Consider the following 56,952-nt stretch of genomic DNA (forward strand, 5'->3'; position numbering starts at 1 on the left):
TGTGGCGGCGTGCGAAGCGGCGCGACGTGCCTTGCTGAGCCAGGGCTATATCATCACCAGCAGCGATCCGAAACTGGTGGTGGGTAACAAGAGCTTCCAGCAGACCGGCGAGACCCACCTGCAGATCAGCTTCAACGTGGTGTGTGCCGACGATGGCAAAGGTACCAATCACTCGACCATGTTCGCCAACGCCTTGCAGGACCGTTACGCGCTGAAGAAGGTCAACAACTCCGCGAGCCTGGGCGTGGGCGTGCTGGGTTCGGTGTCGATGCCGATCGGTTCCACCGATGACTCGATGGTGAAGGTGGCGAGCGAGACCGTTTCGGCACCGAAATTCTACGAGCGCTATTTTGCGCTGGTGGACGTGTTCTTGCCTCAGGAAGTGAAGAAGGCCGCGCATATCCCCGAGCAGCCGAAAGCCGAGCTGGGTGTGCCGGAACCTAAAACCGCACCGGCAGCAGAGAAAACCGAATCGCCGAAGGAGGAGCCTGCCGTTTCCCAGCCCGTCACGCCGCCTGCCGAGGCCGCGCCGATTGCGCCGCAGGCGGAACCCGCGCCGGCTACCAGTAACCCGGACCTGCCGGCACCGACAGAAGCGATTCCGCCCCTGCCGACACCGGCGCAGTAATTCATACCGCCACGGGGTTGACCTTGTCGACGTTGATCCCGTAGCGGCTGATGGCTTCACTGACTTTTTCACGACCGATAACGCCGTCATCCGCCAACGCCTTCAAGGCTGTCAGCGCGATGAAATACCGGTCCACTTCGAAGAACGCGCGCAGGGTGTCACGGGTATCCGATTGCCCGAAGCCGTCCGTGCCCAGGGCCACAAAGCGTCGGCCGTGGACAAAGGGGCGGATCTGATCGGCGAACAGCTTCATGTAGTCCGTCGCCACCACCACCGGCCCGTTCTGCCCGGCCAGGCATTGCTCCACATAACTTACCCGTGGCTCGCTCTGCGGGTGCAGCAGGTTCCAGCGTTCGGCTGCATGCCCGTCGCGGCGCAATTCGGTAAGGCTGGTGGCGCTCCACACAGTGCTGTGCACGCCGAAGTCCTGCTCAAGCAGCTCGGCCGCCGCGATCACTTCGCGCAGGATTGAGCCACTGCCCATCAGTTGCACCTGGGCCTGCTCGCTGGTCTTGAGCGGGTACATGCCCTTCAGAATCCCGTCTTCCACCCCTTCGGGCATCGCCGGGTGCGGGTAATTCTCGTTGAGCAGGGTGATGTAGTAGTAGATGTCCTCCTGTTCCACGTACATCCGCCGCATGCCTTCGCGAATGATCACCGCCAGCTCGTAGGCAAATGTCGGGTCGTAGGACACGCAGCACGGAATCACCGACGACAGGATATGGCTGTGTCCATCGTCATGCTGCAAGCCTTCGCCCATCAGCGTGGTGCGGCCGGCCGTGGCCCCCAGCAAAAAACCGCGTGCCCGTGCATCGCCGGCCGCCCAGGCCAGGTCGCCGACCCGCTGGAAGCCGAACATCGAATAGAAGATATAGAACGGCACCGTCATCAAGCCGTGGTTGCTGTAAGACGTACTGGCCGCGATCCACGAGGAAATGGCGCCCGACTCATTCAGGCCTTCCTGCAGGATCTGTCCGTCCTTGCTTTCCTTGTAGTAGCTCAGTTGCCCTGCGTCCTGCGGGGTGTAGAGCTGGCCTACGGCGGAGTGGATGCCAATCTGACGGAACAGGCTTTCCATGCCAAAGGTGCGCGACTCGTCCGGCACGATAGGCACGATCAGTTTGCCCAGGTGCGGGTCCTTGAGCAGGGTGCCGAGGATGCGCACAAAGGCCATGGTGGTGGAGATCGCCCGTTCGCCGGTGTCCTTGAGCTGGGTGGCAAAGGCGGCGAGTTCGGGGATCTGCAAGGGTTCGACCGCACTGTGGCGTGCCGGTACATAGCCGCCCAGGGCCTGGCGGCGCGCCGCGAAGTAACGGGCTTCTTCGCTGTCGGCGGCGGGCTTGAGGTAGGGAATGTCGGCGAGTTGCTCGTCCGCGACTTCCAGGCCAAAACGATCGCGGAAGGCTCTTACCGCGTCTGCGCCCATCTTCTTCAATTGATGGTTGATGTTCTGGCCTTCGCCGGCTTCACCCATGCCGAAACCCTTGACGGTTTTCGCCAGGATCACCGTAGGCTGGCCGCTATGGCGCACAGCGGCGGCGTAGGCGTTGTAGACCTTGTCCGGGTCATGCCCGCCCCGTGAGAGCTTCCAGATTTCGTCGTCGGACATGTCCGCAACCAATGCCAGCAACTCCGGGTATTTGCCGAAGAAATGTTCGCGCACATAAGCGCCGTTCTGCGACTTGTAGTTCTGATAGTCGCCGTCCACGCATTCCATCATGCGTTGGCGCAGCAGGCCGCTGTGGTCTTTGTCCAGCAGGGCGTCCCAACCACCGCCCCAGATCACTTTGATCACGTTCCAACCGGCGGCGCGATACAGGCTTTCGAACTCCTGGATCACCTTGGCATTACCGCGCACCGGGCCGTCCAGGCGTTGCAGGTTGCAATTGACCACAAAGATCAGGTTGTCGAGTTTCTCGCGCCCGGCCAGGGAGATGGCGGCCAGGGATTCCGGCTGGTCCATTTCGCCATCACCGAGGAAGGCCCAGACCTTGCGCCCCTGGTGGGGTTTGAGGTCGCGCAGTTCCAGGTAGCGCATGAAGCGCGCCTGGTAAGCGGCAGTGATCGGGCCAAGGCCCATGGACACGGTGGGGAATTGCCAGAAGTCCGGCATCAGCCGTGGGTGCGGGTAGGACGAAATACCCTCGCCACCGGCCTCACGGCGGAAGTTGTCGAGTTGCGCTTCGCTGATGCGGCCCTCCAGGTAGGCGCGGCCATAAATGCCGGGGGAGGAGTGGCCCTGGATGTACACCAGGTCGCCGTCAAAGTGCTCGGTACGGCCACGAAAGAAGTGGTCGAAGCCTACGTCGTAGAGCACGGCGGCTGACGCATAGGTTGCGATATGCCCACCCACCCCTGAGTGCTTGCCTGCACGCAACACCATTGCCATGGCATTCCAGCGGATAAACGCATTGATACGGCGTTCGATGGCCAGGTTGCCGGGGTAGGGCAACTGACGGTCCACCGGGAGGGTATTGACGTACGGCGTGGTCACCCGCCCGTAGAAGTCGCCATGCCGCGCCACGTCGAAATCCAGCAACTGATCGATCAGGTAGTGCGCGCGGGGCCGGCCTTCAGTGGACAACACCGATTCGATGGACTCCAGCCACTCGCGGGTTTCCTGTGGGTCGTCGTCGCGTCTGACAGCGTTGTTCGGGGTCATGTGAGGCTCCAGGGTAGGCAGGTTTGAAGTGACGGGCTCCTTGTGGGAGTGTCGGTAAATGTAATTGCAATTGCAACTACATGACCGAATCTAGCGCGGGATGAGCTACTATTGCAACCTTCTTGAAATTCCCCGGATGGTGTTGCATGTCGTCGAAAGAGCCGGATGTATGGTTCCGTTTTGTCAGGGCCCACAGGACGGTCATCCGTGAAATCGAGCGTCGCCTGGCTGAGGCGGACCTGCCGCCGTACGCCTGGTACGACGCGCTATGGGGGCTGGAAAGCGGCCCCGACGGCACCCGCCGCATGCACGAATTGGCCGACGTGCTGGCCATCGAACGCTACAACCTCACGCGGCTGGTCGACCGCCTGGAAAAGGACGGTCTGGTGGTACGTTCCCGCTCCGACGGTGATGGCCGCGCGGCGTTTGCCTCGATCACCGAGGCCGGTCGGGTGCTGCGTAAAAAGATGTGGAAGATCTACGAAAGCACGGTGGATGAGTTGTTTCTGTCGCAGATTGAGCCCGAGCAGCGCCAGGGCTTCGCCGACGCGTTGGAGCGCACCGCCGGGCTGGCGATGGAGGCGGGCGTGCAGACCCGCAGTCGCCGCAAAATCTGAAACCCTGCGGCGCTGCCTTGCCGTCACTCGCATTCCACTGCATAGCGCTTCATCGCGTCCTGCACTTGCCGTGTGTCGATCCGCCCTTCATCCGCCAATGCCCTGAGCGCCGATACCACGATCCAATATCGACTCGGCGCCGCCGCCTGTACCGACCCCGCGCCCAGCGCCACAAAGCGTGCATCCACGTGCGCCCCCAACTGATCGACAATCGCCTGCGGATACCCGGTCACCGCAATTACCGGCGCAGCGCTCCCCGCCAGGCAATCACGCAAATGGCAACCGCGCTTGGTCAGTCTTGGGTGCAGGCGATTCCAGCGTTCAGCGGCCGCTGCCTCGCGGGCCAGTCGTGTGTAGCTGGGGCAGCTCCATGGCTGCGCGCTGATGTTCCAGTGCTGTTTGAGCAAGCGCCTGGCGTGCACCACCTCGTCAAGCGCGCGGCCTGCGCCGAGCAATCGCACATCGACGGGGCTGTTGCGCTGGAGTGGGTACATGCCCTTGAGCGCGGCCTCTCGGTCCTGCTCGCCCAACGGCGCTGCACTGTCCTGATCGTGCAACGCGAGGTAATAGAAACCGGGCTCGCCCTCGACATACAGGCTTCGCAACGCCGCGAGCACAATCGCGCGGGCTTCTTCCCCCGAGGCCGGGTCATACGGGGTACAGCGCGGATGAGTGGCCAGCCACAACGGCAAGGACGGCTGCGCACCTTTGGGCCACCGGGAGGGCTGGTTTTCAATGTCGTTGCACAGGATGCCGCGCTGCCGGGTAACGTTCGATAGCGCGCTCAACTGTGCCGCCGAGTGCGCGCTGTGCAGGTACAGCAAGGGTTTTTCCACGGCGTTGCGGGCGAACCAGGCGGGCCAGTTACCCACGCGTCGGGAGTGCGACTGGCCGTGGATCACCCAGGCCTGGCGGCTGGATTCGAGGGTGCTGGCCATGCTGATCACGGTGTGCAACGGTGACCGGCTGGCGGGGGTGGCAGTGCTCAAGGCGTCGATACAGAGCTGCGCGGCGTGTGCGGTAGCGGCGGTCATGGAGAGGGTCACCTGGCGACGAATGCCCATACCCTAATGGAAATTCGCATTTAATTGCAATTGCAATGATTGCAATAGTGCCTCATTCCTCGGGTGCTAAATCCCTGCAGCGCTGCTACGTTTAATCCTTGAGTGCAGGAACGTCATGACGTCGACATTTTTTCGTCATCACGGCACTTTAGGCTGGTGATGCAGGTCATTTATCTGCAACCCCTGTTAACGCAAGAAGGAGTCCGCCATGGACGATTACCAGGAAGAACTGCTTGAGTACCACGCGATTGAGTTGGACCCGCTGGAACCGGCAGACGATGCAACAGAGCTGTAATAAAGACTTCAGGCGGAATGCCGCTGACTGCGGCGAAATTCCCCTGGGGTCTGGTTGTTCCACCGCCTGAAGGCCCGTTGAAATGCCTGGGCCGAGGCAAAGCCGAGCAAGTAGGCGATCTCGCCGAACGCCAGTTCCGTGTCGCGGATGTAGGTCATGGCCAGGTCACGACGGGTGTCGTTGAGAATCGCGCGAAACTGAGTGCCTTCATCGGCCAGTTTGCGGCGCAGCGTCCAGGTCGGCAGCTTCAAGCGTGCCGCCACTTCTTCCAGGTCGGGTTCCCGGCCGCCATTGAGCATCGGCCCGAGCAAACGGGTAATGCGCTCGCGCAGGCTGCGGGTGCGGGTCAGTTGCTCCAACTCTCGCTCACACAGCTGCAACAACAGGTTCCAGGTACTGGGGCAGTGCTGCGGGTTGCGCAGGGCCAGGGTGTGCTGGCTGAGGCGCAGTTGATTGGCGTCGGCACCGAAGTGAACGTCTCCCAGCGCGTCGTAGCGTTCGCTGTACTCCGGCGCCTCGAACTCGATGTCGATACGCTGCGCCTGCACCGGTTGCCGGGCCAGGCTCGACAACTGATGCAGCCAGCCGGCGATGATCGAGTCCACCACGAAGCGGTTGTAGGCGTTGTAGGGGCTGATGGAGTAGAAGCGCAACCAGGCGCCCTCGGCATCCTCGACGAAGCTCGACTGCCCGCGATAGTTGGAGCCGTACAGCGCCTCGAAACGCGTTAATGCGCGCGCCGCCTCGCGCACGTTGGGCGCCTGGTCGGCGGTGACGCCGGCGAGCCCCGCCTGGCTCAAGCGGCTGAGCTGGCCCATGCGCAGGCCCAGGCCCGGGTCGCCGGTGAGCTGGATGGCGGCGTGGCCCAGGCGCATGTAACGCGGGATCGACAAGCGTGCACCGGCTTCGGCGAGGCGCGCCGAGTCGAGTCCGTATTGCAGTAGCAGCGGCTGCGGGTCCAGGCCGTGGCTGCTGATGGCATCGGCCAGGCTGTGCACGAAGCCCACCGACAGGTCCCCCAGCCGTACCGGTTTCACAGCCAGATATTCAACAAGCGCGCGCCACGGGCCTCGCCATCGGCGCTGATTTGCCCGTTGCTGCTGAGAAAACTGTGCCCGGCGGTGCCCAGGTCCCAGAACTGCCCGCGCAGGAACACGCTCATGCCGGCGCTGGCCTGGCTGATCGGTTGCTGGCTGATCAGCGTAAGACGGCGCCAGGCTTCGCCTTCACTGAGTTCTTCGGGCTTGAGGCTGATTTCGGTCGGGGTGGACACGCTTTTGAAGCCGCGCCACGGACGGTCCCAGGTATCGCGACCCAGCACAAAGGCTGGCACCGCGATCAATTGCGCGCCTTGTTCGTTGAGCTTGCGGTAGTTGTCCGGGTACCAGCTGTCGCTGCCGACCAGCACCCCCAGGCGCCCGGCCGGAGTGTCGACCACGCTGACCATGTTTTCATCGCCAGGCTTGATGAATCCGCGCTCATCGTAGATCGGGTAGAGCTGGCGCTGCGGATCGCCGATCGGCAAGCCGTCGGCGGCAAACACCACGCTGGCGTTATACAAGGCGCCATGGCCGACCTGCAGTTGACCCTGGCTCACGCTCGGGTTCGGCAGGGTGATGGAGCCGGCCACCAACGTAACGCCGAACTCCTTGGCCAGGCCGCCGAACAACAGCTGATAGTCCCGTGCCATGCCCGAGGCTTTCATACGCAGGTAGGCGTCGTCGGTGCGGTTGTCGCCGGTGGCGCTGATCCAGGCGCGGGCGAACAGCAGCGGGTTGCTGACCGACAGCCAGTTCATCGCATCTTTCACATGGAGCGCCTGGTACACCTCGTTTTTTTCGCCGGTGAGCATCAGCCAGGTGCCGATATGTTCGGGCAGCACCACGATGGTCTTGTCATTGATCAGCCCCTGGTCCCGGGCTTTTTGCAAGTACGCCGCGAGCTTCAGGTGCAGGCGTTCCAGGCTCTGGTAGTCGGCGGGGAACAGTTCCGGCTGGATGCCCAGCAGGTTGCCACGGTCGGCAGGCAGGCCTTCGTTGACGGCGAGGGTGATCCGCAGGTCCGACAGGTAATGCGCCACGGGGCGTTCCTGGGTCCAGACCAGATAGGCGGCGATGGCGGCAACCAGCGCCAGGGAGACGGTAAGAGCAAGAAGTTTACGCATGGGGGAACAGACAACAGACCGTGTGCAGGGTTCGCCGGCTAGGGTAGGGCCCATGGGCGGGCTTGCCAAGGGGCGCTGTGCATTTGGATCAATAACTTGTCAGTTTCAGTCATTGAGCCGTCATCCACCGCCTCTTAGTCTGTGGGACATAAACCGATGGCGGGTCGCACGAGCCCGTCACACCCCGTGATGATCCGTTGTGGAGCTTGACCATGACCGCTGCTGCCTACCCGCATCTGCTGGCCCCGTTGGACCTGGGTTTTACCACTTTGCGCAACCGTACCCTGATGGGTTCGATGCACACTGGCCTTGAAGAGAAACCCGGCGGGTTCGAACGCATGGCTGCCTATTTTGCCGAGCGCGCCCGGGGCGGCGTGGGCCTGATGGTCACCGGCGGCATTGGCCCGAATGATGAGGGCGGGGTGTACGCCGGCGCAGCCAAGCTGACCACCGAGGAAGAAGCACAAAAACACAAGATCGTGACCCAGGCGGTGCACGCGGCGGGTGGCAAGATCTGCATGCAGATCCTCCACGCCGGCCGATATGCCTACAGCCCCAAACAGGTCGCGCCGAGTGCGATCCAGGCGCCGATCAACCCGTTCAAGCCCAAGGAGCTGGACGAAGAGGGCATCGAGAAGCAGATCCAGGATTTCGTCACCTGCTCGCTGCTGGCCCAGGTCGCCGAGTACGATGGCGTGGAAATCATGGGCTCCGAAGGCTACTTCATTAACCAGTTCCTCGCGGCCCACACCAACCACCGTACCGACCGCTGGGGTGGCAGCTACGAAAACCGCATGCGCCTGGCAGTGGAAATCGTGCGTCGTGTGCGTGAAGCCGTGGGTCCGAATTTCATCATCATCTTCCGCCTGTCGATGCTCGACCTGGTGGAAGGCGGCAGCACCTGGGAAGAAATCGTGCAGTTGGCCAAGGCCATCGAGGGCGCCGGTGCGACGATCATCAACACCGGTATCGGCTGGCACGAAGCGCGCATCCCGACCATCGCCACCAAGGTGCCGCGTGGCGCGTTCAGCAAAGTCACCGCCAAGCTGCGCGGGGCGGTGCAGATTCCGTTGATCACCACCAACCGTATCAACACCCCGGAAATCGCCGAGCAGATCCTGGCCGAAGGCGATGCCGACATGGTCTCCATGGCACGCCCGTTCCTGGCCGACCCGGAGTTCGTCAACAAGGCCGCCGCCGGCCGCGCCGATGAGATCAATACCTGCATCGGCTGCAACCAGGCGTGCCTGGACCACACCTTTGGCGGCAAGCTGACCACTTGCCTGGTCAACCCACGGGCGTGCTACGAAACCGAGCTCAACTATTTGCCCGTCCAGCAGGTCAAGAAGATCGCCGTGGTCGGTGCCGGTCCTGCCGGCCTGGCCGCTGCGACGGTGGCCGCCGAGCGTGGCCACCACGTGACCTTGTTCGATTCCGCCAGCGAGATCGGCGGCCAGTTCAACATCGCCAAGCGGGTGCCGGGCAAAGAGGAGTTCTTCGAAACCCTGCGCTATTTCAAGCGCAAATTGCAGACCACCCATGTGGAGCTGTGCCTCAACACCCGCGTGGACGTGGCGCAACTGGCGGCGGGCGGCTATGACGAGATCATCCTGGCGACCGGTATCGCGCCACGCACCCCGGCGATCGCGGGGATCGACAACGCCAAGGTGCTGAGCTACCTGGACGTGATCCTGGAGCGCAAACCGGTCGGCAAGCGCGTGGCGGTGATCGGCGCGGGCGGTATCGGTTTCGACGTGTCTGAGTTCCTCGTGCATCAGGGCGTGTCCACCAGCCTGGACCGCGAAGCGTTCTGGAAGGAATGGGGCATCGACACCCAGTTGCAAGCCCGTGGTGGCGTGGCCGGGATCAAGCCGCAACCCCATGCCCCGGCGCGTGAAGTGTTCCTGCTGCAACGCAAGACCTCCAAGGTCGGCGACGGCCTGGGCAAGACCACCGGCTGGATCCACCGTACTGGTTTGAAGAACAAGCAGGTGCAGATGCTCAACAGTGTCGAGTACCTGAAGATCGACGATGCCGGCCTGCATATCCGCATTGGCGCCGAGGGCGAACCCCAGGTGCTGGCGGTGGACAACATCGTCATTTGCGCCGGCCAGGACCCGTTGCGCGAATTGCAGGACGGCCTGGTCGCCGCCGGCCAGAACGTACATCTGGTCGGCGGCGCCGATGTGGCGGCCGAGCTGGACGCCAAGCGCGCCATCAACCAGGGCTCGCGCCTCGCGGCCGAGCTATAAGACCCGGGGCGGGGCGGTGGTAGACTACCGCCCCGTTTTTCATGCAGATCCCGCCCGATGGGTCCCTTCGATTGGCTTCCCCACGCACCGCTTGAACCGCTGTATCTGGATTGGCTCAGAGGTGTCGAGCTGGCCGTGCTGCGCCTGGATCGCATCGACCCGCTGATCAGCGGCAACAAGTGGTTCAAGCTCATCGGGCATCTGGCGCAGGCGCAGGCCGCTCGTGGCCTGATCAGCCTGGGCGGGGCTTACTCCAACCATCTGCATGCCTTGGCTGCCGCCGGCAAGCGCTTCGGTTTCCCTACCGTCGGCCTGCTGCGCGGGCACCCGCAAGACACGGCCACCGCCCTCGACTTGAAAGCTTTTGGCATGCAGTTGCATTGGCTGGGTTATGGCGGTTATCGCGCGCGGCATGAACCGGGTTTTTGGTTGCCGTGGCGTGAGCAATATCCCCACCTGCACCCCGTGCCCGAGGGCGGCGGTGGCCGTGCGGGCGCCCTGGGTTGCGCGGTGCTGGTTGAGCAGGTGCGTGTGCAGTTGCACAGCGTGGGCTGGACGGATTACGACGCCTGGTGGCTGGCCGCAGGCACCGGCACCACCCTGGCCGGCCTGGCGCTGGCAGAGGCGGGCGCGCACCCGGTGTACGGCGCCATGGCGGTGCCGGACGATCATGGTGTGGCGCAGAACGTCGAGGCCATCGTGCAGGGCGGCTATGAACTGCTGGACGCCAGCCGAGGTGGCTTCGCCAAAGTCGACGCCGAGCTGCTCGACTTCATCGAGACCACGCAACAAGCCTGCGGCGTGCCCCTGGAACCGCTCTACACCGGCAAGGCGTTACTGGCCTTGAAGGTGCAAATCGAAGCCGGACGCTTCGCACCCGGCACTCGTCTGGTCTTCGTCCACACCGGCGGCCTCCAGGGCCGGCGCGGCTTCAAGGGTTAGCGCGCTTGCCCGGCATCATCCGCAACGCGGTGTTATCCCGCAGGATGTAGTGGTGAGCGATCCCGGCCAATGCATGCAGGCCGATCAACCAGTAACCGATCTTGCCGAACAGCACATGCCAGCCTTCAATCTGCTTGGCCAGCGCCTTGTTTTCCGCGATCAGCGGCGGCAATTCAATGCCATAGAACATCACTGAATGCCCCTCGGCACTGACAATCAGCCAGCCGGCGATCGGCATGCCGATCATCAATGCGTACAGGGCAAAGTGCATCAGGGTTGCCAGCAGGCTCTGCCACGGCGGCGGCGCCGGTACGATCTTTGGCGCTACCCCCAGGCTGCGCGCGAACAGGCGCAGCCACACCAGCACAAACACGGTAAGGCCGAACATGAAGTGCATCTCGACGATCAACGTTCGTGCACCGCTGCCTTTGGGAAACTGTCCGCGTAACTCAATGCAGGCGTAGACCACCGCCAGTAGCACCACCATCAACCAGTGCAACGCAATCGACATGGTGCTGTAGCGTGTATCGGAGTTTTTCCACGGCATCGCTGGGTTCCTCACTCATCAGGGCATACCTCCATTCTTTGGCGATGGAGTCCTTTAACTGTATGCCGGTTTTGAGCGGATTGCCTGGGGTAAGTGCCGTGATGTTGACCTCTATCAGTCGCTCTGCGGCATTTCCCCACGGGCCAGGCGCGCATTGATGGCGGTGATGACAGAAGGCAAGTCGTTGATGGTGTCGATCAAGTAATGCGGACGTGAACCTTCGAACATCGCTTCGATGCGCTTGCGCTCGCTGGCCAGAGTCGCGGCATCCAGGGCACGGAACTGTTCGTAGGTCAAACCCAGTGCATTGCCGGAGCAGGTCAGGGCCACGGTCCACATGCCGGCGCGCCGCCCTTCGAGGATGCCCGGCACGGTGTCGTCGACCTTCACGCATGCCGCCACATCGTCAATGCCCAGGGCGATGACGTTGGCCAGCGCCTGGGCCGGCCATGGGCGACCGTTGGGCACTTCGTCGGTGGCGACCACATGGTCGGCGATATAGCCGTTGGTGGCGGCCAGGGCAACCACCTTGTCCATCACTTGCTTGGGGTAGCCGGAGCAGGAACCGATCTTGATGCCTTGCACCCGCAGCCGGGCGAGGGTGTCGAGGGCGCCGGGAATCAGCGCCGAGTGCTCGGCGATCTTCTCGATCTGCAACGGCATGAAGCGTTGATAGATGGCCGTCACGTCATCGTCGGTGGGCGTGCGACCGAAGGCCTTGCGGTAGCGCTCGGCGACGTGCGGCTGATCGCACAAGGCACGGATGTGATCCCACTTGCCCATGCCCATCGGGCCACGGGCTTCTTCGATGGAGACTTGCACGTCGAATTCGGCGAAGGCTTCGACAAAGATCTGCGTGGGGGCGAAGGAGCCGAAGTCGACCACGGTGCCGGCCCAATCGAGGATCACGGCTTGCAGGGCGTTGGGGTTCTGGTAGTTCATGCGTGTGCTCCAATCGATGAGAGGGTGAGACCCATGGCCTGCAATCCGTCGGCGATGGCGGTGACGGCGGCGTGCATGTCGTTGGCATCGACATGGCCGATGCAGCCCACGCGGAAGGTTTCCACCTGGGTCAGTTTGCCCGGATACAAGATGAACCCCCTGGCCTTGACCCGTTCGTAGAAATCCCTGAACTGGTAGCGCGGGTCCTGGGGCGCGTGGAAGGTGACGATGATCGGCGCCTGGATGGCGGCCGGCAGGAAACTGCGCAGGCCCAGTTCGGCCATGCCGTCCAGCAGTGCCTTGCAGTTATGGGCGTAGCGTTGATGACGTGCGGGCAGGCCGCCTTCCTCGGCATATTGCAGCAGCGCTTCATGCAGGGCCGCCACCACGTGGGTCGGTGGGGTGAAGCGCCATTGGCCGGTCCTGGCCATGTAGCTGTGCTGGTCGAACAGGTCCATTGCCAGGGAGTGGCAGTTGCCTTCGGCGGCGCTCAACGCCTGTTTGTCGACGAAGACAAAACCCATGCCCGGCACGCCTTCCAGGCACTTGCCGGAGGCGGCGATCAGGGCGTCGAATGGCACCGTGCGGGCATCGATGGGCAACGCGCCGAAGGAACTCATGGCATCGACGATCAGGCGCTTGCCGTGGTGTTTCACCACCTGGGCGATCTCGGCCAATGGGTTGAGAATACCGGTGCTGGTTTCGCAGTGGATCAGCGCGACATGGGTAATGGTCTTGTCGGCGTGCAGCAGGCGGCCCACATCGGCGGCGGTGGTGGGGTGGTCCTCGGCGGTTTCGAAGGTGCTGAAATCGCGGCCCAGTATTTCGCAGATTTTCGCCAGGCGCTTGCCGTAGGCGCCGTTGATCAGCACCAGCACCTTGCCGTTGCGCGGGACCAGGGTGCCGATGGCCGCTTCGACGGCGAAGGTGCCGCTGCCTTGCAAAGGCACGCAATGGTGGCTCGCGGCGCCGTCGATGATTGCCAGCAACTGTTCGCAGACGCTGGCGGTAAGCTGGTTGAAGCGCTCGTCCCATGAACCCCAATCCACCAGCATGGCCTGGCGGGTGCGGTTCGAGGTGGTCAGGGGACCTGGGGTCAGCAGGATGGGCGTCGTCATTACAAATCCTCGCGAAGCATCGGTTGAATCTACGGCGCCTAAATTGCAGTTTGGCTTGTCATCAATCAAATTGTTTGTTGTTATGCGAGCTATCAGTGAGGCCGATAGCCATGAACCTGTTCCAACTGCGTGCATTCGATGCCGTGGCCCGCGAGGGCAGTTTTACCCGTGCGGCGGCGCGGCTGTTCATCAGCCAGCCAGCGGTTACCGGGCATATCAAGGCCCTGGAGGAGCACTACCAGATCGCGTTGTTGCGCCGCACCGCCAGGCGGGTGGAACTGACCGAGGAAGGCACGCGGCTGGCGGCCATCACCCGGGCGATCTTCGGCCTGGTGGACGAAGCGCAGACCCTGCTGGAGGCCAATCGCCAATTGCTCACCGGACGCCTGGAAGTGGCGGCGGACGGTCCGCACCTGGTGATGCCGATGATCGCCAGCCTGCGTGCACGCTACCCGGGCATCACCGTGAACCTGCGCCTGGGCAATGCTCAGGAAACCCTGGCGGCGCTGTTGTCCGAGCATGCGGACGTGGCGGTGCTGACCGAGGTCGAGCCGCGCAATGGCCTGCACCTGCAGCCTTTGGCCGAATCGCGGATCTGCGCGCTGGTGCCGGTGGCGCATCCGTGGGCGAGGCAATCCGAGGGCGTTCACCTGGAGCAACTGCATGAGGTCATCATGGTGCTGCGCGAACCCGGCTCCATCACCCGGCGCACGTTTGACGGTGCTTGCCTGGCTGCCGGTGTACAACCCAAGGTGTTGCTGGAGCTGGACAGCCGCGAGGCGGTGACCGAAGCCGTGGCTGCCGAATTGGGGGTTGGGGTGGTGTCGTCGATGGAAGTCAGCCCCGACCCGCGCGTGCGCGCCGTGCCGATCCTGGGCGACGGCCTGGTGAACCGGCACCTGCTCGGTTGCATGGAACGGCGTCGCGCATTGCGCCTGATCCAGGCGTTTTTCGAGTTGGCGCCCTGACGGATTTTTGGTGGAACGATGTGTTTTTGCGCTATAAACTCTGCCCCCAAAGCGCCGGCCAGTAGACGTTTGGGCGCGATGGACATAAAGAGAGTGAGTCATGGGCGCACAGTGGAAAGTCAAACATAAAGAAGCGGCAGCCAATGCCAAGGGCAAGATCTTCGGCAAGCTGGTGAAAGAAATCACCATTGCCGCCCGCAATGGCGCCGACACCGCAACCAACGCGCACCTGCGTCTGGTGGTGGAACAGGCGAAAAAAGCCTCGATGCCCAAGGAAACCCTGGACCGCGCCATCAAGAAAGGCGCCGGTCTGCTCGGCGAAACCGTGCAATACCATCGCGTGACCTACGAAGGGTTCGCCCCGCACCAGGTGCCGCTGATCGTCGAATGCGTAACCGATAACATCAACCGCACCGTGGCGGAAATCCGCGTGGCCTTCCGCAAGGGCCAGCTCGGCGCTTCCGGTTCCGTGGCCTGGGACTTCAACCACGTCGGCCTGATCGAAGCCTCGCCGGACAGCCCGGACGCCGATCCGGAAATGGCCGCCATCGAAGCCGGCGCCCAGGATTTCGAAGCAGGTGAAGAAGAGGGCACCACCCTGTTCATCACCGAGACCACCGACCTCGACGCCGTGCAGAAAGCCTTGCCGGAGCAGGGTTTTACCGTGTTGTCGGCCAAGCTCGGCTACCTCTCGAAGAACCCGGTGAGCGGTTTGAGCGATGAGCAGATGGCGGAAGTCGAAGCCTTCCTCGAAGGCCTGGACAACCACGATGACGTGCAGGATATGTTCGTCGGCCTGGCCGGCTGATCCCTCACAATGCGGGAGGGGACTTGCCACCTCCCACATCGGCTCAGCGGAGTTGGACTGATTCCAGGAGCGCTTCGATCTCTTCGAATCCAGGCCGTGCGAATACCTCGTGCTGACAGCAGTTTTTCTGCAGCTCGACTAAGTCGCTGCTCACCTGCTCCTCAACTCGCTCCAACAATTCCCCCAGCAAAATCCCGAACGCCCGCACTTCAATACGCTGCAACGCCCTGGTTTCAAAGGTATTTTCCGTGGCATGGAACGACGCTGCGCCAAAGTCCCCGAGCAGGCAGTCACCTGCTTCATTCCACAGAATATTGTGGCCATACAGGTCGCCATGGGTGATGCCGTGCCGGTGCAGATGCGCCGCTACCGAGGCGATACCACGGGCCATACGCAACGCCACCTCCAGGCTGAAACGGGTGTCCGCTGCGTAGATATCCCGGGTGCACGACGCCAGGCTCGGCAGGGCCGCGAGGTTGCGGTAGCTCGGGTCGATCAGGTCCATCACCAGGGCGGCCTGGTCATCGGGGTGGCCGACCACGCGGCCTTCGACCTTGATCAGGTTGGGGTGCAGCCCGGCGGCGATACAGGCCTGCATTTCGTGCAGCGGCGAACCGTCGCTTGTGATGCTGCCCTTGTAAAGCTTAACGGCGACGGGCTTTCCTGACGGTGCCCAGAGCGCCTTGCGGATCACCCCGGAAGCGCCTTCGCCCAGCACGTCGGCCAGTTCCAGTTCGGACCAGGGAACCTCCGGTGTGGTGTCTTCATCCGCCAGCGTCACCGCCATTTCCACCGGGTTACCGGCGTAGGCCAGCCAGGTCAGGCTCGGCAGCGTCAACAGCCACTCTGGCAGGTGCGTTAACCGGTTGGCGGCGATGCGCAGCAGTTCGAGGTTGTGGCAGTTGGCCAGGCTTTGCGGCAGGTGCGCCAGCTGGTTGCCGGCCAGCATCAGTTTTTGCAGCAATGGCCGTTCGCCCAATGCCTCGGGCAGCGCGCTGATGCGGTTATCGGTCAGGATCAGCCAGCGCAGCAGCGGCGGCAACGCTACGGCGGGCACGAGGCTGATCTGGTTGGCCTTGAAGCTGATCATGCTCAGGTTGGCGCATTGACCGAGGCAAGCCGGCAGCTCGGTGAACCGGTTGTCCGAGCAGAACAGCACGCGCAGGTGCGGCAGGCGGTGCAGGTCGTCGGGCAGGCTGCTCAGGGCATTGCCGCTGAGGTTGAGGATTTCCAGGGAGTCGGCCAGCTCGAAGATTTCCCGGGGGAATTCGGTCAGCCCGCAGGACAGGTCAAGGCGCGTGATGCCGGCCAATTGGCCGGCCTTGAGTTGGGCGAGGGTATTCATGAACGGCGCGGTCACTCGGCAAAAAGGCGTGGAAGGCGCTCATGATAGCGGGTCGGACGCGGATTGCGGGGCGGCCTGCTGCAATTGTCCGAGACGGCTGGCGGTGCGGGCCAGGTCGATGGCCTGGCCGCTCAGGGCAATCTCGAGCGGCGATTCGCCGATCAATACCAGATGCTTGTCGCGGTCGTAGAGCACATCCACCAGGTTGATAAAGCGCTGTTGCACGGCAATCGGGCAGTTCGCCAGTTGAGGCAGGCCGTCGATGATCCAGTGGTCGTAGTCCTGGCACAGCAGCAGGTAGTCCATCACCGCCGTCAGTTGTTCGCACAGGTCGTTGAAGGTGAAGGCAATGCTGCGCCCTTCCTGGCGGCGGCACATCAAGGTCCGATGGCCGACGTCCAGGGGGCGCGGTGGGCTGCCTGCAGCGGGCAGGTCGAGCGCCGCGCGCTGGTCCGGGGTGCCCGGCCACACGTATTGACCGCAGGTAAACCGTTGCGCGCTCTGGGCCTGGGGCAGGCTGCGAAAGTCCTGGGGCGAGCTGACTTCCAGCACCTCCATGCGTGCGGCGATCAGGTCGATCACCGGCTTGAAGCGCTCATGGTACAGGGGGTTGGGCAGCAACCCTTGCGGTGCATAGTTGGACGTCACCAGCACCAGTACACCGCGCTCGAACAGGGCCTTGAACAGCCGCGTGATCAGCATGGCATCGCCGATATCATGGACGTGGAACTCGTCGAAACACAGCACCCGGCAGCCTGCCAACTGTTCATCGAGCGTCACGGCCAGGGCATCGTCCTGCGCATGGTGCGTGAACATGCCGCGATGCAGTTGGGCGAAAAAATCATGGAAGTGCACGCGCTGCTTCTCGGCGATCGGCAACGCCTGGAAGAACCCGTCCAGCAGCCAGCTTTTGCCGCGACCCACGGGGCCGTGGAGGTACAGGCTGCGGGCGGGCTGGCCGGCGAGCAGTTGTTGGGTTTCCCGGGCCAGGGCGGCAATTGCGCGGGTTTGACCGGTGCTCAGGGTGTAACCCTGTTGCTCGGCCTTTTGCTGAAAAAACGCGGGAATGGGCGAAGCGTCAAGGGGCCCGGGCTTTTGGCCGAGCAGGCGACGGATCAGGGAAAGCGCGGCCAATGCAAGTCACTCTGTATTTCGATGGTCGCTCACTTTAGGGCGCTCGCTGCGTTTTGACCAATAGAGAAGGGCGCTGCCAGCTATCTCGAAAAAGCATCTCACGCCGGTAATCCTGTCCAGACTGGCAGTTTCTCGCTGAGTGACTAACCTCCTACACAGCAGTCACCCCTGTACAAGGATCTGGGGCAGTGAAGGGACGAGCAGTATTGGCAGTCATGGGCGCAATGCTCTGCAACGCGGCTTACGGTGCACAGCTCCAGGTGGAGGTGCGTATCGATGTGCAGCGGGGCTGCCAGTTGGTGGGCACCACCCGCAGCGCTGGCATCGAGCAACTGGGCATACTGGATTTCGGCAGCGGCCCGCGTCTGGATGACCCGGCCGGGCCCCTGAGTGCGGCACTGATCAGCCAGCGCCAGCCGCGCCTGGAGTGCAACCCCGACACGCCGTACCAGGTCCGCGTCGATGGCGGCCTGCATGGTGGCACCGGCGAAGTGCGCTACCTCAGCGCCACCTCATCGACCAAACCCATTCCCTATCGCATCTATGCCGACGCGGCGCGGCGCGTGCCATTGCCGGTGGATGTGCCGCTCAGCGGCCGGGTGCCGGACACAGGCTTCGTCGACCTGCCGCTCTATGGTCGCATCGAGCCGCTCAAGGACATCCCCGCCGTCGGCCGCTACACCGACCTGCTCAAGGTCACGGTGACATGGTAAGCCGTTGCCTGGCCCTGGTGGCCATGGGCGGCCTGCTGGTGCTGGCAGACGACGTGCAGGCGGCTGTCGCCAGCGGGTTTATCCAGGCGCGGCTGGTGATCACCGCCAGTTGCGAAGTGAGCAAAGGCGTGGAGAGCGCGCCGGTCAACCCCACGGGCGGCACGGCGATGCTCGACTTCGGCAGTCAGGGCCCGACCTGGAACAACCCATTGGGTGCTGGCGTCACCGCTGGCGACAAGGCGCCCCTGGCGGTGTCGTGCAACCCCTCGGTCTCGAGCTTCACCGTGACCATCGACGGCGGCACCAACGGTGATGGCACCACCCGGCGCCTGAGCAATGGGCGCCAGATGATTCCTTATCGACTGTCCGCCGACCCGCAGGGGCACAGCACCTATAGCATCGGGCAACAACGCAATTTTGTCGCGGCCAAGGGCACCCAGATACCGATCCCGGTGTTTGGCTCCGTGGTGGCAAATACCAGTGCCTTACCGGCAGGGATCTACACCGACACGTTGACGGTGACACTGGACTGGTAACTCAAGAGGATGAAAACCATGCATGTACTTGTTTCGCGATTAGGTGTTTGCGCACTGGGCCTGGCGATGGCCTCCAGCCTCAACGCGGCGACCACGGTGACCGGGCAGATCACCTCCAGCCTGATATTGATCGCCAGTTGCCAGGTCAACGGTTCGGGCGCGGCTACCGGATTGAACTTCGGTAGCTTGAATTTCGGCACCACCAATAGCCTGTTCACCAACGCCGATGCCCAGTTGCTGGGCGGTACTGGCACCGGTGGCGCGTTGTCGATCCTGTGTTCCAGCGGCACTACGCCAGCGGTCAAGGTACGCGCCGGTGCACATGACGGCGCGTCCCCCGGGGGCAGCCGTGCATTGGCCGACGGTGCGGGCAACTTCGTGCCCTACGATTTCTACACCGACAGTGGCCACTCCGCACTGCTGGCGATTGACGGTGTGATCACCCTCGCCACCAGTACCGGCGTGGCGCAAACCGTCAACCTCTACGGTCGGGCGGTGGGCAAGGCGGGGCTGCCGGCGGGCACCTATACCGACACCGTGGCCGTGGAACTGACGTTCTAGCAATGTGGCTCAGAGTCTTGCTGGCCTGTGGGCTGGCGGTACCGCTGCCGTTGTCGGCGGTGACGAGCCAGAGTTTCCAGGTGAGCGCGACCATCATCCCGGGCTGCCTGATTGTGGGCGGCAGCTCCAATTATGGTGCGCTGACCTATGGCAGTCATTCGGCCCTGGCCACCAGCACGGTCACGGCGGCGCTGACGGGGGGCGTGACGTTGCAATGCACACCGGGTGTGACGCTGAGCATGAGCGTCGACGGCGGGCAGCACAGCAGCACCGGGCGCAATCTGCAGCTCAATAGCGGTAGCGCGCGGGTGGCTTACCAGTTGTTTCGGGATGCGGCGTTCAGTCAGGGCCTAGGGATCGACCAGAGCGTCAACGTGGCCTACAGCGATGCGAACAATATCAGCCTGCCGATCTACGGGCGGGTGCAATTGCCGGGCAATCAGCCTGGGGGGACATACAGCGACACGCTGCAGGTGCAGCTGACGTGGTAAGGCTATCGGTATAAGGAGTGGGGTTATGCGTTCACCATCCCGGCGGTTGTGGGCCGCGGGCATTGCCTTGAGTGCGGTGTGCACGGCGGGGCTTGTGCAGGCGGCCAGCTCGGTGCTGATCTGGCCCATCGACCCGGTGCTGGAGGCCGATCAACAGGCTAGCGCGCTGTGGCTGGAAAACCGTGGGACCGAAACCGCGAGCCTGCAGATTCGTGTGTTTGCCTGGAGCCAGAGTGGTTTCGAAGAGCAATACCAGAACCAGCGTGATGTGATCGGCAGCCCGCCCGTAGCGCGGATCGAGCCGGGGCAGAAACAATTGGTACGCCTGACCCGCACCCGTGAAGTACCACCGGGGCAAGAGTTGGCCTACCGCATCATCATCGATGAAATCCCTTCACCCCTGCAGGTGCCCACGCCGCCGGAAGGCAAGAACACCGCAGCGGCGATCCGCTTTCAGATGCGTTATTCGGTGCCGCTGTTCGCCTACGGCGCGGGCCTGTGGAACAAGGAGGACAGCACGCGCCAGCGTGACCCCAAGGGCGCGGGCAAGCCGGATCTGAGCTGGCACAAGGTCACGGTAGCAGGGCGCGACTACATCGAAGTGCGCAACCAGGGCGCCGTGCATGCGCGCCTTACCGATGCCGCATTCAAGCAGGGCGGGCAGACACGGCCCTTGGTGGATGGCCTGTTGGGCTACGTGTTGCCGGGCGCCAGCATGCGTTGGCCGGTGCCGCCAGCGCTGTCGGCCGACCAGCCGCTGCAGGTCAGGGTCAACGGCGCATCCCAGTTGGAAAGCCTCGCGCCGCAGCGGTAACAAGCCTGTAACGGGGCAGGAACGCCCCGGGATTTAAACGGATGGAGATGTCCATTGAAGGACACAACGCCATGGTGAGTCGTGGTCTGGCTCGCAGTCTATGGCTGTCGGTGGTGGGCGGACTGGGCGGCGCAGTGGTTGCGCTTCCGGGCGTGGCTGGCGACCTGCCACCGCCCCCGAGCAGTATGGAGGCTGTCGCCGATGCACAGTTGTTTCTGGAGCTGGTGGTCAATCAGATGGACACCGGCCGCGTTATCGCGGTCGATCAACGGGCCGGGCAACTCTATGTGCCGGTCAGCGCGCTGCAGGACGTGGGCATGAAGCTGCCCGGCGAATTGAGCGGCAGCGTGGCGCTGGACGAGATCCCCGGCCTGCACAGCGATTACGACAGCAACGGCCAGCGCGTGCTGCTGGATGTGCCGCCGTCGTGGCTGAAGGAACAATTTATCGGCAACCGCGACACTTACCCGCGCACCCAGGCAATGAGCAGCTTTGGCGCCTTGCTCAACTATGACCTGTACTTCAACGACACTGACGAAGGCGGCAGCTACCTCGCCGCCTGGAACGAAGTGCGGCTGTTCGACAACTGGGGCACCTTGTCCAATACCGGCCAGTACCGCCAGACCTTGGCTGATGGTGTCAGCAGCGGTACGTTCAACAACGGCTACCGGCGCTATGACACTACCTGGCGCTTCTCCGATGATGAGCGGCTGCTGACCTACGAAGCCGGTGACGTGATCAGCGGCGCCTTGCCCTGGAGCAGTTCGGTGCGCCTCGGCGGTGTGCAGTTCTCGCGGGACTTCGCGGTGCGTCCGGACCTGGTGACTTACCCTCTGCCGCAATTTGCCGGTGAGGCCGCGGTGCCGTCGTCGGTGGACCTGTTTATCAATGGCTACAAATCCGATAGCGCGCAGTTGCAACCGGGGCCCTACACCCTGACCAACGTGCCGTTTATCAACGGAGCGGGCGAAGCGGTGGTGGTGACGACTGACGCCCTGGGTCGCCAGGTGTCGACCACCGTGCCGTTCTATGTGACCAGCACGCTGTTGCAAAAAGGCCTGACGGATTTTTCAGTGGCTGCCGGCACCTTGCGCCGGGAGTACACCCTCAAGGACTTCGCCTACGGCCCCGGCGTGGCGAGCGGTACCTTTCGTTATGGCTATTCCGACAATTTGACCCTGGAGAGCCATGCCGAAGCCTCCACTGACCTGACCCTCGGCGGCCTGGGCGGTAACCTGCGGCTGGGCAATCTCGGCGTACTCAATGCCGCCGTCAGCCAAAGTCGATTCGAAGGGCGTAGCGGCCAGCAACTGAGCCTGGGGTATCAGTACAACAGCACGCGCTATAGCCTGTCCTATCAGCGGGTGGAACGACACGACGAGTACGCCGACCTGACCCTGGTCGACACCGCTTACGCCAGCCTCAGCAAGCGCAGCGAGCAGGTGACGCTGAGCCTCAACCTTGAACGTTTTGGCAGCCTGGGCATGGGGTATTTCGACGTGCAGGCGGCGGACGATTCGCGCACGCGGCTGCTCAACCTGAGCTGGAGCAAGCCGCTGTGGCGCAATACCAGTTTCTACCTGTCGGCCAACCGCGAGATCGGCGACAGCAATTGGGCGATGCAGGCGCAGTGGGTGATTCCGTTCGACCTCAACGGCAGCCTGGCCTTGAGCACCGAGCGCAGCAAGGACGGCGTCAGTCGCCAGCGCCTCAATTACAGCAGCGCAGTGCCCAGCGAGGGTGGGGTGGGCTACAACCTCGGTTATGCCCAGGGCGATGGTGCGGCGTACCGGCAGGCCGACCTGACCTGGCGCTTGCAGTCGGTGCAACTGCAGGCCGGCGTGTACGGCAGCAGCGATGCCCAAACGCGCTGGGCGGATGCCAGTGGCTCGCTGGTGTGGATGGGTGGCGACACCTTTGCCGCCAACCGTATCAATGATGCCTTTGTGGTGGTGAGTACCCAGGGCTTCGCCGGTATCCCGGTGCGCTACGAGAACCAGCTGGTGGGCGAAACCGACCGTAATGGGCATCTCTTGGTGCCGTGGAGCAGCGCGTACTACCGCGCCAAATACGAAATCGATCCGCTGAACCTGCCGCTCAATGTGCAAAGCCCAAATGTGGAACAGCGTGTATCGGTGCGCCGTGGCAGCGGCTACCTGCTGGAGTTTCCGTTGCGCCGGGTACTCGCGGCGAGCGTTACCCTGGTGGACACCCAGCATCAGGAATTACCCTTGGGCAGCCTGGTGGTGCACGAGCAAAGCAACCAGCAGGCAGTGGTCGGCTGGGACGGCCTGGTGTACCTGGAAAACCTCTCGGCACATAACACCTTGCAGGTCACGCTGGGTGAAGGGCGTACGTGCCAGGCGCGATTCGAGGTCAACGAGCAGCAACAAGGCGTGCCGCTGATCGGGCCGTTGGTGTGCCAATGAGACGCGTGGGCTGGCTGTGGCTCCTCGGGATGGTGGGCTCGGGGCAGGCAATGGCGCTGTGTTCGACGGTGGCGACGGCTCCGGTGAGTTTTGGCTCGGTGAGTTCGATCAACGTACGCACCGCGACGCAAAACAGCTCGACCCTCAATGGCGGTTTGAGCTGCACCGCTTCACTGATCGCCCTCGGCACCAGTGACCACTTCTATGCCACGATCACCTCAACCACCAGCGGCATGGTCGGCCCCACGGGGGATGTGATCGGTTATACGATTTATGGCAACAACACCACCACGTTCCCTATTACACGAGGGCTTCAGTTCGATTTCGGTCCCAATGGCATTGCGACAAGCGCGGGTCTTTTGACGGGGCCGGGCAGCAAGAACCTGCCGCTTTACGTGGGCAGTATTACCGGGACCAATGTGGCGGCCGGGGTGTATACCGAAGTCCTCAGCGTTGCATGGACCTGGGATTATTGCATTGGCCTGGGGGTGGGCAACTTGTGCGTATTGCGGGACAAAAACCTGACTCCCCAAGTCAAGCTCCTGACCGTGAGCATGACCGTCACCAATGACTGCCAGATCACCGCGCCCAATATCAGTTTTGGCAGTGCGCCCGTCATCAGCGGGTTCACTGCCGTGACCGGCCAGACCATCAGTATTTCCTGCACCAAGGGCAGCGCCTACAGCGTAGGCCTGAGCGACGGCCAGAACGCCGTCAGTGTGGGCGGGCGGCGGCGCATGATCGCCGGCACCCACTACCTGGCTTACGACATCTTCAAAAGCGCCGGCACCACGCGCTGGGGCAGCGTGGGCGCGGCGCGGCGCGACAGTTCTACCGCCGAGGTCAACCCCGGCAACGGCCTGGGTATCGGCAGCCAGGTGTTCAACTACAACGCCAGGATCTACACCGATCAAGCCACACCGCCCGCCGGCACCTACCTCGACAACGTGGTACTCGACGTGGGCTTCTAGAACTTCAGCATCGCCGGGGCGGGCTGATCCGCCGGGCTGACCACTGCATAGTTGTAGCCGGCACCGGACCAGTACTGGGCCTGCAAGCCATCGGCGCTGCGGCTGCCACGGGGCAGAAAGCCGTTTTCCGGGCCTGGCGGGCGGATGTAGAAGCTGATGCGCCGCCCTTGCGGGTCTTCGTACAGCACCATGGCGGCGGCGCCTTGCTCGGTGGTGAGCAGGCGCCCGCTGACCGGCGTGAAGCCCGACGCGCTCAGGTCAGGCAGGCGGTGGGCCTGGTTGAAGTAGCGGTCGAGCCAGGCCTGCATCGTGCCGCCGCCCTGGCCCTTGTAGTCCGCCGGCATGATGCCGTCCTGGGCAAACAAGCGGAACGCCTGCATCGCGTCGGCCATGGGCAGTTGGGCCGGCTGGCTGACTTCACGGGCGTGCCAGCCACCGACACCGCCGAGGCCGACAGCGATCAGCAGCACGGCTGCCGTAGCCAAGTGGCGGCGTGATTGACGCTTGATGCGCTGGCGGATCAACGTCGGGTCCAGGTCCGGGTTGGCCGGTTGCTGCAGGGCACCGCCCAACGCGGCACGCAGCAACTGCGCGTCGTGCTGCCAGGCATGGACCTGGGCTGCGACATCCGGGTGGGCTGCCAGATAGGTTTCAAGTACACGGCGATCACTCTCCAGCAGTTGGTGATCGACGTAGGCATGCAAATCGCGTTCGCTGGGGGGCAGTCTGATCATTTGAGTATCCGCAGGGAAGGGCTGGCAATTTCGCCATCACTGAGTTGACGCAGGGCCTGGCGCGCACGGGAAAGGCGTGACATCACCGTGCCGAGGGGCACATCGAGGATCTCGGCGACTTCCTTGTAGCTCAAGCCTTCGACCGACACCCACAGCAACAGGGCACGCTGCTCGGTGTTGAGCTGATCGAAGGCTTGCAGGGTCGACTGGGCGATCACCGTGCGTTCGACCGATGGCTGCGTATCGTCACGCCCGGTAAAGAATTCCAGCATGCGCGCATACCGCCGGGTGCGACGGTGGGCATCGAGGAACTGGCGGTAGAGGATCGAGAACAACCAGGCACGCAAGTCGCCTTCGACACGTTTATCGGCCCAACTGATGATCGCCCGCTCCAGGGTCGACTGCACCAGGTCGTCGGCGCTGCTGGCGTTACGGGTCAGGGACACGGCAAAGCGCCGCAGCCTGGGGATGAGTTCACGTAACTGTTCGTCGAGTTCATGCATGGGAATCTGGCTGGCCACTACGCTGGGATTAGAGAGACGTGCGCCGTTGAGGGTTATTCCCCGTGCTTGAAAATAAATCCAGGGCCAGGGAATAGAGCCGATCGGCGTTCGTCTTCATGCTCCGACCTTATGTTCACCCCTAAGGCCTTTGGCCCCGGAGTTCCTTCATGGTAGATCACTCATCACCGCCTCGTCCCCCGTTGAGCACCGCGAGCCTGATCGCGCGCCTGGCGGGTATCGGTGCCGTGGTTGCGGTTGTGGCGGGGGCCTTTGCCTACGTCAACGGCACCCTCGACCCACAGCGCCTGCGTCCTAAAACCCTGGTCAACGCGCTGGAAACCAACAATGGCGTGCACCCGGGCTTTCGGCGTAACCATGCCAAAGGCATCTGCGTCGCCGGGTATTTCGAGAGCACGCCCGAAGCTCGCACCTATTCCAGTGCCCAAGTGTTCAGCGAGGCCAAGACCCCCGTGATCGGCCGCTTTGCCTTGCCCAGCGGCAACCCTTACGCGCCCGACAGCAGTGTGCCGATCCGCAGTTTTGCGGTGCAGTTCTCCCAGGCCAACGGCCAGCAATGGCGCACCGGCATGAACAGCATGCCAGTGTTCCCGGTGGGCACGCCCGAGGCGTTCTATCAGTTGCTCCAGGCCGGCGCACCGGAGCCCACCACTGGCAAGCCGAACCCGGCGAGCATGCCGGCGTTTTTCGCCGCCCACCCCGAGACCGCGCCGTTCCTGGCGTGGGTCAAGACTGCCAAGCCCTCGGCGAGCTATGCGACCGAAACCTACAACGGTATCAACGCGTTTTACCTGGTGGGCGCCGATGGCAAGCGCCAGGCCGTACGTTGGGGCGTGGTGCCGCAGCGTCAGGATGCGCCGGGCGATACCGCGCCAGCCGGAAGTGATTACCTGGAACAAGACCTGGTGCAACGCTTGGCCGCCGGGCCGCTGCGCTGGCAGTTGAACATGACCCTGGCCAACCCGGGTGACCCGGTGGACGATGCGAGCAAGGCCTGGACTGGCGAGCATAAAGTCATCAATGCCGGCACCCTGGTGTTGCAAAGCAGCCAGCCACAGGCGGACGGTGATTGCCGCGACATCAACTTCGACCCACTGATTCTGCCCAGTGGTATCGAAGCGTCCAATGACCCGTTGCTGGCGGCACGCTCGGCGGCGTATGCCAGTTCCTACCTGCGCCGCGCCGGTGAAGTCGGCCCGTTGCACAGCGCCCCTCAGGAGTCGAAGCCATGAATGCCCAACCACGGTTTTTTGCCCCGCTGGCGCGCCTGCTGCACTGGCTGATGGCGCTGATGATCATCGCCATGCTGTTTATCGGTGCGGGCCTGGCGGCTTCAGTGTCGGAACGGCATGAGTGGTTGATCCACCTGCACAAGCCGCTGGGTATCGCGATTCTGGCGCTGGTGATCGTGCGCCTGGCGGTTCGGTTCTCCACGCGCCAACCGCCGCTGCCCGTCGACCTGCCGTTGTGGCAAGTGTTGGCGGCCAAGGCGTCCCATGTGGTGCTGTATGCCTTGATGCTGGTATTGCCACTGCTGGGCTGGGCGATGATTTCGGCGGCAGGCGATCCGGTGATGCTCAGCAGTTCTGTGCGGTTGCCGGCGCTGGTGGGCGCGAACGCGCCATTGTTCGCGGTGCTGCGCAAGGCCCATGGTTATCTGGCCTACCTGCTGTTCCTGACGGTGCTGTTGCACCTGGCGGCGGCGTTGTTCCATGGGCTGATCCGCCGCGATGGCGTGTTGCAGAGCATGACCGGCACCAAGGAGTGATGCCGGTGGGAGAGGGCGTCAGCGCAGCACGGTGACGATATCGGCCACCGTGCTCAGCACGTCCTTGCCCAACTGCCTGGAGCGCTCGCCTGACCAGCCGGTCTTCGGGTTGGGCGCGTCGTCGTTGTCCTTGAAGGGCATTTCCAGGGTCAGTGACAGGCAGTCGTATTTCTGGCCGACCGCGTTGCACGCCAGGGTCATGTTGGCTTCGCCCGGCAGGTCGCGGGTGTAGCCGTGGGTGGTCTGGAAGTCGCGGGTCAGGGCGCTCAAGTGGCTGCGAAAGTGTTTTTCCAATGCCTCGATGCGTGGGGTGTAGCCGGGGTTGCCTTCGCAGCCGGCGGTGAAGACGTAGGGGATTTCCTCGTCGCCATGGATATCGAGAAACAGGTCGACGCCGTACTTTTCCATTTGTTGCTGGACGAACAACACTTCCGGGCTGCTCTCCTGGCTGGCGCTCTGCCAGGCACGATTGAGGTCCTGGCCCATGGCGTTGGTGCGCAGGTGACCGTGGAAGGCTCCGTCCGGGTTCATGTTTGGCACCAGGTACAGGTCGGCGACCTTCAGCAGTTTTTTCAGCTCGGCGTCACCGTCCTGTTGCAGGCGTTCGATGATGCCCTCCATGAACCATTCGGCCATGTGCTCGCCGGGATGCTGTTGGGCGATGATCCAGATCTTGCGCCGACCTTCGCCGCCCTTGCCGCGACGCAGTAGCTGGATGTCACGGCCTTCGGCACTTTTGCCGGTGGCCAGCAAGCAGGTATTGGCGCGACTCAGGGCCTGCTCGATCAGCCAGTCGTGGCGCTCGCGGCTATAGGGTTCGAAATAGGCGAACCAGGCGTGCTTCTCGCGGGTTTCCAAACTGATATGCAGGATTTCCCCGTCGAAGCGCGAAGGCACCCGGAACCAATTGACGTGGTCATAGGAGGCCACGGCGTTGTAGCCACTCCACGCGTGTGGGTAGGACGATTTACCCGCATTGCTCAGGCGAAAGGTGTGGGTATGGCCCACGTGCATGCCTTCGGCCTTGAAGTGGAACCATTGGTAATGTTGGCTGCGCGTGTCGGGTTTGATTGCCAGCAGTAACTGATAGGCGTCGTGGGCATCCAGTACCTGGATATTGCCACTGTCGAAGTCGGTGCTGATCCTGATGGAGGTCAAGGCCACGGTCATAGTCTGGTTGCCTGAATATGAGTGTTGTGGCGGCTATCTTACACAGGAGTCTGGTAAAGACTGGACGCAAAATTGTTGCGAAGGGGGAGGGGGCGTCTTCCTTGACGCCGCAGCAGCTTAGGATCTATGAGATTGATTCTCAAGCGCTATTTCGAAAAGATCGGGTCTAGAGCGGTAGACTGGCTTTCTTTTGGCGATAGTCTTTTGCTACCATGCGCGCCATCAAGCAACACACAGTCTTCATTAGCCTGAAGCCATGCCAGGGAAACTGGCAAAAAAAAGACCCGGCCAAAGAGCCGGGTCAAAAACCGTGATTAGCCTGATGAGGAGATATTCCAAGAGTCCGACCTAAGGTCCCTTGGCCTATCGACTGATCTCGCGATCAGCTGGGTCCAATAATAATCATTATCATTTGCAAGTCAAATGTTTTTATCCGTGAGATAGAAATATTTTTTCTTCGCGCCTGTCATCCGTTCGCTTGAGCCTCCGGCGCCTGCAACGACCGCTCCACCATCGCCTTCGCCATATCGATCAAATACACCACCGAAAACGCCAGGTCACGATGAGTGCCGCGATGGCTGCTCGCGGACTCATAGGCCGTGGCCGCTGCACTGCGCAACAGGTCCGAGGCGTGCACCAGGGCTTCCTCAGGGCTGATGCCTGGCTTAATGGCAAACAGGGCATCGTCAGGGGCTGGTGCCGACATATCTTCTTTCAAGTAAAAGTCCAATGCGCGCTTGGCGGCGCCGCTGCTGCGCAGGTCGTGCAGCTCGGTGTCTTCGGGGATTTCAGGCAGCAGATACGGGCTTGTCGTCATAAGGGGCGGTACTCTGGGGTGGGTGTCGAAAACCTTATGCCCGATGATAGTACGTATCGTATTTATGTCGTTTTATGGATTACTACAAACTGTTTATTGCCCTGGAAACTGCGTGACGTATTGTCAGCGCCCATGGATAACTGGATCGCGTTGGTCAAGGCCAACATGGAAGACCGCAAGGTCACGCAAGGTGAACTGGCTGAGCGCCTGGGCATGTCCCAGGGCGGCGTCGGCCATTGGCTCAACAAGCGCCGTGCGCCGAGCCTGGTGGACATGAATCGGGTGCTGGCGGCGCTGGGGCTGGGCTATCTGGAGGTCGCGCTGGATATTCGCGAGCGGGTCGATGAGCCGCCTGCGGAGAAAAACTACAACCCGTATTTCCGTTATCCGGTCAGCGATTGGAATGGGTTGTGCGAAGTACGTGAGCCGCGCACACCTTACGGCGCTGCCCGCTTCGAGCTGACGGATTACCACGCCCGGGGCGAAGCCTTCTGGCTGCCGGTCACCGGCGACGCCATGACCGCACCCAGTGGCCTGAGCATCAGTGCGGGCATGATGATCCTGGTGGACCCGGCCATTGCCGCCGAGCCCGGTAAATTAGTGGTGGCCCAGTGGGTCGGGAGCCCCCGGGCGACCTTTCGCCAGTTGCTGGAGGAGAGCGGCCAGCGTTACCTGGTGCCGCTCAATCCCACCTACCCGAAGCAGTTGCTAACCGACGATTGCCGCCTCCTGGGCGTCGTCGTACAGGCCACGGCAAAATTTTAACCAGCCGTTTCAAGCTCCACCAAAGTGCAACCTTCGGCAACCATTTCGCCTTCCTGGCAGAACAGTGCCTTGACCACCCCGGCCTGGGGCGCACGGATGCTGTGTTCCATTTTCATGGCTTCCAGCACCACCAGTTGCGTGCCGGCTTCCACCGGTTGGCCCACCTCTACCAGCACCCGTACGATGCTCCCATTCATCGGGGCTGTCAGCCCACCCTGATGGGACTGGTTGGCCTCGACCGCAGCAATCGGATCGAACAACGATACGCCGCGCATCTCGCCGTCCCAACGCAGATACACCGTGTGGTCATGGCGTACCGCCAGATGGCTGCGACGCACGCCCTGTTGTTCGATCAGCAACTGTTCGCCACGCAACTGTGGCGCCTGGGCGGCCTGCGTCACCAGTCGGTCCTGGCCATTGCAACTCAAATGCAGTGACACCTCGGCCGGCAGCCCGGCGCGAAAGCCGCGTTTATCTGCCCAGGGTCCATCCGATGGTGGCAGGCTCTGCATGAATGCCGCGGCGGCCGCCTGCCAGAATTCATCACCCAGTTCACCGGCCTCGGGCAACAACTCATCCTGATAGCGCGGAATGAATCCGGTATCCAGTTCCGCATCCGCAAACGCCGGATGCCCGATAATGCGCCGCAGAAAACCCAGGTTGGTCTTGAGCCCGCCGATGGCAAACTCATCCAGCATGCCCAACAACCGCAACCGCGCCTGTTCACGGTCCTCGCCCCAGGCAATCAGCTTGCCGAGCATGGGGTCATAGAACGGCGAGACGTTGTCGCCTTGCTCGACACCGCTGTCCACACGGCGCCCTGGTCCGGGTGCGGATTCGCGATACAGCGCCAGGTGCCCGGTGGCAGGCAGGAAGTCATTGGCCGGATCCTCGGCATACAGCCGCACTTCGATCGCATGGCCGACCAGCGGCACCTGTTCCTGGGTGATCGGCAGCGCCTCGCCCTGGGCGACACGAATCTGCCAGGCCACCAGATCCAGGCCGGTAATCGCTTCGGTGACGGGGTGCTCCACCTGCAGTCGCGTGTTCATCTCCATGAAGAAGAAATCGCCACGCGCGTCGAGCAAAAACTCCACAGTGCCAGCACCGACATAACCGATGGCCTGGGCCGCACGCACAGCCGCCTCGCCCATGGCCTTGCGTTGTTCAATACTCAACCCCGGTGCCGGCGCTTCCTCGACGACTTTTTGATGGCGACGCTGAATCGAGCAGTCCCGTTCGTTGAGGTACAGGCAATGCCCGTGTTGATCGGCGAACACCTGGATCTCCACATGACGTGGCTTGAGCAGGTATTTCTCCACCAGCATCTGCCCATTGCCGAAAGACGACAGCGCTTCTCGCTGGGCCGAAGCGAGCGCCTCGGCCAACTGGCTGACGTCCTCGACCACCTTCATGCCCTTGCCGCCGCCACCGGCCGTGGCCTTGAGCAGTACCGGGTAGCCAATGCGCTCGCAGGCGGCGCGGAAGGTGTCCAGGTCCTGGGCGTCGCCGTGATAGCCCGGCACCAGGGGCACGCCTGCGGTTTCCATCAGCGCCTTGGCGGCCGACTTGCTGCCCATGGCATCGATGGCGGAGGCGGGCGGCCCGAGGAAGATCAACCCGGCGGCTTCAATCGCACGGGCAAACCCGGCGTTCTCCGACAGAAAACCGTACCCCGGATGGATCGCCTGGGCGCCGCTGGACTGGGCGGCGGCGATCAGCTTGTCGATTTGCAGGTAGCTGTCGGTAGCCTTGCTGCCGCCCAGGTCGACGCGAATATCCGCCTCACGGCTGTGCCGTGCATCGCGGTCGATGGCGCTGTGCACCGCCACGGTGGTCAGGCCCATGGCCTTGGCGGTGCGCATCACGCGGCAGGCAATCTCGCCACGGTTGGCCACCAGCAGGGTTGTCAATTTACTCATGAACGCGGCTCCTGGGGCTGCCAGCTCGGTGGACGTTTTTGCAGGAACGCGCGCAAGCCTTCCTGGCCCTCGGTGCTGACCCGGATGCGCGCAATGGCGTTTTCGCAATAGCGACGCAGCGCTGGGGTGAGGGCACCGTTGCCCACTTCGCGCAACAGGTCTTTGCTGGCGCGCATGGCAGCCGGGCTGTTGTGCAGCAGGTTGGCGATCCACTGTTCGACCTGATGGTCCAGCTCGCCGATCGGATAGCTTTCCGCCAGTAAGCCGATGTCGCGTGCGCGCTGGCCGCCAAAGCGTTCGGCGGTCAGGGCATAGCGCCGTGCTGCGCGTTCGCCGATGGCTTGCACCACGAACGGGCTGATCACCGCCGGCGCCAGGCCGATGCGCACTTCCGACAGGCAGAACTGCGCATCATCGGCACCAATCGCCATGTCGCAGCAACTGATCAAGCCGAGTGCGCCCCCGTAGGCCGCGCCTTGCACCACCGCCAGGGTCGGGATTTTCATTTTGGCCAGGTTGTACATCAGCTCCGCGAGTTCGCGGGCATCGTCCAGGTTGGTGTGGTAATCCAACTCGGCCGACTGCTGCATCCAGGCCAGGTCGGCGCCGGCGCTGAAGTGCTTGCCGCGCCCGCGCAGGACCAGGAAGCGCAGGGACGGATCGCCTTGTACCCGATCGAGGGCGATGATCAGCTCGCGGATCATCTCGGCGTTGAACGCGTTGTTCTTGGCTTCACGACTGAGCCACAGCGTGGCAAAGCCACGGGGGTCGATGATCAGTTCGAGGGTGTTGAAATCGCTCATGGGGTACAGCTCCATTTACATGCGGAACACGCCGAAGCGGCTCGGCTCGATGGGGGCATTCAGCGACGCGGACAAGGCCAGCGCCAGCACGTCACGGGTCTGCAACGGGTCGATCACACCGTCGTCCCACAGGCGTGCGCTGGAGTAGTAGGGATGACCCTGGGTTTCGTACTGGTCGAGGATCGGCTGCTTGATCGCGGCTTCTTCTTCCGTGCTGAACGCTGTACCGGCGCGTTCGGCCTGCTCGCGCTTGACCTGCACCAGCACCCCCGCCGCCTGTTCGGCGCCCATCACGCCAATGCGTGCGTTGGGCCACATCCACAAAAAGCGCGGGTCATAGGCGCGGCCACACATGCCGTAGTTACCCGCGCCAAAGCTGCCGCCGATGATCACCGTGAACTTCGGCACCTTGGCGCAGGCCACGGCGGTGACCAGCTTGGCGCCATGCTTGGCGATGCCGCCGGCTTCGTACTTCTGGCCGACCATGAAGCCGGTGATGTTCTGCAGGAACAACAAGGGAATGCCGCGCTGACACGCCAGCTCGATAAAATGCGCGCCTTTTTGCGCCGCTTCGGCAAACAGAATCCCGTTGTTGGCCAGGATCGCAATCGGGTAGCCGTGCAGGTGGGCAAAGCCGCACACCAGGGTGGTGCCAAACAGCGCCTTGAATTCATCGAACACCGAACCGTCCACCAGCCGTGCAATGACTTCGCGCACATCAAACGGCTGCTTGGCGTCGGCCGGGATCACGCCGTACAACTCTTCACTGCTGTACAGCGGAGCTACCGGCGAACGTTGCAGCAACTGGCCTTGTTTGCGCCAGTTGAGGTTCGCCACGCTGCGCCGGGCCAGCGCCAGTGCATGCTCATCGCTGTCGGCATAGTGATCGGCCACCCCGGAAATCCTGCAGTGCACATCGGCCCCACCGAGGTCTTCGGCACTCACCACTTCACCGGTCGCCGCCTTCACCAACGGTGGACCGGCGAGGAAGATGGTGGCCTGGTCGCGCACCATGATTGCTTCGTCGGCCATGGCTGGCACATAGGCGCCACCGGCGGTGCACGAACCCATCACCACCGCAATCTGTGGGATGCCCTGGGCGCTCATGTTGGCCTGGTTGAAGAAGATCCGCCCGAAGTGCTCGCGGTCGGGAAACACTTCGTCCTGGCGCGGCAGGTTGGCGCCGCCAGAGTCCACCAGGTAGATGCACGGCAGGCGGTTCTGTTCGGCGATGGTCTGGGCGCGCAGGTGTTTTTTGACGGTGAGCGGGTAGTAGGAGCCGCCTTTGACCGTGGCGTCGTTGGCGACGATCATGCATTCGACGCCTTCCACGCGGCCGATCCCGGCAATCACCCCGGCGGCCGGCACGTCTTCGCCGTACACCTGATGGGCGGCCAGTTGGCTGAGTTCAAGGAACGGCGAGCCCGGGTCGAGCAAACGATTGATACGCTCGCGGGGCAGCAACTTGCCGCGTGAGGTGTGTCGCTCCTGTGCCTTGGCGCCGCCGCCTTGCTGCACGTGGGCGAGCAGGGTGTGCAGGGCGTCGACCTGTTGGCGCATCGCCGCGCTGTTGGCGGCAAACTCCGCCGAACGCGGGTTGAGCTGGGTGTGCAAGGTGGCCATGGTGCGCTCCTTCAGCGGGTTTCGTTGAAGAGTTCGCGACCGATCAGCATCCGCCGGATTTCACTGGTGCCGGCGCCGATCTCATACAGCTTGGCGTCGCGCAGCAGGCGCCCGGCCGGGAATTCGTTGATGTAGCCGTTGCCACCCAGGATCTGGATCGCGTCCAGGGCCATTTGCGTGGCGCGTTCGGCACTGTAGAGGATCACCCCGGCGGCATCCTTGCGCGTGGTCTCGCCAAGCTCGCAAGCCTGGGCCACCGCGTAGAGGTAGGCGCGGCTGGCGTTGAGCTGGGTGTACATGTCGGCAACCTTGCCCTGGATCAGCTGGAATTCGCCGATGCTCTGGCCGAACTGCTTGCGGTCGTGAATGTAGGGCACGATCAGGTCCATGCACGCTTGCATGATTCCGGTAGGGCCGCCGGAGAGCACCACGCGCTCGTAGTCGAGGCCGCTCATCAGCACTTTCACGCCGCCGTTGAGCGCGCCGAGGATGTTTTCTTCGGGCACTTCCACATCATCGAAAAACAGCTCGCAGGTGTTGGAGCCGCGCATGCCCAGCTTGTCGAACTTGTTGCTGCGGCTGAAGCCCTTCCAGTCGCGCTCGACGATAAACGCGGTGATGCCGTGCGGGCCCTTTTCCAGGTCGGTCTTGGCGTAGATCACATAGGTGCTGGCATCGGGGCCGTTGGTGATCCAGGTCTTGCTGCCGTTGAGTACGTAATGGTCGCCGCGCTTATCGGCGCGCAGCTTCATCGAGACCACATCGGAGCCGGCGTTTGGCTCGCTCATGGCCAGGGCGCCGACGTGTTCGCCACTGATGAGCTTGGGCAGGTATTTGAGTTTCTGCGCGTGATTGCCGTTGCGGTTGATCTGGTTCACACACAGGTTGGAGTGTGCGCCATAGGACAGCGCCACCGAGGCCGAGCCGCGGCTGATCTCTTCCATGGCCACCACGTGGGCCAGGTAGCCCAGGCCGGCGCCGCCGTATTCTTCAGGCACGGTGATGCCCAGCAGGCCCATGTCACCGAACTTGCGCCACAGGTCGGCGGGGAACAGGTTGTCGATGTCGATCTGCGCCGCACGGGGCGCGATTTCCTTGCCCACAAAGGACTGCACCTGGTCGCGCAGCATGTCGATGGTTTCACCGAGGGCGAAGTTCAGGGACGGGTAACTCATGGACAGGCACCTTAATGTGAGCATTGTTGTTGTGTGGATGGGGCGCCAGGGGAGGGCGCTCACCTTTACGTTAACGTAAGCTTGCGTTGCGGCGCTGTCAATCGTAGTTTACGTTTACGTCAACCTACAAAAAAGACAACAGGGGTCGTTATGGAACAACCGAACCAGAGCTACAGCCGCGGCTCACAGGACAAGACCTTGCTGGCCATGACGATTGGCCAAGCCTTTGACCGAACCGTTGCGCAGTTCCCCGATGGCGAGGCCCTGGTGGTGCGTCATCAACAACGTCGCTACACCTGGCGACAACTGGCGGAGACTGTCGATTTGCACGCGCGGGCGTTCATGGCCCTGGGCATGCAAACGGGCGACCGCCTGGGCATCTGGGCACCCAATTGTGCCGAGTGGTGCATCAGCCAGATTGCCAGTGCCAAGCTCGGGGTGATCCTGGTCAACATCAACCCGGCCTATCGCAGCAGCGAGTTGGACTACGTGCTCAAGCAGTCCGGCTGCCAGTGGCTGGTGTGCGCCGGCTCATTCAAAAGCTCCGATTACCACGCCATGCTGCAGGAGCTGAAACCAGACGTGCGCGGTCTCATCAGCCTCGATCCCAACCCGCCCGCAGGGTTCATGCCGTGGTCGCAACTGGCCGCGCTCGGCGCTGGCATTGCGCCCGAACAGTTGCACAGTCGCCAGGCCAGCCTGCACTTCGATCAGCCCGTGAATATCCAGTACACCTCCGGCACCACCGGCTTCCCCAAGGGCGCCACCCTCAGTCATCACAACATCCTCAATAACGGCTACATGGTCGGCGAAAGCCTGGGCCTGACCGCGCAAGATCGCCTGGTGATCCCGGTGCCGCTGTATCACTGCTTCGGCATGGTCATGGGCAACCTGGGCTGCATCACCCATGGCACCACCATGATCTATCCGAACGACGGCTTCGACCCGCTGCTGACCCTCACCACCGTCGCCGAAGAACGCGCCACCGGTCTTTACGGCGTACCCACCATGTTCATCGCCCTGCTCGATCACCCACAGCTGGGCGACTTTGACCTGTCTACGCTGCGCACCGGCATCATGGCTGGCGCCACGTGTCCCATCGAGGTGATGCGCCGGGTCATCAGCGAACTGCACATGCGCGAGGTCCAGATTGCCTACGGCATGACCGAGACCAGCCCGGTGTCGCTGCAAACCGGAGCGGACGATGACCTGGAGCGCCGTGTGACCACGGTCGGGCGCACCCAGCCACAATTGGAAAGCAAGATCATCGATGCAGACGGCAACACGGTGGCGCGTGGAGAAATCGGCGAATTGTGCACCCGCGGCTACAGCGTGATGCTCGGCTACTGGAACAACCCCGACGCCACGCGCGAGGCCATCGACGACGCCGGCTGGATGCACACCGGCGACCTGGCAAGCATGGATGCCCACGGCTACGTATGCATCGCCGGGCGCAACAAGGACATGATCATTCGCGGCGGCGAGAACGTGTACCCGCGTGAGCTGGAGGAGTTTTTCTTTACCCATCCGGCGGTGGCGGATGTGCAGGTCATCGGCATTCCGGATGCGCGCTACGGTGAAGCCATCGTTGCCTGGATCAAGTTCCACCCCGGCCATGTCGCCGATGAACTGGAGCTGCAAACCTGGTGCAAGGGCCGCATCGCGCACTTCAAGACGCCCAAGCACTTCAAGTTCGTAGAGGAGTTTCCGATGACGGTAACGGGCAAGATCCAGAAATTCCGCATGCGCGAGATTTCCATGGAGGAGTTGGGGGCAGGGCAGGAGTAAATCCCTGAATGCACAAAGGGGACCCGAGGGTCCCCTTTAATTTGTCGTTGCGTGCTCTTTTTTTATTATTGAGGGGCGGTCTATTGTTGTTTTTGGCAACCGTTACCCTTTACCGCTGTTTTTGGCGACCCCCATCCGGGATCAAGAGCAAACGTATTTTTTTGAGCGCTGATCTGCTTCTTCGTGATGATCCAACCAGTGGGCAGCTACCTGAGGTAGTTTTATTTTTCTCTGACCGGTTGCGGGTTTCGGCATGCCGTACCCTGCGAAGCACATCTTCTCCAAAAAAATCTGTTAGCTGCGTCTCTGCCGTGTTGTTTTTGTTATGTCAGAGTCGTTTCGTCTTATTTTTATTAGGTTTGGCGCTTTTTATTCTTGTTATGCGATAGAGATAGCAGAACCCGTGCCAACTTTTTAAAACCCTTTAAAATCAATGATTTGATTTTTGTGTAGGGATTGGCCTACGGCAAATACGACAAAATATGTTCCCGTGTTACTCGATGTGTAGGCGTGCGGTAACACATTGTCACGGCCAGGCTACTCAACCGGCGTCACGCGCCTTGGCCACACGCGATCCTGTTGGCCGGCCCAGTACGCTGCTGATCTGCTGCCCCGCGCCAATCAATGCCTCAAGGTCGATACCGGTCTCGATGCCCAGGCCGTCGAGCAGGTACAACACGTCTTCGGTGGCGACGTTACCGCTGGCGCCCTTGGCATAGGGGCAGCCGCCGAGGCCCGCGATAGAGCTGTCGAACACCGTGATGCCTTCCAGCAGGCTGGCGTAGATATTCGCGATGGCCTGGCCATAGGTGTCATGGAAGTGCCCCGCCAGCTTGTCCCGTGGCACCTGCGCCGCGACCACCTCGAACAGCCGTCGCGTGGCGCCTGCCGTGCCGGTGCCGATGGTGTCGCCCAGAGACACCTCGTAGCAGCCCATGGCATACAGCTCCCGCGCCACCGCCGCGACCTGTCCCGGCGCGATCTCGCCTTCATACGGGCACCCCAGCACGCAGGACACATAGCCCCGCACGCTGACCCCATGCTGCCTGGCCGCCGCCATGATCGGCGCGAAGCGCTCCAGGCTTTCACTGATGGAGCAATTGATATTGCGCTGGGAAAACGCCTCGGACGCAGCGGCAAACACCGCCACTTCCTTAACGCCAGCCGCCAGCGCGTCGTCAAACCCGCGCAGGTTCGGCGCCAGCGCACCATAAGTCACACCGGGCTTGCGCTGGATCTGCGCAAATACCTCGGCGGAACCGGCCATTTGCGGCACCCACTTGGGCGAGACAAAACTGCCGACCTCGATATAGCGCAAGCCGGCAGCGCTGAGGGCGTCCACCAAACGGACCTTGTCCGCCACGCTGATGGGTTGGGCTTCGTTCTGCAAACCATCGCGCGGGCCGACTTCCACCAGGCGCACGTGTGAGGGGAGGGACATGGCAATTACCTTCTGATCAGTGGTCGGCCTGGCGCAGGGTGTGGGCCAGGGCCTGGGTGCAGCGCTCTTCGGCGGTGTCCAGTTCCAGCTTCATCTGTTCGATGTCCAGCAGTTGCTGTTCCAGCTGCTCGCGGCGCTCGGCGATTTTTGCCAGCATGCTGTTGAGTTGCACGTGGTTGCCACTGGTGGGGTCGTAGAGTTCGATCAGCTCGCGGCACTCGGCCAGGGAAAAACCGATGCGCTTGCCCCGCAGGATCAGTTTGAGGCTGACCTTGTCGCGCGCCGAGTAGATGCGCTCCTGGCCCCGGCGTTCCGGGGCCAGCAGGCCTTGTTCTTCGTAGAAGCGAATGGCGCGGGTGGTGATGTCGAGCTCGCGGGCGAGGTCGGAGATGCTGTAAGTCGTGCTCATGGGGGCGCTCAAGGAGGTCTTGGCGTTAAGCTACTGGCAGGTTGACGTAAACGTCAAGGGTCGCTGCGCGACCCATCGAGGGCAAGTCCCCTCCCACAGGACGCTCGCCAACCTCACGCCTGTTGTTTATCCAGCTTCTTCTCATGGGCCGTGACCTGCTGGCACAACTCGATCATCTGCTCGCGCATCCAGCGGTTGGCCGGGTCCTGGTCGGTGCTTTCGTGCCAGTACAGATGGGTTTCCACCGGCGGTACGTCGTTGACCGGCAGGTTGAACCAGTGCAGTTCATGGCGGCGGGCGAAGCGCTCGGGCACGGTCATGACCATGTCGGTCTGCTGCAGCACCTGCGAGGCCATCAGGTAATGCTGGGAGCGCAGGGCGATCTTGCGCTGGATGCCCATCTTGCCCAGGGCCAGGTCCACATGACCCAGACCGTTGCGCCGGCTGGAAATATGGATGTGGGTCAGCGACAGGTAGTCATCCAGCGTGAGCTTGTCCTTGCCGGCCAGCGGATGCCCCTTGCGCATGGCACACACGTAGCGGTCTTCCATCAGCTTGACGTGGCGAACCTGCGGGTCCGTGTTGAGCGGCGCATCCACGGCAAAATCCAGGCGCCCGGCGGCCAGTTCCTTGGTGGTTTCGCGGCGCTTGGACAGGAAACTCTCGATCACCACCGTGGGCGCCAGGCGACGCAGGCGCTGGAACAGCAGCGGCAGGATCACCGCCTCGGTGAGGTCGGTCATGCTGATGCGGTAGGTCTTGGCCGCCTGTTGCGGGTTGAAGATGCGGCTTTCCTGCACTGATACCCGCAGCAACGACAGCGCATTGCGCACCGGGCCGATGATGTTCTGTGCCATCGGCGTCGGCACCATGCCCTGGGCGGTGCGCACGAACAACGGGTCGTTGAAGGTCTCACGCAGGCGCGCCAGCGCGTTGGACACCGCCGGCTGGGTGATGCCGACAATCTGCCCGGCGCGGGTCAGGTTGGCTTCGGTGTAGATCGCGTCAAAGACGATAAACAGGTTGAGGTCGACCTTGCTCAGATTCATTTCGCAGCGCTCTTATTGTTAGGTGGCCATACGTCGATCATATATCGGTGATGAATGTTAATACACGCCGAGAATAGGCTAGGTAAATTATCAACGCTGTTCTAGCATCGATTGCATGACCTAAACAACCTCTCAGAGAAGGGAGCTGCTCATGGATTTCGCCTATTCGCCCAAGGTTCAGGAACTGCGTGAACGCGTCACTGCGTTCATGGACGCTTACGTTTACCCGGCCGAGCCGGTGTTCGAACGCCAGGTCAGCGAAGGCGACCGCTGGCAGCCCACCGCAATCATGGAGGGGTTGAAAGCCAAGGCGAAGGCCGAAGGCCTGTGGAACCTGTTCCTGCCCGAATCCGAACTGGGCGCCGGCCTCACCAACCTCGAATACGCGCCACTGGCCGAAATCATGGGGCGCTCCCTGCTGGGCCCGGAGCCGTTCAACTGTTCCGCCCCCGACACCGGCAATATGGAAGTGCTGGTGCGCTACGCCAACGAAGAACAGAAGCAACGTTGGTTGGAGCCCTTGCTGCGCGGTGAGATCCGCTCAGCCTTCGCCATGACCGAGCCGGACGTCGCTTCCTCGGACGCCACCAACATGGCCGCCCGCGCCGAGCGCCAGGGCGACGAATGGGTGATCAACGGCAAGAAATGGTGGACCTCCGGGGCCTGCGATCCGCGCTGCAAGATCCTGATCTTCATGGGCCTGAGCAACCCGGATGCGCCACGCCACCAGCAGCACTCGATGATCCTGGTGCCAGTGGACACCCCGGGTGTGAAAATCGTGCGCCCGCTGCCGGTGTTCGGCTACGACGACGCGCCCCATGGTCACGCCGAGGTACTCTTCGACAACGTCCGTGTGCCCTATGAAAATGTCCTGCTCGGCGAAGGCCGGGGTTTCGAAATCGCCCAGGGCCGCCTCGGTCCAGGCCGTATCCACCACTGCATGCGCTCCATCGGCATGGCTGAGCGTGCGTTGGAGTTGATGTGCAAACGCTCCGTCAGCCGGACCGCGTTCGGCAAGCCGCTGGCCCGGTTGGGTGGCAATATCGACAAGATTGCCGACTCACGCATGGAGATCGACATGGCGCGCCTGCTGACCCTGAAAGCGGCGTACATGATGGACACCGTGGGCAACAAAGTGGCGAAGAGTGAAATCGCCCAGATCAAGGTAGTGGCGCCGAACGTGGCCTTGAAGGTGATCGACCGCGCAATCCAGATTCACGGCGGCGCCGGCGTTTCCAACGACTTCCCGCTGGCCTACATGTACGCCATGCAACGTACCTTGCGCCTGGCCGATGGCCCGGATGAAGTGCACCGGGCGGCCATCGGCAAGTTCGAGATTGGCAAGTACGTGCCTAAAGAGCTGATGCGCAGCGGGCAGTAACACCGCGTCGCCTGCATCGGGGGCAAGCCCCCTCCCACACTTGGATGTGTTGACAGATCAAAATGTGGGAGGGGGCTTGCCCCCGATGAGGCCGGATCAGGCAATGAAGCTCCATCAGCCCTCAGTAAACCCAAACCTCCACCCGCCGATTCTTGATCCGGCCTTCATCCGCCGTATTCGCCGCCACCGGCATCTGCGCACCCAACCCACGGATATCGCGCAGCACCACGGCGTTCTTCACCAACTCCCGACGCACCGCCATCGCCCGCAACTTTGACAGTAACGCGGCGCGCTGCGGGTCATCCTTGGCATCGCCAAAGCCCACCAGCGTCACCTGCTTATCCAGCTTGTCGTGGCTCTTCAGATACGCCACCACCCTTTGCAGATCCTGGCGCGCCTTGTTGTCCAGGCTGGCGCTGCCTTCTTCAAAGCGAAAATTCACCGTCAGGCGCTGGGCGTCGCGGGCGATACCCTGATAATCATCGGGCATCGACGGGCGCGGTTGCACGGCGATCGCCTGCACCTGCTGCGCAATAAACCCGTTTGCGGCCACAATCGCCTGGCCCTTGGCGCTCTGGGTAAAGTCCACCAGCGCCTTGGCCCACGGGTTATGCCCGGACGGCGGCAGGTAGAAAAACAACCGGCGTGACAGCGGGTAATCCTCGGTAGCAATCAGGCTGTTGAGCGCCAGCATGGGCTGTGAATCACCATCCACAATCGCCACGGCTTTGGCCTGGCGTACGTAGGGCAGGCCGATAAAGCCGATACCCTGCGGGTCGTGGCTGACCGCATCGGACAGCTGCTCGCTGGACTCGAAACGCTTGGCACCCGAGGCAAGCGGCTTGCCACGCAGACGCAATACCAGTTCCTTGAACGTGTCGTAGGTGCCGGATTGATCATCCCGTGCGTACACATGAATGGGGCCGCCCACTCCACCCAGCGCCTCCCAGGTACTGACCTCACCATTGAAAATCTGTGCCAGTTGCTCGGTATTCAGTGTGTTCAACGGGTTCTGCGGGTGGAGGATGATCGCCAGGCCGTCGATGGCAATCACTTGTTCGGCTTCAGGGCTTTTCAGGTCGCCCAGGGGTTCAAGGTCGACCAGTTCACTGTCCTTGATCGGGCGAGACGAGGCGGCGAGATCGGCGCTGGTTTTTTTCAGCGCCGTGAACCCGGTGCTCGATCCGTGGGCCGCGACCTCGATGGTCACGGTCTTGCCTTGGCGCGTCTTGCCGATCACACGCTGTTCATTGACGCCTTCGCCCGGTTCGCTGTGCACCGCCTGCAAGCCCTGATGCTCCATCAGCCCCTTGACCAGTGCCGGACCCAACGCCGCGCCAATGGTATTGGAGCCCTGGATACGCAGTGCCGGGCCTTGATCGGGAAGGGGCAGGGGAGCGGATACGGCGAAGAGGGGAAAAACGGTCAGCAGTAACAGAACGCGCAGCCTCATGCCGGCACCTTCTCAAGCCAAAGGGAGTGCCGCGAGAATAAGACAGGCAGGTTGCATAAATGTGACGGGTGCGCCGCAAGGCTGAATGTGGGAGGGGCAAGCCCACTCCCACTTTTTGCGATCAGCTCAGTTCCAGCCAGATCGGCGCATGGTCCGAAGGCTTCTCCAGCCCACGCAGCTCGTAATCCACCCCGGCATCCTTGACCCGCGAAAGCAGGCCATTGGAAGCCAGGATCACGTCAATGCGCAGCCCACGCTTGGGCTCGTCTTCAAAGCCCCGGCTGCGGTAGTCGAACCAGCTGAAGCGGTCGGCCACGTCCGGGTTGAGGTGGCGGAAGCTGTCCACCAGGCCCCAGTTTTTCAAGCGAGCCATCCATTCGCGCTCTTCCGGCAGGAAGCTGCATTTGCCGGTTTTGAGCCAACGCTTGGCGTTGTCGGCACCGATGCCGATGTCGCAGTCTTCCGGGGAAATGTTTACGTCGCCCATCACCACCAGCGCCTGGTCGTTGCTGAACTGGCTTTCCAGCAGCTGCTGCAGGTCTTCGTAGAAGCGCTGCTTGGCCGGGAACTTGGTCGGGTGGTCGCGGCTTTCGCCCTGGGGGAAGTAGCCGTTCATGATGGTGACCGGGTTGCCGTTCGCGTCGGCGAAGGTGCCCCAGATAAAGCGACGCTGGGCGTCCTCTTCGTCACTGGCAAAGCCTTTGTGCACGCTCAGGGCTTCCTTGCGCGAGAGCAGCGCCACCCCGTAGTGGCCTTTTTGCCCATGGTAGTACACGTGATAGCCAAGGGCCTGCACTTCGGCCAGCGGGAATTGGTCATCGTGGACTTTGGTTTCCTGCAAGCCGATCACGTCGGGCTGGTGCTTTTCAATCAGCGCCGCCAACTGATGAGGGCGGGCGCGCAGCCCGTTGATATTGAAGGAGACGATTTTCATGGTCGGCAGTCCAGTCTGGCAAAAGGGCGATGCTAGCGGACAAGTCGGACGGGGGCCAGCGTGGCGGTAGGGCACATGCACTGCTAATGTCTGGGAACGACTCGTGCTGTGTAGGTTCGTACCCATAAGAACGCTGCCTTTTGAGCCGCGCCCAGGGAGATTGACGGTATGCCGGACACTACAACTGCAAGTGCTGAAATTCGCCTGCTCAACAGCGGTTACTCCCGCGAGGCCCGGTCCCTGTTGTACCAGGCCTATCGGCATGAGCCGACCTTCGCCTACATCTTCGAAGCCGAGCGCCCCGGTTATGAACAACGGGTGCGCGCCACCGTGCGCGAGTTGGTCAAGCAGCACTTCTTTCAGAAACTGCCGGCCATCGGCCTGTTCGTCAACGACCGGCTGATCGGCATCGCCCTGATCGCGCCACCGCAGCGGCGCCTGGGCATCACCGAAAGCTGGGCCTGGCAACTGCGCATGTGGCTGAGCACCGGCGTGCGCGGTACACGGCGTTACCTCGACTACCATCACGCGGTGCTGGCGTGCCTGCCCAGTGAGTCGGTACATGTACTGCCGTTGCTGGGCATTCACCCGCAGTTCCAGGGTAAGCATTACGGCGAGCAGTTGCTGGAAGCCGTGCACAATTGGTGTGCCGAAGACCCGCATTCATCCGGTGTGGTGCTGGACACTGGGAATTCACGTTACCTGGAGTTCTATAAGCGTCAGGGCTACGAGGAAATCGGTGAAGTGGCTGTAGGCCCGATCCTGGAACATGTGTTTTTCCATCCCAATCCGCAGTCGTTACATGCTGCAACGGCTTAATACAGAATTATTCAGATAAATCCGAGTTCAAAGAGTCTCCCTTGCTCGTGTAGCATCCGCGCCTATGAAGTTTCCAGGAAGATTTACCAGCGGCTTGATTCTGCTGTTCACAAGCTGCGGCGCGTTGGCGCAAAGCGAACTGGACGTGCGGATCAAGCCTTCGAACGACGCGTTGAAAGCCAACATCGAAGGCTATATCGGCGGGGTGGGCGATCGTGATGAAGAGGCCCTGCTGCGGTTCAGCCGTGGCGCCGAGGAGCAGGCGCGCAAAGCTGCCCAGGCCCTTGGCTTCTATCAGCCACAGATCGACAGTGAAGTGAAGGGCGGCAAGAACCCGCGCCTGATCCTCACCATCGACCCCGGCGAACCGGTGCATTTGCGCAACGTGACCATTCGGGTCGACGGCCCCGCCGCAGACCTCAAGACCTTTCGCGTGCCCGTCAGCAACGACCTCAAGGCCGGCGCCGTGCTCAACCACGGCCATTACGAGGACGCCAAGCGCCTGATCCAGAACCAGGCTTCGCGCTACGGCTTTTTCAGCGGGCGCTTCACAAGCCAGAAACTCGCGGTAGACCCGAAGGCCGGTGTCGCCGATATCGAACTCATCTACGACAGCGGCCCGCGCTACACATTGGGCAAAGTCAGCTTCGCCGGCGACACGCCGTTTGACGAAGAGCTGCTGCAACGCATGGTGCCGTTCAAAAGCGGCACGCCCTACGATTCCGAACTGATCGCCGAACTCAACCAGAACCTGCAAGCCAGTGGCTTTTTTGAAGGCGTGCGCGTGGACGCCGCCCCTGCCGCGTCGACCAATGACATCATCCCGGTGGCCGTGCGCCTGGAGACTCGCAAGCCGCGCACCATGGGGCTGGGCCTGGGGTTTTCCACTGACGTCGGCCCGCGTGGCAAAGCCAACTGGACCCGCCACTGGGTCAACCCCCAGGGCCACAGCTATGGTTGGGAAGCCGAGCTGTCGGCGCCGCGGCAGAACGTCGGCCTGTGGTACGACATACCGCTGGACCCACCGCTCACCGATAAACTGCGCTTTGCCGGTGGCTATCAGAACGAAGAAATCGCCAATACCGACACCCTGAGTAAATTGCTCACCGTGGGCCCCGAGTGGCACAGCAAGTTGCCCAGCGGCTGGACCCGGGTGATTTCGCTCAAGTATCAGCGTGAAGAATATCGCCTGGGCAATGACTCCGGCCTGAGCAACCTGGTGATGCCGGGCGTCAGCTATTCCTATCTGCGCAGCGACAACCGCATCGACCCGCACAACGGCTACCGTCTGCAATTCGACACCAAAGTCGCCAAGGAAGGCCTGGGCTCCGATACCAACCTGCTTTACGGCACCGCCATGGTCAAAGGCCTGACCACGCTGTGGGACAACCATCGCTTCCTGGCCCGTGCGCAGGTGGGCGGCAGTGCCACCAACGGCTACAAATCGGTGCCGCCATCGCTGCGTTTCTTTGCCGGTGGCGACCAGAGCGTACGGGGCTATGAGTACCAGACACTGTCGCCGGAGAACGACCGGGGCGATCGCATCGGTGGCCGCTACATGGTGGCCCTGAGCGCCGAGTATCAATATTCCATCGCCGAGAAATGGCGGATCGCGACCTTCGTCGACCAGGGCAACTCGTTCAACACCCTGGAAATGCCCAGCCTTAAAACCGGCGTTGGCGTCGGTATCCGCTGGGTGTCGCCGGTCGGCCCGATCCGCCTGGACCTCGCCCATGCCCTGGAAGACCCGGGCGGCATTCGATTGCACTTTTCCATGGGGCCTGAGCTGTGATGCGTGGTGTGAAAATAGCGGGGTTGGCCGTGGTGGCGAGCCTTGCCGTGTTGTTGCTGGCAGTGTGGGCGCTGCTGGGCACCCAGGCGGGCAGCCGCTGGGTGTTGGCACGCGTGCCGGGCTTGAGTGTCGACAATTTCCAGGGGCATCTGGGCGGCCAATGGAGCGCCGACCATTTGCTGTGGCAGCAGGACAGCAGCCGTATCGAACTCCAGGCGCCCAAGCTGGATTGGTCGCCGGCCTGCCTGTTGCGCATGACCTTGTGCATCGACCGCTTGGACGTGGAACAGGTCAGCCTGCAATTTCCACCGAGCGCCGAAGAAAGCAGCGGCCCCATCGCACTGCCTGACTTGAAGCTACCCGTGGCCATCCAGTTGGGCGACGTTCGCGTCGGCAGCCTGCTGTTCAACGGCAGCGAAGAGCTCAAGGGCCTGCAACTGGCGGCGCATTGGACCGCCGCGGGCATGCAGATTGATTCGGTGCATTTGCAACGCGATGGCCTGGTGCTGGACCTTTCCGGCTTGCTGCAACCCACCGGTGACTGGCCGTTGAGCGCCAGCGGTAACCTTAGCCTGCCCTATGCGCCAGATGATGCACCATGGACGGTGGCGCTCAAGGTTGAGGGCGACCTGCTCAAGACCCTCAAGCTTGACGCCGACAGCACGGGCTATTTGCCGGCCAAGCTCACGGGAGAACTTCAACCCCTGGTGGAACACCTCCCAGCGCAATTACACATCACCGCCGACGGCTTCAAGCCTAGCGCCGAGCTGCCCGACACCCTGCAACTCAATCAACTCGACCTCACCGCCCAAGGTGATTTGAGCCGTGGCTACCAACTGCTGGGCAAAGCCGTGCTGCCGGCGGAAAAAGGCCCGGTGAACTTGCTGCTGCAAGGCAAGGTCGACGCCAAGGGTGCGCAGATCGCCGGCCTGGACCTGAATGCCGGTGACAAGCAAAGCCTCAAGCTCAGCGCCAATCTGGACTGGCAACAAGGCTTCAGCGCCGATGCCAAGGTCGACTGGCTGGACTTCCCCTGGCATCGCCTCTATCCGGTGATCGACGAGCCGCAAGTCACCCTGCGTACGTTCAATGGCGAGATTTCCTATAAAGACGGCAACTACCTGGGCAATCTCAAGGCCGACCTTGATGGCCCGGCGGGCAAGTTCAATGTGGTCACGCCGTTCAGTGGCGACCTCACGCAAATCTTCCTGCCCGAGCTGAAACTCACAGCCGGCCAGGGCAAGGCCGAGGGTCACCTGAACCTGCAATTTGCCGATGGCATTGCCTGGGACACTGCCCTCGACCTGTCGGCGCTGAACCCGGCGTACTGGGTCGCGGAACTGCCCGGCACCCTGGCCGGGCCGCTGCGCAGCAAGGGCGAGTTCAAGAACGAGCAACTCAAGCTCAATGCCGACCTCGACCTCAAGGGCCGCCTGCGCGGGCAAACCGCGGTGCTGGCGGCCAAGGCCGAAGGCGCGGGCGAGCAGTGGACCCTGGCCAACCTGGACATTCGCCTGGGCGACAACCGCATCAACGGCAGCGGCAGCCTGCAACAACGCCTGGCCGGGCAGATCGATATCAAGCTGGCGCGCCTGGCCCAGTTGTGGCCGCAGTTGCGCGGGCAGGTCAATGGCCGGCTCGACGTGGCCGGCAGCCTCAACGCGCCTCAGGGCAAACTCGCCCTCAAGGGCCAGCAACTGGCGTTTGCCGAGAACCGCCTGCAAAGCCTTACCCTCGATGCCAACCTGGATAACGCCCAGCGCGCCAAAATCGACCTCAAGGGTAGCGGTATCCAGGCCGGCGACACTCAGGTCGGCACCCTGACGGCCAGCGCCCAGGGCGATATCAAGCACCAGAAAGTCCAACTGGACCTGGCCGGCCCGTTGGTCAAGCTGGCCCTGGCATTGGACGGCAATCTCGACAAAGGCAATTGGCGCGGGCGCCTGGCCAGTGGCGACGTCCAAGCCGGCGGCCAGGACTGGAAGCTACAAGCCCCGGCCAAGATCGAACGCATGGCTGATGGCAGGCTGACATTTGCCGCGCACTGCTGGGTGTCCGGCCCTGCCAGCCTGTGCGGCGAAGACCAGCGCCTGATGCCCGAGCCGAAGCTGCGCTACCACCTCAAGCAATTCCCCATCGACAGCCTGGCGGCGTTCCTGCCCAAGGATTTCGCCTGGCAGGGCAAGCTCAATGCCGACCTGCAACTGGACCTCCCGGACAGCGGCCCCAAAGGCGTGGTCTCGGTGGACGCCAGTGGCGGCACCCTGCGCGTCAAGGACAAGGACCAGTGGCTGGATTTCCCGTACGACACCTTGAAGCTCGAAACCACCCTCAACCCCAAGCGCATCGACACGCAGCTCAACTTCCGTGGCGGCAAGTTGGGTGAATTGATGGTGCAGGCGCAACTCAACCCGTTGCCGAAGAACAAGCCGATCACCGGCAATTTCAACCTGGCCGGCCTTGACCTTTCCGTGGCGCGGCCGTTTGTGCCGATGGTGGAAACCCTTAGCGGCAAGCTCAATGGTAATGGCCGTATTTCCGGTGGTTTGCTGGCGCCCCAGGTCAACGGCAACGTCAACCTGGTGGGCGGCGAGATCTCCGGGCCGGAACTGCCCATCAGCCTGGAAGGCCTGAATGTGCAGGCGCTGATTGCCGGCGAAAGCGTGCAGCTCAACGGCGCCTGGCACAGTGGCAAGGCCGGGCAGGGCAGCCTCAAGGGTCAGGTCGACTGGGGCAAGGCGCTGGTGGTGGACCTCAGTTTGCAAGGCTCGCAGTTGCCGGTCACGGTCGAACCTTACGCCGTGTTGGAAGTGGCGCCCGACCTGAAAATCAGCCTGAAGAACGACAAGCTGGCCATCGCCGGCAACGTGCACATCCCACGTGGCGACATCACTGTGCGCGAGCTGCCGCCGTCGACGGTCAAGGTTTCCGATGACACGGTGATCATCGGCAGCCAGACCGAGGAGGGCAAACCACCGATGGCCATGGCGATGGATATCAACGTGGTGGTGGGCGAAGACAAGCTCAACTTCTCGGGCTTCGGCCTCACCGCCAAGGTCCAGGGCCAGGTGCACATCGGCGACAACCTCGACACCCGGGGCGAGCTATGGCTCAACGATGGCCGCTACCGCGCCTACGGCCAGAAGCTCGATGTGCGGCGTGCGCGGCTGTTGTTTGCCGGGCCGCTGGATCAGCCATTCCTGGATATCGAAGCGATTCGCAAGACGGGCGATGTGGTCGCCGGTATCCGCCTCAGTGGCAGCGCGGAACAGCCCACCACGCAAATCTTCTCCGAACCGGCCATGAGCCAGGAACAGGCGCTGTCCTACCTGGTGCTGGGGCGTCCGCTGAGCACCAGCGGTGAAGACAACAACATGCTGGCCCAGGCTGCGCTGGGCCTGGGTTTGATGGGCAGTGCCGGGGTCACCTCGGACCTGGCGAAGAACCTGGGCATCCAGGACTTTGAACTCGACACCCAGGGCAGCGGCAATAACACCGCCGTGGTGGCCAGCGGCAAGATCACCGAGAAACTCAGCCTGCGGTATGGGGTAGGCGTGTTCGAACCGGCCAGCACCATTGCCTTGCGCTACCTGTTGAGCAAGAAGGTGTACCTGGAAGTGGCGAGCGGCGTGGCCAGCTCCCTGGATATCTTCTACAAACGTGACTTCTAAGCCACACAGGGACAAAAATGTGGGAGGGGGCTTGCCCCCGATAGCGGTGTTTCAGTCGGCTTCAAGTTGGCTAACCCCCCGCTGTCGGGGCAAGCCCCCTGCTACATTACCAAGCAAGCTAATAATTCCATTTGACATTCGCTGCCTAAGCAGTAACATCTTGTCATACATTCACTGCCTAGGCAGTAATAAGGTGACTTCCGATGCCCCACTTCACCCCTGACAGCTTTCGCAACTGCCACCTCGGCCTGCTCCTGGGCCGGGCGGCGCTGCTCAAGGACCGCATTATCGACACCCATATGGAGCCGTACGGCGTGACCGCCGCGCAGTTCAAGGTGTTGATCATCATCGCTCAGTTCGACGTGGATACCCCGGCGGAGCTGTGCCGCAACCTGTCCCTGGACAGCGGTTCCATGACCCGCATGCTCGACCGCCTGGAGCAGAAAGGCCTACTGGCACGCCAGCGTTCCGAGCAGGACCGGCGCCAGGTGCGGCTGGTGCTGACCGAAGACGGCCAGCGCCTGGCGGACATGCTGCCGCACATCGGTGCCCAGTCGATGAACGAATTGGCCGGCGCACTGGAGCCCGGCGAGCTGCAGACCCTGGAGCGGATCCTCAAGAAAATTCTGGTAGCTGCCGGTGACGCCATCGTCATCCAGCGGGTAGGTAAAGAATGAACACACGTGCACTCAGCCTGGTGCTGGTGGCCATGAGCATGGCCGGTTGCGCCAACTACAGCGGCCTCGACACCCAAGGCAAACGCCTCGACGCCAGCACATTGCAAACCGGTAAAACCTTGAGCGGTGTGACCTTGTCGAGCGCTGCCTGGCCGACCGCTGACTGGTGGAAAAGCCTCGGCGACCCGCAACTCGACGGTCTGATCCAGGAAGCCCTGCAAAACAGCCCCGACATGCAAGTCGCCAGCGCCCGGGCCCACCAGGCCGAGGCTGCTGCCTATGCCGCCAACGCCGAGCGCATGCCGACCCTCGACGCCAGCGCCGGTGTCAGCCGCTCGCGCCTGGCAAAAGACCAGGACCCGCGCGGTGAAGGCGATGCTTATTCGACCGTGCGCAACATCGGCGCCAGCTTCAACTACACCTTCGACCTCTGGGGCGGCCAGCGGGCTGCCTGGGAAGCCGCGTTGGGTGAGGCGCGTGCTGCCCAGGTCGACCAGCAGGCCGCGCGCCTGACCCTGGCCGCCAACGTGGCCAAGGCCTACAGCGACCTGGGCCAGGCCCATATTGTGCGCGACCTGGCCAACGACGACCTCAAGCGCACCCGGCAGATGCTCGACCTGGGCAAGCGCCGGCTGAATTCGGGCATCGACAGCCAGTACCAGTACCAGCAGACCGAAAGCCTGGAAGCCAGCGCCCAGTCGCAACTGATCGACGCGGAAAAACAGCTGCAAAGCGCCAAGATCGCCCTGGCCGTATTGCTTGGCAAAGGCCCGGACCGTGGCAGTGAACTGGCCCGGCCCAACGTGCTGAAACCCAGCGCGGTGGCCGTGCCCTCGGTGCTGCCGGCCGAGCTGTTGGGCCGCCGCCCGGACCTGATCGCCGCGCGCTGGCGGGTCGAATCGGCGGGCCGGAACATCGATGCCAGCAAGACGCGCTTCTACCCTAACCTCAACCTGAGCGCGAGCGCCGGGGCCGAGTCGTTGCTGGGGGATGCGATGTTCGGGTCGGCCAGCCGCTTCTTCAACATTGCGCCGACGATCTCGCTGCCGATCTTCGACGGCGGCCGCCTGCGTGCCGACCTCGATGCCCGCGACGCCGACTACGACCTGGCGGTGGCGCAGTACAACAAAACCCTGGTGCAAGCCCTGGGCGATATCGGCAACACCCTTTCGCAACTGCGCGACACCGGCCGGCAGATCCAGGCCCAGCAACATGCCGCGGACATTGCCCAGCAGTCCTACGACACCGGGGTGCAGCGCTACAGCTCCGGGATCGGTAACTACCTGGATGTGCTCAGCATCGAGCAGCAACTGCTGCAGGCCCAGCGTCAGCTGGCAACCCTGAATGCCGCGCAGATCGATCTGTCGATTCAACTGATGCAGGCCCTGGGCGGCGGCTACAGCGCCGACAACGTGGCAGCGACCACCCCCGCCACACGCACGGAATAATTTGAGGTATTTGTCATGGCCACTGCCGAAAACACCAATGCAACCGAACAACCCAAAGACAACAACTCCCGCAAACGCAAGGTGATGCTGATCGGCCTGGCGCTGATCGTCATCCTCGCCGTGGTCGGCGTATGGGGCTGGTATGAGCTGTACGGCCGCTTCAGCGAAAGCACCGACGACGCCTACGTGAATGGCAACGTGGTGGAAATCACCCCGCTGGTCACCGGCACCGTGGTCAGCATCGGCGCCGACGATGGCGACCTGGTCCACGAGGGCCAGGTGCTGATCAACTTCGACCCGAACGACGCCGCCGTCGGCCTGCAAAGTGCCCAGGCCAACCTGGCCCGCACCGTGCGCCAGGTGCGCGGCCTGTACAGCAACGTCGACGGCATGAAGGCCCAGGTCAATGCGCAGAAAGCCGACGTGCAGACCGCCCAGGACAACTTCAATCGTCGTAAAACCCTGGCCCAGGGCGGGGCGATTTCCCAGGAGGAGCTGTCCCATGCCCGTGACAGCCTCACTGCGGCCAAAAACGCCCTGACCAACCTTGAGCAACAACTGAAAACCACCAATGCGTTGGTGGACGACACGGTGATCAGTTCTCACCCGGATGTGCAGGCCGCCGCCGCGCAACTGCGCCAGGCCTACCTGGCCAATGCGCGCAGCACCTTGATCGCACCGGTCACCGGCTATGTGGCCAAGCGCACCGTACAACTGGGCCAGCGCGTACAACCGGGCACCGCATTGATGGCGGTGATCCCGCTGAACCAGCTGTGGATCGACGCCAACTTCAAGGAAACCCAACTGCGTGACATGCGCATCGGCCAGCCGGTGGACATCGAATCGGACATCTACGGCAGCGACGTGAAATTCAGCGGCACCATCGACAGCCTCGGCGCCGGTACCGGCAGCGCGTTTGCCCTGCTGCCGGCGCAGAACGCCACGGGTAACTGGATCAAGATCGTGCAACGGGTGCCGGTGCGTATCCACATCAATGCCGAAGAACTGGCCAAGCACCCGCTGCGCGTGGGCTTGAGCACCCTGGTCAAGGTCGACCTGCATGACCAGAGCGGCCCGGTACTGGCGCAACAGGCGCCGCAGAAGGCCTCGTTCAGCACCAACGTGTATGACCGCCAACTCGCCGAGGCCGACGCCATGATCACCCAGTTGATCCATGACAACAGCCTCGCCGCGCCCAAGGCTGTGCAACGCTGATGAGCAATAACGCCTCCTTCACGCCACCCAGCCTGTTGATGGCCACCATTGGCCTGTCGCTGGCGACCTTCATGCAGGTGCTCGACACCACCATCGCCAACGTGGCGTTGCCGACCATTTCCGGCAACCTGGGCGTGAGTTCGGAGCAGGGCACCTGGGTCATCACCTCGTTTGCGGTGAGCAACGCGATTGCCTTGCCGCTCACCGGCTGGCTGAGCCGGCGGTTTGGCGAGGTCAAGCTGTTCTTGTGGGCGACGATGCTGTTCGTGCTGGCGTCGTTCCTGTGTGGTATTTCCACGTCGATGCCCGAGCTGATCGCTTTTCGCGTCATACAAGGCCTGGTGGCCGGGCCGTTGTACCCGATGACCCAGACGCTGCTGATCGCCGTCTACCCGCCGGCGAGGCGAGGCATGGCCCTGGCGTTGCTGGCGATGGTCACGGTGGTGGCGCCGATTGCCGGGCCGATCCTCGGCGGCTGGATCACCGACAGCTACAGCTGGCCGTGGATCTTCTTCATCAACGTGCCCATCGGTATCTTTGCGGTGATGGTGGTGCGTTCGCAGTTGAAGAAACGTCCGGTGCAGACCAGTTATCAGCCGATGGACTACGTCGGGTTGCTGAGCTTGATCGTCGGCGTGGGCGCCTTGCAGATCATTCTCGACAAGGGCAATGACCTGGACTGGTTCGAATCCAACTTCATTATCGTGGGCGCGGCGATTTCGGTGATTGCCCTGGCGGTGTTCATCATCTGGGAACTCACCGACAAACACCCGGTGGTCAACCTGAAGCTGTTTGCCTACCGCAACTTCCGCATCGGCACCATCGTGTTGATCCTGGGGTACGCAGGCTTCTTCGGCATCAACCTGATCCTGCCGCAATGGTTGCAGACTCAGATGGGCTACACCGCGACCTGGGCCGGGCTGGCGGTGGCGCCGATCGGTATTTTGCCGGTGCTGATGTCGCCGTTCGTGGGCAAGTACGCGCACAAGTTCGACCTGCGCCTGCTGGCGGGCCTGGCCTTCCTGGCGATTGGCTTGAGCTGCTTCATGCGCGCAGGTTTCACCAATGAGGTGGACTTCCAGCACATCGCTCTGGTGCAGCTGTTCATGGGGATTGGCGTGGCGCTGTTCTTCATGCCGACCTTGAGCATATTGATGTCCGACCTGCCGCCGCACCAGATTGCCGACGGCGCGGGCCTGGCCACGTTCCTGCGCACCCTGGGCGGCAGCTTCGCGGCGTCGCTGACCACCTGGATCTGGATTCGCCGGGCGGACCAGCACCATGCCTACATGAGCGAGAACATGACCACCTACGACTCGGCGACCCGCGATGCCTTGCAGGCGCTCGGTGGGGCAGGGCAGAAGGCCTATACGCAGCTGGACCAGATCCTCACCAGCCAGGCATACATGATGTCCACCGTGGATTACTTCACGTTGCTGGGGTGGATGTTCATGGGGTTGATGCTGTTGGTGTGGCTGGCCAAGCCGCCGTTTGGCGCCAAGGCAGGGCCGGAAGCCTCAGGCCACTGATCAGTAAAGGTTGAAATACAATTCAATGTGGGAGGGGGCTTGCCCCCGATAGCAGTGGTTCAGCCAACAAATATGTTGAGTGTGCCGCCGCCATCGGGGGCAAGTCGAATCGTCGCACCGCCCCTCCCACATTTGGATCTTTGTTCACATTGGATTTGTGGTGTCTGAGGTTCAGGCCCCAGGCAACGCCAATTGCGGATTGACGAAGTCAAACGCCGCCAACTGAAACCCTTGCTCATCCACCTGCAGCGCCCACCCCTGCTTGTCCCAATCCCCCAGCACAATGCGCTTGGCGGCCTGGTCGCCAATCTGCAACTTGTGAATGGCGGGGCGGTGGGTATGGCCGTGGACCAGGGTGCGCACGCCGAACTGCTGCATCACCCGTGGGACTTCCTCGGGCGTTACATCGACAATGTCGTTGGCCTTCATGCGCGTCTGCGCCCGGCTTTCACTGCGCAGCTTGCGCGCCAGCTTGTGCCGCGTGCCCAGGGGCAGGTGGCGCAGGATAAACAGCACGATCGGGTTACGCAGGATGCGCCGCAGCTTCATATAGCCGACGTCGCGGGTGCAGAGGCTGTCGCCGTGCATCAACAGCACGGGCTCGCCATGGAGCTGCACGACACTCGGGTCCTTGAGCAAGGTGGCGCCTGCGGCTTTGCAGAACGCCTTGCCGATCAGGAAATCGCGATTGCCGTGCATGATGAAAATCGGAGTGCCGCTGTCGCTCAGTTCGCGCAGGGCTGCGCAAATGGAGCGCTGAAACGGTGTCATCCCATCGTCGCCAATCCAGGCTTCGAAGAAGTCCCCCAGAATGTACAACGCCTGGGCGCCACGGGCGCGGCCGTGGAGCAGATCCAGAAACGCCCGGGTGATGTCCGGGCGCGTATCGATCAGATGCAAATCTGAAATCAGCAATATCACCCAACGATCTCGGCTTTCTCGACGATCACGTCTTCTACCGGAACGTCCTGGTGACCGGCTTTACCGGTGGTCTGCACGCCTTTGATCTTGTCGACGACGTCCTGGCCTTCGGTGACTTTACCGAATACCGCGTAGCCCCAGCCCTGCACGTTCTTGCCGCTGTGGTTCAGGAAGGCGTTGTCGGCCACGTTGATGAAGAACTGCGCGGAGGCCGAATGCGGCTCCATGGTACGGGCCATGGCGACGGTGTACTTGTCGTTGGAAAGGCCGTTGTCCGCTTCGTTCTGGATGCTTGGGCGCTTGTCTTTCTTTTCTTTCATGCCAGGCTCGAAACCGCCGCCCTGGATCATGAAGTTGCCGATGACGCGGTGGAAAACGGTGTTTTCGTAGTGGCCGGCGTTCACGTACTCGATGAAGTTGGCGACGGTGATCGGCGCTTTCTCGGCGTTGAGCTCGATGACGATGTCACCGTGGTTGGTGGTCAGTTTGACTTGAGTCATGTTGGCTACTCTTTTCAGGGAATTCGTGGGTTTGGGTGCCCGGGGCACCACGACCGGTATGGCGAAACTGCGGCCAAGGCGCGCAGTTTAGCGTGACCTGCAGGAATTTCGAGGTGGTTTTTTACCACTGGTGCGTTAAATGCACCGCAACCCTGTCAGCGGCTTGACAGCATCAGCTATGATAAGCCCTTTGTTTTGTCGGCCTAGCCCGGCCACGTACTTGTCTGTTCAAGGATCCTATGAGCAAGCCCACTGTCGACCCTACCTCGAATTCCAAGGCCGGACCTGCCGTCCCGGTCAATTTCCTGCGCCCGATCATCCAGGCGGACCTGGATTCGGGCAAGCACACGCAGATCGTCACCCGCTTCCCGCCAGAGCCCAACGGCTACCTGCACATCGGTCACGCCAAGTCGATCTGTGTGAACTTCGGCCTGGCCCAGGAATTCGGCGGCGTCACGCACCTGCGTTTCGACGACACCAACCCGGCCAAGGAAGACCAGGAATACATCGACGCCATTGAAAGCGACGTGAAGTGGCTGGGTTTCGAATGGTCCGGTGAAGTGCGCTATGCCTCGCAGTACTTCGACCAACTGCACGATTGGGCCGTCGAGCTGATCAAGGCCGGC

At 62.5% G+C, this 56,952-nt stretch carries 50 protein-coding genes (2 of these 50 cut by a window edge); 26 read left to right on the forward strand and 24 right to left on the reverse strand.

Translation table 11 applies throughout. The features are described 5' to 3' along the window. Nucleotides 1–628, forward strand: the 3' portion of a protein-coding gene (locus BM017_RS12905) for a DUF2242 domain-containing protein (protein ID WP_092244788.1). The gene continues 146 nt to the left of window position 1, outside the view; the window shows 628 of its 774 coding nt (coding positions 147–774); its start codon lies beyond the left edge, outside the window; the stop codon is at nt 626–628. A gap of 1 nt (nt 629) precedes the next feature. Here BM017_RS12905 and aceE read toward each other — a convergent pair whose 3' ends face one another. Then, nucleotides 630–3,290, reverse strand: coding sequence for a pyruvate dehydrogenase (acetyl-transferring), homodimeric type (aceE, locus tag BM017_RS12910; RefSeq protein ID WP_092244791.1), 2,661 nt, complete (start codon nt 3,288–3,290; stop codon nt 630–632). A 146-nt stretch (nt 3,291–3,436) separates the two neighbouring features. Between aceE and BM017_RS12915 the strand changes: the two genes are divergently transcribed. Then, nucleotides 3,437–3,907, forward strand: coding sequence for a MarR family winged helix-turn-helix transcriptional regulator (locus tag BM017_RS12915; RefSeq protein WP_071492022.1), 471 nt, complete (start codon nt 3,437–3,439; stop codon nt 3,905–3,907). Nucleotides 3,908–3,930: 23 nt separating this feature from the next. Here the strand turns inward: BM017_RS12915 and BM017_RS12920 are convergent, their stop codons facing one another. The 3 genes from BM017_RS12920 to BM017_RS12930 form a co-directional block, all read right to left on the reverse strand. Beyond that, nucleotides 3,931–4,941, reverse strand: coding sequence for a transketolase-like TK C-terminal-containing protein (locus tag BM017_RS12920; RefSeq protein WP_092245518.1), 1,011 nt, complete (start codon nt 4,939–4,941; stop codon nt 3,931–3,933). A 333-nt stretch (nt 4,942–5,274) separates the two neighbouring features. After that, the gene (locus BM017_RS12925; protein WP_092244794.1) at nt 5,275–6,303 is read right to left on the reverse strand and encodes an AraC family transcriptional regulator; all 1,029 of its coding nucleotides are present in this window, start codon (nt 6,301–6,303) and stop codon (nt 5,275–5,277) included. Continuing rightward, nucleotides 6,300–7,430 carry a carbon-nitrogen hydrolase family protein gene (locus BM017_RS12930; RefSeq protein WP_092244796.1) on the reverse strand — a complete coding sequence of 377 codons (1,131 nt, stop codon included), beginning with the start codon at nt 7,428–7,430 and terminating at the stop codon, nt 6,300–6,302. The genes BM017_RS12925 and BM017_RS12930 overlap by 4 nt, the downstream gene beginning before the upstream one ends. 212 nt (nt 7,431–7,642) lie before the next feature. On the opposite strand from BM017_RS12930, the gene BM017_RS12935 reads away from it, so the two are divergent. Further along, entirely contained in the window at nt 7,643–9,682 is a 2,040-nt protein-coding gene (locus BM017_RS12935; protein ID WP_092244799.1) for an NADPH-dependent 2,4-dienoyl-CoA reductase, read from the forward strand. Between the two features lie 57 nt (nt 9,683–9,739). Further along, nucleotides 9,740–10,624 (forward strand): 1-aminocyclopropane-1-carboxylate deaminase/D-cysteine desulfhydrase, encoded by an 885-nt coding sequence (locus BM017_RS12940; RefSeq protein WP_092244802.1) that lies wholly within the window; start codon nt 9,740–9,742, stop codon nt 10,622–10,624. Here BM017_RS12940 and BM017_RS12945 read toward each other — a convergent pair. From BM017_RS12945 to BM017_RS12955, 3 genes are all read right to left on the reverse strand, one after another. Then, complete coding sequence (locus BM017_RS12945; RefSeq protein WP_071492016.1) at nt 10,614–11,171, reverse strand: cytochrome b; 558 nt, start codon at nt 11,169–11,171, stop codon at nt 10,614–10,616. The genes BM017_RS12940 and BM017_RS12945 overlap by 11 nt on opposite strands. Nucleotides 11,172–11,285: 114 nt before the next feature. Beyond that, complete coding sequence (gene phnX, locus BM017_RS12950; RefSeq protein WP_092244805.1) at nt 11,286–12,113, reverse strand: phosphonoacetaldehyde hydrolase; 828 nt, start codon at nt 12,111–12,113, stop codon at nt 11,286–11,288. Then, on the reverse strand, nt 12,110–13,231 hold the full coding sequence (locus BM017_RS12955; RefSeq protein WP_092244808.1) for a 2-aminoethylphosphonate--pyruvate transaminase: 1,122 nt from the start codon (nt 13,229–13,231) through the stop codon (nt 12,110–12,112). Before BM017_RS12955 ends, phnX begins: the two co-directional genes overlap by 4 nt. A 110-nt stretch (nt 13,232–13,341) precedes the next feature. Here BM017_RS12955 and BM017_RS12960 point away from each other — a divergent pair, with 110 nt between their 5' ends. Then, entirely contained in the window at nt 13,342–14,199 is an 858-nt protein-coding gene (locus BM017_RS12960) for a LysR substrate-binding domain-containing protein (RefSeq protein WP_092244811.1), read from the forward strand. A gap of 100 nt (nt 14,200–14,299) precedes the next feature. Continuing rightward, a complete protein-coding gene (locus BM017_RS12965) occupies nt 14,300–15,007 on the forward strand; it encodes a YebC/PmpR family DNA-binding transcriptional regulator (protein ID WP_058423896.1) in 708 nt (235 codons plus the stop codon). Nucleotides 15,008–15,050: 43 nt separating this feature from the next. Here the strand turns inward: BM017_RS12965 and BM017_RS12970 are convergent, their stop codons facing one another. After that, entirely contained in the window at nt 15,051–16,352 is a 1,302-nt protein-coding gene (locus BM017_RS12970) for a protein kinase (protein WP_092245521.1), read from the reverse strand. Nucleotides 16,353–16,391: 39 nt separating this feature from the next. Further along, nucleotides 16,392–17,486 (reverse strand): cell division protein ZapE, encoded by a 1,095-nt coding sequence (zapE, locus tag BM017_RS12975; RefSeq protein ID WP_092244814.1) that lies wholly within the window; start codon nt 17,484–17,486, stop codon nt 16,392–16,394. Between the two features lie 224 nt (nt 17,487–17,710). Between zapE and BM017_RS12980 the strand changes: the two genes are divergently transcribed. From BM017_RS12980 to BM017_RS13010, 7 genes are all read left to right on the forward strand, one after another. Beyond that, nucleotides 17,711–18,199, forward strand: coding sequence for a Csu type fimbrial protein (locus tag BM017_RS12980; protein WP_170856079.1), 489 nt, complete (start codon nt 17,711–17,713; stop codon nt 18,197–18,199). Continuing rightward, nucleotides 18,193–18,735: a Csu type fimbrial protein gene (locus tag BM017_RS12985; RefSeq protein WP_092244821.1), complete on the forward strand. Its 543-nt coding sequence runs from the start codon at nt 18,193–18,195 to the stop codon at nt 18,733–18,735. The genes BM017_RS12980 and BM017_RS12985 overlap by 7 nt, the downstream gene beginning before the upstream one ends. 18 nt (nt 18,736–18,753) lie before the next feature. Further along, the gene (locus BM017_RS12990; protein ID WP_034107216.1) at nt 18,754–19,296 is read left to right on the forward strand and encodes a Csu type fimbrial protein; all 543 of its coding nucleotides are present in this window, start codon (nt 18,754–18,756) and stop codon (nt 19,294–19,296) included. 2 nt (nt 19,297–19,298) lie between these two features. Next, on the forward strand, nt 19,299–19,787 hold the full coding sequence (locus BM017_RS12995) for a Csu type fimbrial protein (protein WP_092244824.1): 489 nt from the start codon (nt 19,299–19,301) through the stop codon (nt 19,785–19,787). A gap of 25 nt (nt 19,788–19,812) precedes the next feature. Next, nucleotides 19,813–20,601 (forward strand): fimbrial biogenesis chaperone, encoded by a 789-nt coding sequence (locus tag BM017_RS13000; RefSeq protein WP_071492008.1) that lies wholly within the window; start codon nt 19,813–19,815, stop codon nt 20,599–20,601. A 71-nt stretch (nt 20,602–20,672) separates the two neighbouring features. Beyond that, on the forward strand, nt 20,673–23,030 hold the full coding sequence (locus BM017_RS13005; protein ID WP_092245524.1) for a fimbria/pilus outer membrane usher protein: 2,358 nt from the start codon (nt 20,673–20,675) through the stop codon (nt 23,028–23,030). Next, nucleotides 23,027–24,001 carry a Csu type fimbrial protein gene (locus BM017_RS13010; RefSeq protein WP_092244827.1) on the forward strand — a complete coding sequence of 325 codons (975 nt, stop codon included), beginning with the start codon at nt 23,027–23,029 and terminating at the stop codon, nt 23,999–24,001. The genes BM017_RS13005 and BM017_RS13010 overlap by 4 nt, the downstream gene beginning before the upstream one ends. Here the strand turns inward: BM017_RS13010 and BM017_RS13015 are convergent. Further along, nucleotides 23,998–24,735 carry an anti-sigma factor family protein gene (locus tag BM017_RS13015; RefSeq protein WP_092244830.1) on the reverse strand — a complete coding sequence of 246 codons (738 nt, stop codon included), beginning with the start codon at nt 24,733–24,735 and terminating at the stop codon, nt 23,998–24,000. The genes BM017_RS13010 and BM017_RS13015 overlap by 4 nt on opposite strands. Further along, nucleotides 24,732–25,238 (reverse strand): RNA polymerase sigma factor, encoded by a 507-nt coding sequence (locus BM017_RS13020; protein WP_092244834.1) that lies wholly within the window; start codon nt 25,236–25,238, stop codon nt 24,732–24,734. Before BM017_RS13020 ends, BM017_RS13015 begins: the two co-directional genes overlap by 4 nt. A 167-nt stretch (nt 25,239–25,405) precedes the next feature. On the opposite strand from BM017_RS13020, the gene BM017_RS13025 reads away from it, so the two are divergent. Both BM017_RS13025 and BM017_RS13030 read left to right on the forward strand, forming a co-directional pair. Further along, the gene (locus BM017_RS13025; RefSeq protein ID WP_092244838.1) at nt 25,406–26,488 is read left to right on the forward strand and encodes a catalase family peroxidase; all 1,083 of its coding nucleotides are present in this window, start codon (nt 25,406–25,408) and stop codon (nt 26,486–26,488) included. Then, the gene (locus BM017_RS13030) at nt 26,485–27,024 is read left to right on the forward strand and encodes a cytochrome b (protein WP_092244841.1); all 540 of its coding nucleotides are present in this window, start codon (nt 26,485–26,487) and stop codon (nt 27,022–27,024) included. The genes BM017_RS13025 and BM017_RS13030 overlap by 4 nt, the downstream gene beginning before the upstream one ends. Nucleotides 27,025–27,042: 18 nt before the next feature. Here the strand turns inward: BM017_RS13030 and BM017_RS13035 are convergent, their stop codons facing one another. Next, nucleotides 27,043–28,194, reverse strand: a complete 1,152-nt coding sequence (locus tag BM017_RS13035) for a M14 family metallopeptidase (RefSeq protein ID WP_092244844.1) — start codon at nt 28,192–28,194, stop codon at nt 27,043–27,045. 466 nt (nt 28,195–28,660) lie between these two features. Beyond that, nucleotides 28,661–29,011, reverse strand: coding sequence for a DUF6124 family protein (locus tag BM017_RS13040; RefSeq protein ID WP_092244847.1), 351 nt, complete (start codon nt 29,009–29,011; stop codon nt 28,661–28,663). Between the two features lie 132 nt (nt 29,012–29,143). Here BM017_RS13040 and BM017_RS13045 point away from each other — a divergent pair, with 132 nt between their 5' ends. Then, complete coding sequence (locus BM017_RS13045) at nt 29,144–29,776, forward strand: LexA family protein (RefSeq protein ID WP_071492000.1); 633 nt, start codon at nt 29,144–29,146, stop codon at nt 29,774–29,776. Here the strand turns inward: BM017_RS13045 and BM017_RS13050 are convergent. The 4 genes from BM017_RS13050 to BM017_RS13065 are packed head-to-tail and all read right to left on the reverse strand — an operon-like array spanning nt 29,773 to nt 35,299. Next, nucleotides 29,773–31,698 (reverse strand): acetyl/propionyl/methylcrotonyl-CoA carboxylase subunit alpha, encoded by a 1,926-nt coding sequence (locus tag BM017_RS13050; protein ID WP_092244850.1) that lies wholly within the window; start codon nt 31,696–31,698, stop codon nt 29,773–29,775. The two genes, BM017_RS13045 and BM017_RS13050, sit on opposite strands and share 4 nt — an antisense overlap. After that, on the reverse strand, nt 31,695–32,501 hold the full coding sequence (locus BM017_RS13055; RefSeq protein WP_092244853.1) for a gamma-carboxygeranoyl-CoA hydratase: 807 nt from the start codon (nt 32,499–32,501) through the stop codon (nt 31,695–31,697). Before BM017_RS13055 ends, BM017_RS13050 begins: the two co-directional genes overlap by 4 nt. A gap of 15 nt (nt 32,502–32,516) precedes the next feature. Further along, nucleotides 32,517–34,124: a carboxyl transferase domain-containing protein gene (locus BM017_RS13060; RefSeq protein WP_092244856.1), complete on the reverse strand. Its 1,608-nt coding sequence runs from the start codon at nt 34,122–34,124 to the stop codon at nt 32,517–32,519. 11 nt (nt 34,125–34,135) lie between these two features. Beyond that, entirely contained in the window at nt 34,136–35,299 is a 1,164-nt protein-coding gene (locus tag BM017_RS13065; protein WP_092244859.1) for an isovaleryl-CoA dehydrogenase, read from the reverse strand. A 150-nt stretch (nt 35,300–35,449) separates the two neighbouring features. On the opposite strand from BM017_RS13065, the gene BM017_RS13070 reads away from it, so the two are divergent. Further along, the gene (locus BM017_RS13070) at nt 35,450–37,087 is read left to right on the forward strand and encodes an AMP-binding protein (protein ID WP_092244862.1); all 1,638 of its coding nucleotides are present in this window, start codon (nt 35,450–35,452) and stop codon (nt 37,085–37,087) included. A gap of 541 nt (nt 37,088–37,628) precedes the next feature. On the opposite strand, the gene BM017_RS13075 is transcribed toward BM017_RS13070, so the two are convergent. From BM017_RS13075 to BM017_RS13085, 3 genes are all read right to left on the reverse strand, one after another. Next, complete coding sequence (locus BM017_RS13075; protein WP_092244864.1) at nt 37,629–38,528, reverse strand: hydroxymethylglutaryl-CoA lyase; 900 nt, start codon at nt 38,526–38,528, stop codon at nt 37,629–37,631. Between the two features lie 16 nt (nt 38,529–38,544). Further along, entirely contained in the window at nt 38,545–38,937 is a 393-nt protein-coding gene (locus BM017_RS13080) for a MerR family transcriptional regulator (RefSeq protein ID WP_071491993.1), read from the reverse strand. Nucleotides 38,938–39,050: 113 nt separating this feature from the next. Further along, entirely contained in the window at nt 39,051–39,986 is a 936-nt protein-coding gene (locus tag BM017_RS13085; RefSeq protein WP_071491992.1) for a LysR family transcriptional regulator, read from the reverse strand. A 151-nt stretch (nt 39,987–40,137) separates the two neighbouring features. Here BM017_RS13085 and BM017_RS13090 point away from each other — a divergent pair, with 151 nt between their 5' ends. Continuing rightward, the gene (locus tag BM017_RS13090; protein WP_092244867.1) at nt 40,138–41,367 is read left to right on the forward strand and encodes an acyl-CoA dehydrogenase; all 1,230 of its coding nucleotides are present in this window, start codon (nt 40,138–40,140) and stop codon (nt 41,365–41,367) included. Between the two features lie 121 nt (nt 41,368–41,488). Here the strand turns inward: BM017_RS13090 and BM017_RS13095 are convergent, their stop codons facing one another. Both BM017_RS13095 and xthA read right to left on the reverse strand, forming a co-directional pair. Beyond that, nucleotides 41,489–42,820 carry a substrate-binding domain-containing protein gene (locus BM017_RS13095; protein WP_092244870.1) on the reverse strand — a complete coding sequence of 444 codons (1,332 nt, stop codon included), beginning with the start codon at nt 42,818–42,820 and terminating at the stop codon, nt 41,489–41,491. Between the two features lie 121 nt (nt 42,821–42,941). Beyond that, the gene (xthA, locus tag BM017_RS13100; RefSeq protein ID WP_092244872.1) at nt 42,942–43,754 is read right to left on the reverse strand and encodes an exodeoxyribonuclease III; all 813 of its coding nucleotides are present in this window, start codon (nt 43,752–43,754) and stop codon (nt 42,942–42,944) included. 168 nt (nt 43,755–43,922) lie between these two features. On the opposite strand from xthA, the gene BM017_RS13105 reads away from it, so the two are divergent. The 7 genes from BM017_RS13105 (at nt 43,923) to BM017_RS13135 (ending at nt 54,905) form a co-directional block, all read left to right on the forward strand. After that, nucleotides 43,923–44,573, forward strand: coding sequence for a GNAT family N-acetyltransferase (locus BM017_RS13105; RefSeq protein ID WP_092244875.1), 651 nt, complete (start codon nt 43,923–43,925; stop codon nt 44,571–44,573). 64 nt (nt 44,574–44,637) lie between these two features. Beyond that, the gene (locus BM017_RS13110) at nt 44,638–46,365 is read left to right on the forward strand and encodes an autotransporter assembly complex protein TamA (protein WP_092244878.1); all 1,728 of its coding nucleotides are present in this window, start codon (nt 44,638–44,640) and stop codon (nt 46,363–46,365) included. Then, nucleotides 46,365–50,036, forward strand: coding sequence for a translocation/assembly module TamB domain-containing protein (locus tag BM017_RS13115; protein WP_092244882.1), 3,672 nt, complete (start codon nt 46,365–46,367; stop codon nt 50,034–50,036). Before BM017_RS13110 ends, BM017_RS13115 begins: the two co-directional genes overlap by 1 nt. Before the next feature lie 203 nt (nt 50,037–50,239). After that, nucleotides 50,240–50,713: a MarR family winged helix-turn-helix transcriptional regulator gene (locus BM017_RS13120; RefSeq protein ID WP_092244885.1), complete on the forward strand. Its 474-nt coding sequence runs from the start codon at nt 50,240–50,242 to the stop codon at nt 50,711–50,713. Then, complete coding sequence (locus tag BM017_RS13125; RefSeq protein ID WP_092244888.1) at nt 50,710–52,161, forward strand: efflux transporter outer membrane subunit; 1,452 nt, start codon at nt 50,710–50,712, stop codon at nt 52,159–52,161. Before BM017_RS13120 ends, BM017_RS13125 begins: the two co-directional genes overlap by 4 nt. 15 nt (nt 52,162–52,176) lie before the next feature. Continuing rightward, complete coding sequence (locus tag BM017_RS13130; RefSeq protein ID WP_092244891.1) at nt 52,177–53,376, forward strand: HlyD/EmrA/EmrK family protein; 1,200 nt, start codon at nt 52,177–52,179, stop codon at nt 53,374–53,376. Beyond that, on the forward strand, nt 53,376–54,905 hold the full coding sequence (locus BM017_RS13135; RefSeq protein ID WP_058423856.1) for a DHA2 family efflux MFS transporter permease subunit: 1,530 nt from the start codon (nt 53,376–53,378) through the stop codon (nt 54,903–54,905). Before BM017_RS13130 ends, BM017_RS13135 begins: the two co-directional genes overlap by 1 nt. Before the next feature lie 171 nt (nt 54,906–55,076). On the opposite strand, the gene lpxH is transcribed toward BM017_RS13135, so the two are convergent. Both lpxH and BM017_RS13145 read right to left on the reverse strand, forming a co-directional pair. Then, complete coding sequence (gene lpxH, locus BM017_RS13140) at nt 55,077–55,826, reverse strand: UDP-2,3-diacylglucosamine diphosphatase (RefSeq protein ID WP_092244894.1); 750 nt, start codon at nt 55,824–55,826, stop codon at nt 55,077–55,079. Then, the gene (locus BM017_RS13145; protein WP_010209496.1) at nt 55,823–56,326 is read right to left on the reverse strand and encodes a peptidylprolyl isomerase; all 504 of its coding nucleotides are present in this window, start codon (nt 56,324–56,326) and stop codon (nt 55,823–55,825) included. The genes lpxH and BM017_RS13145 overlap by 4 nt, the downstream gene beginning before the upstream one ends. Nucleotides 56,327–56,565: 239 nt before the next feature. Between BM017_RS13145 and BM017_RS13150 the strand changes: the two genes are divergently transcribed. Beyond that, nucleotides 56,566–56,952 carry the 5' portion of a glutamine--tRNA ligase/YqeY domain fusion protein gene (locus BM017_RS13150; protein ID WP_092244897.1) on the forward strand. The gene runs 1,314 nt beyond the window's last position, so 387 of the gene's 1,701 nt are visible here — the first part of the coding sequence; the start codon lies at nt 56,566–56,568; the stop codon falls past the right edge of the window.

The sequence above is a fragment of the Pseudomonas sp. NFPP04 genome, from assembly GCF_900113815.1.
GTDB classification, from domain to species: domain Bacteria; phylum Pseudomonadota; class Gammaproteobacteria; order Pseudomonadales; family Pseudomonadaceae; genus Aquipseudomonas; species Aquipseudomonas extremorientalis.

Bases quoted from the DNA above. Each gene is read 5' to 3' on its own strand.
- BM017_RS12985 (WP_092244821.1), top strand. From the start codon at position 18,193: ATGGTAAGCCGTTGCCTGGCCCTGGTGGCCATGGGCGGCCTGCTGGTG.
- BM017_RS13130 (WP_092244891.1), top strand. From the start codon at position 52,177: ATGGCCACTGCCGAAAACACCAATGCAACCGAACAACCCAAAGACAAC.
- BM017_RS13040 (WP_092244847.1), bottom strand. From the start codon at position 29,011: ATGACGACAAGCCCGTATCTGCTGCCTGAAATCCCCGAAGACACCGAG.
- BM017_RS12965 (WP_058423896.1), top strand. From the start codon at position 14,300: ATGGGCGCACAGTGGAAAGTCAAACATAAAGAAGCGGCAGCCAATGCC.
- BM017_RS12920 (WP_092245518.1), bottom strand. From the start codon at position 4,941: ATGACCGCCGCTACCGCACACGCCGCGCAGCTCTGTATCGACGCCTTG.
- BM017_RS12980 (WP_170856079.1), top strand. From the start codon at position 17,711: ATGCTCTGCAACGCGGCTTACGGTGCACAGCTCCAGGTGGAGGTGCGT.
- xthA (WP_092244872.1), bottom strand. From the start codon at position 43,754: ATGAAAATCGTCTCCTTCAATATCAACGGGCTGCGCGCCCGCCCTCAT.
- BM017_RS13095 (WP_092244870.1), bottom strand. From the start codon at position 42,820: ATGAGGCTGCGCGTTCTGTTACTGCTGACCGTTTTTCCCCTCTTCGCC.
- BM017_RS12990 (WP_034107216.1), top strand. From the start codon at position 18,754: ATGCATGTACTTGTTTCGCGATTAGGTGTTTGCGCACTGGGCCTGGCG.
- BM017_RS13025 (WP_092244838.1), top strand. From the start codon at position 25,406: ATGGTAGATCACTCATCACCGCCTCGTCCCCCGTTGAGCACCGCGAGC.
- BM017_RS12915 (WP_071492022.1), top strand. From the start codon at position 3,437: ATGTCGTCGAAAGAGCCGGATGTATGGTTCCGTTTTGTCAGGGCCCAC.
- BM017_RS13090 (WP_092244867.1), top strand. From the start codon at position 40,138: ATGGATTTCGCCTATTCGCCCAAGGTTCAGGAACTGCGTGAACGCGTC.
- BM017_RS13050 (WP_092244850.1), bottom strand. From the start codon at position 31,698: ATGAGTAAATTGACAACCCTGCTGGTGGCCAACCGTGGCGAGATTGCC.
- BM017_RS13065 (WP_092244859.1), bottom strand. From the start codon at position 35,299: ATGAGTTACCCGTCCCTGAACTTCGCCCTCGGTGAAACCATCGACATG.
- BM017_RS13070 (WP_092244862.1), top strand. From the start codon at position 35,450: ATGGAACAACCGAACCAGAGCTACAGCCGCGGCTCACAGGACAAGACC.
- BM017_RS13085 (WP_071491992.1), bottom strand. From the start codon at position 39,986: ATGAATCTGAGCAAGGTCGACCTCAACCTGTTTATCGTCTTTGACGCG.
- BM017_RS13055 (WP_092244853.1), bottom strand. From the start codon at position 32,501: ATGAGCGATTTCAACACCCTCGAACTGATCATCGACCCCCGTGGCTTT.
- BM017_RS13120 (WP_092244885.1), top strand. From the start codon at position 50,240: ATGCCCCACTTCACCCCTGACAGCTTTCGCAACTGCCACCTCGGCCTG.
- BM017_RS13000 (WP_071492008.1), top strand. From the start codon at position 19,813: ATGCGTTCACCATCCCGGCGGTTGTGGGCCGCGGGCATTGCCTTGAGT.
- BM017_RS13035 (WP_092244844.1), bottom strand. From the start codon at position 28,194: ATGACCGTGGCCTTGACCTCCATCAGGATCAGCACCGACTTCGACAGT.
- BM017_RS13110 (WP_092244878.1), top strand. From the start codon at position 44,638: ATGAAGTTTCCAGGAAGATTTACCAGCGGCTTGATTCTGCTGTTCACA.
- BM017_RS12935 (WP_092244799.1), top strand. From the start codon at position 7,643: ATGACCGCTGCTGCCTACCCGCATCTGCTGGCCCCGTTGGACCTGGGT.
- BM017_RS13115 (WP_092244882.1), top strand. From the start codon at position 46,365: ATGCGTGGTGTGAAAATAGCGGGGTTGGCCGTGGTGGCGAGCCTTGCC.
- BM017_RS13145 (WP_010209496.1), bottom strand. From the start codon at position 56,326: ATGACTCAAGTCAAACTGACCACCAACCACGGTGACATCGTCATCGAG.
- BM017_RS13060 (WP_092244856.1), bottom strand. From the start codon at position 34,124: ATGGCCACCTTGCACACCCAGCTCAACCCGCGTTCGGCGGAGTTTGCC.
- aceE (WP_092244791.1), bottom strand. From the start codon at position 3,290: ATGACCCCGAACAACGCTGTCAGACGCGACGACGACCCACAGGAAACC.
- BM017_RS12930 (WP_092244796.1), bottom strand. From the start codon at position 7,430: ATGCGTAAACTTCTTGCTCTTACCGTCTCCCTGGCGCTGGTTGCCGCC.
- BM017_RS13030 (WP_092244841.1), top strand. From the start codon at position 26,485: ATGAATGCCCAACCACGGTTTTTTGCCCCGCTGGCGCGCCTGCTGCAC.
- BM017_RS13015 (WP_092244830.1), bottom strand. From the start codon at position 24,735: ATGATCAGACTGCCCCCCAGCGAACGCGATTTGCATGCCTACGTCGAT.
- BM017_RS13005 (WP_092245524.1), top strand. From the start codon at position 20,673: ATGGTGAGTCGTGGTCTGGCTCGCAGTCTATGGCTGTCGGTGGTGGGC.
- BM017_RS13020 (WP_092244834.1), bottom strand. From the start codon at position 25,238: ATGCATGAACTCGACGAACAGTTACGTGAACTCATCCCCAGGCTGCGG.
- BM017_RS13105 (WP_092244875.1), top strand. From the start codon at position 43,923: ATGCCGGACACTACAACTGCAAGTGCTGAAATTCGCCTGCTCAACAGC.
- BM017_RS13045 (WP_071492000.1), top strand. From the start codon at position 29,144: ATGGATAACTGGATCGCGTTGGTCAAGGCCAACATGGAAGACCGCAAG.
- BM017_RS13135 (WP_058423856.1), top strand. From the start codon at position 53,376: ATGAGCAATAACGCCTCCTTCACGCCACCCAGCCTGTTGATGGCCACC.
- BM017_RS12995 (WP_092244824.1), top strand. From the start codon at position 19,299: ATGTGGCTCAGAGTCTTGCTGGCCTGTGGGCTGGCGGTACCGCTGCCG.
- BM017_RS13125 (WP_092244888.1), top strand. From the start codon at position 50,710: ATGAACACACGTGCACTCAGCCTGGTGCTGGTGGCCATGAGCATGGCC.
- BM017_RS12970 (WP_092245521.1), bottom strand. From the start codon at position 16,352: ATGAATACCCTCGCCCAACTCAAGGCCGGCCAATTGGCCGGCATCACG.
- BM017_RS12940 (WP_092244802.1), top strand. From the start codon at position 9,740: ATGGGTCCCTTCGATTGGCTTCCCCACGCACCGCTTGAACCGCTGTAT.
- BM017_RS13080 (WP_071491993.1), bottom strand. From the start codon at position 38,937: ATGAGCACGACTTACAGCATCTCCGACCTCGCCCGCGAGCTCGACATC.
- BM017_RS12945 (WP_071492016.1), bottom strand. From the start codon at position 11,171: ATGCCGTGGAAAAACTCCGATACACGCTACAGCACCATGTCGATTGCG.
- BM017_RS12955 (WP_092244808.1), bottom strand. From the start codon at position 13,231: ATGACGACGCCCATCCTGCTGACCCCAGGTCCCCTGACCACCTCGAAC.
- BM017_RS12960 (WP_092244811.1), top strand. From the start codon at position 13,342: ATGAACCTGTTCCAACTGCGTGCATTCGATGCCGTGGCCCGCGAGGGC.
- BM017_RS13075 (WP_092244864.1), bottom strand. From the start codon at position 38,528: ATGTCCCTCCCCTCACACGTGCGCCTGGTGGAAGTCGGCCCGCGCGAT.
- phnX (WP_092244805.1), bottom strand. From the start codon at position 12,113: ATGAACTACCAGAACCCCAACGCCCTGCAAGCCGTGATCCTCGATTGG.
- BM017_RS13010 (WP_092244827.1), top strand. From the start codon at position 23,027: ATGAGACGCGTGGGCTGGCTGTGGCTCCTCGGGATGGTGGGCTCGGGG.